The sequence below is a fragment of the Acinetobacter ihumii genome, assembly GCF_900625095.1.
GTDB classification, from domain to species: Bacteria; Pseudomonadota; Gammaproteobacteria; order Pseudomonadales; family Moraxellaceae; genus Acinetobacter; species Acinetobacter ihumii.
Genome location: NZ_LR130760.1, coordinates 2,420,119 through 2,477,789 on the forward strand (window position 1 = coordinate 2,420,119; position 57,671 = coordinate 2,477,789).

The 57,671-nt window shown below is 42.4% G+C and carries 54 protein-coding genes, 1 pseudogene and 1 riboswitch (1 of these 56 running past the window's edge); of the genes and pseudogenes, 34 read left to right on the plus strand and 21 right to left on the minus strand.

Translation table 11 applies throughout. The annotated features are described in order from the left end of the window. The 5 genes from E0D95_RS11375 to E0D95_RS11395 form a co-directional block, all read right to left on the minus strand. Window positions 1-1,072: the 5' portion of an MATE family efflux transporter gene (locus E0D95_RS11375; protein ID WP_130803907.1), read on the minus strand. Its footprint begins 296 nt before the window's first position; 1,072 of the gene's 1,368 nt are visible here — the first part of the coding sequence; the start codon lies at window positions 1,070-1,072; the stop codon falls past the left edge of the window. A gap of 98 nt (window positions 1,073-1,170) precedes the next feature. Further along, window positions 1,171-2,319, minus strand: coding sequence for a methionine aminotransferase (locus E0D95_RS11380; RefSeq protein ID WP_130803908.1), 1,149 nt, complete (start codon window positions 2,317-2,319; stop codon window positions 1,171-1,173). A gap of 32 nt (window positions 2,320-2,351) precedes the next feature. Beyond that, on the minus strand, window positions 2,352-3,659 hold the full coding sequence (locus E0D95_RS11385) for a DUF445 domain-containing protein (protein ID WP_130803909.1): 1,308 nt from the start codon (window positions 3,657-3,659) through the stop codon (window positions 2,352-2,354). Between the two features lie 14 nt (window positions 3,660-3,673). Further along, on the minus strand, window positions 3,674-4,261 hold the full coding sequence (locus E0D95_RS11390; protein ID WP_130803910.1) for a CC0125/CC1285 family lipoprotein: 588 nt from the start codon (window positions 4,259-4,261) through the stop codon (window positions 3,674-3,676). Window positions 4,262-4,311: 50 nt separating this feature from the next. Next, window positions 4,312-4,851: a DUF924 family protein gene (locus tag E0D95_RS11395; protein ID WP_130803911.1), complete on the minus strand. Its 540-nt coding sequence runs from the start codon at window positions 4,849-4,851 to the stop codon at window positions 4,312-4,314. Window positions 4,852-5,063: 212 nt separating this feature from the next. On the opposite strand from E0D95_RS11395, the gene gshA reads away from it, so the two are divergent. Together gshA and E0D95_RS11405 are read left to right on the plus strand one after the other, a co-directional pair. Beyond that, a complete protein-coding gene (gene gshA, locus E0D95_RS11400) occupies window positions 5,064-6,647 on the plus strand; it encodes a glutamate--cysteine ligase (protein ID WP_130803912.1) in 1,584 nt (527 codons plus the stop codon). 11 nt (window positions 6,648-6,658) lie between these two features. Continuing rightward, window positions 6,659-7,180: a disulfide bond formation protein B gene (locus tag E0D95_RS11405; protein WP_130803913.1), complete on the plus strand. Its 522-nt coding sequence runs from the start codon at window positions 6,659-6,661 to the stop codon at window positions 7,178-7,180. Between the two features lie 62 nt (window positions 7,181-7,242). Here the strand turns inward: E0D95_RS11405 and E0D95_RS11410 are convergent, their stop codons facing one another. Next, window positions 7,243-8,589: a PGAP1-like alpha/beta domain-containing protein gene (locus E0D95_RS11410; RefSeq protein WP_130803914.1), complete on the minus strand. Its 1,347-nt coding sequence runs from the start codon at window positions 8,587-8,589 to the stop codon at window positions 7,243-7,245. A 216-nt stretch (window positions 8,590-8,805) separates the two neighbouring features. Between E0D95_RS11410 and E0D95_RS11415 the strand changes: the two genes are divergently transcribed. Both E0D95_RS11415 and parE read left to right on the plus strand, forming a co-directional pair. Further along, the gene (locus tag E0D95_RS11415; RefSeq protein ID WP_130803915.1) at window positions 8,806-9,390 is read left to right on the plus strand and encodes a YqiA/YcfP family alpha/beta fold hydrolase; all 585 of its coding nucleotides are present in this window, start codon (window positions 8,806-8,808) and stop codon (window positions 9,388-9,390) included. Window positions 9,391-9,404: 14 nt separating this feature from the next. Further along, window positions 9,405-11,285 (plus strand): DNA topoisomerase IV subunit B, encoded by a 1,881-nt coding sequence (gene parE, locus E0D95_RS11420; protein ID WP_130803916.1) that lies wholly within the window; start codon window positions 9,405-9,407, stop codon window positions 11,283-11,285. Window positions 11,286-11,340: 55 nt separating this feature from the next. On the opposite strand, the gene E0D95_RS11425 is transcribed toward parE, so the two are convergent. From E0D95_RS11425 to alc, 4 genes are all read right to left on the minus strand, one after another. Further along, window positions 11,341-11,889 (minus strand): hypothetical protein, encoded by a 549-nt coding sequence (locus E0D95_RS11425; RefSeq protein WP_130803917.1) that lies wholly within the window; start codon window positions 11,887-11,889, stop codon window positions 11,341-11,343. A gap of 143 nt (window positions 11,890-12,032) precedes the next feature. After that, a complete protein-coding gene (locus E0D95_RS11430) occupies window positions 12,033-12,791 on the minus strand; it encodes a hypothetical protein (protein ID WP_130803918.1) in 759 nt (252 codons plus the stop codon). Between the two features lie 117 nt (window positions 12,792-12,908). Further along, window positions 12,909-13,412 carry an ureidoglycolate lyase gene (locus E0D95_RS11435; protein WP_130803919.1) on the minus strand — a complete coding sequence of 168 codons (504 nt, stop codon included), beginning with the start codon at window positions 13,410-13,412 and terminating at the stop codon, window positions 12,909-12,911. A 12-nt stretch (window positions 13,413-13,424) separates the two neighbouring features. Further along, window positions 13,425-14,429: an allantoicase gene (alc, locus tag E0D95_RS11440; protein ID WP_130803920.1), complete on the minus strand. Its 1,005-nt coding sequence runs from the start codon at window positions 14,427-14,429 to the stop codon at window positions 13,425-13,427. Between the two features lie 220 nt (window positions 14,430-14,649). Here alc and hpxO point away from each other — a divergent pair, with 220 nt between their 5' ends. After that, window positions 14,650-15,807, plus strand: coding sequence for an FAD-dependent urate hydroxylase HpxO (hpxO, locus tag E0D95_RS11445; RefSeq protein ID WP_130803921.1), 1,158 nt, complete (start codon window positions 14,650-14,652; stop codon window positions 15,805-15,807). A 133-nt stretch (window positions 15,808-15,940) separates the two neighbouring features. Further along, window positions 15,941-16,468 carry a DUF1877 family protein gene (locus E0D95_RS11450; RefSeq protein WP_130803922.1) on the plus strand — a complete coding sequence of 176 codons (528 nt, stop codon included), beginning with the start codon at window positions 15,941-15,943 and terminating at the stop codon, window positions 16,466-16,468. Here the strand turns inward: E0D95_RS11450 and E0D95_RS11455 are convergent. The 5 genes from E0D95_RS11455 to puuE form a co-directional block, all read right to left on the minus strand. Continuing rightward, window positions 16,453-16,959 (minus strand): GNAT family N-acetyltransferase, encoded by a 507-nt coding sequence (locus E0D95_RS11455; RefSeq protein ID WP_130803923.1) that lies wholly within the window; start codon window positions 16,957-16,959, stop codon window positions 16,453-16,455. The two genes, E0D95_RS11450 and E0D95_RS11455, sit on opposite strands and share 16 nt — an antisense overlap. Window positions 16,960-17,083: 124 nt before the next feature. After that, a complete protein-coding gene (locus E0D95_RS11460; protein ID WP_130803924.1) occupies window positions 17,084-17,809 on the minus strand; it encodes an outer membrane protein OmpK in 726 nt (241 codons plus the stop codon). Window positions 17,810-18,040: 231 nt separating this feature from the next. Further along, the gene (uraH, locus tag E0D95_RS11465; protein ID WP_130803925.1) at window positions 18,041-18,364 is read right to left on the minus strand and encodes a hydroxyisourate hydrolase; all 324 of its coding nucleotides are present in this window, start codon (window positions 18,362-18,364) and stop codon (window positions 18,041-18,043) included. Further along, window positions 18,361-18,864 (minus strand): 2-oxo-4-hydroxy-4-carboxy-5-ureidoimidazoline decarboxylase, encoded by a 504-nt coding sequence (gene uraD / locus E0D95_RS11470; protein WP_171478586.1) that lies wholly within the window; start codon window positions 18,862-18,864, stop codon window positions 18,361-18,363. The genes uraH and uraD overlap by 4 nt, the downstream gene beginning before the upstream one ends. A gap of 137 nt (window positions 18,865-19,001) precedes the next feature. Beyond that, window positions 19,002-19,970 (minus strand): allantoinase PuuE, encoded by a 969-nt coding sequence (gene puuE / locus E0D95_RS11475; RefSeq protein WP_130803926.1) that lies wholly within the window; start codon window positions 19,968-19,970, stop codon window positions 19,002-19,004. Between the two features lie 262 nt (window positions 19,971-20,232). On the opposite strand from puuE, the gene E0D95_RS11480 reads away from it, so the two are divergent. The 5 genes from E0D95_RS11480 (at window position 20,233) to E0D95_RS11500 (ending at window position 24,621) form a co-directional block, all read left to right on the plus strand. Continuing rightward, on the plus strand, window positions 20,233-20,583 hold the full coding sequence (locus tag E0D95_RS11480) for an HPF/RaiA family ribosome-associated protein (protein WP_130803927.1): 351 nt from the start codon (window positions 20,233-20,235) through the stop codon (window positions 20,581-20,583). A gap of 149 nt (window positions 20,584-20,732) precedes the next feature. Next, entirely contained in the window at window positions 20,733-21,275 is a 543-nt protein-coding gene (locus E0D95_RS11485; protein WP_130803928.1) for an ankyrin repeat domain-containing protein, read from the plus strand. Between the two features lie 14 nt (window positions 21,276-21,289). Then, window positions 21,290-22,057 (plus strand): transporter, encoded by a 768-nt coding sequence (locus tag E0D95_RS11490; RefSeq protein WP_130803929.1) that lies wholly within the window; start codon window positions 21,290-21,292, stop codon window positions 22,055-22,057. A 14-nt stretch (window positions 22,058-22,071) separates the two neighbouring features. Next, window positions 22,072-23,922, plus strand: coding sequence for a protein-disulfide reductase DsbD (gene dsbD / locus E0D95_RS11495; RefSeq protein ID WP_130803930.1), 1,851 nt, complete (start codon window positions 22,072-22,074; stop codon window positions 23,920-23,922). A 6-nt stretch (window positions 23,923-23,928) separates the two neighbouring features. Beyond that, window positions 23,929-24,621: a glutathione S-transferase family protein gene (locus tag E0D95_RS11500; protein ID WP_130803931.1), complete on the plus strand. Its 693-nt coding sequence runs from the start codon at window positions 23,929-23,931 to the stop codon at window positions 24,619-24,621. Here the strand turns inward: E0D95_RS11500 and E0D95_RS11505 are convergent. Further along, entirely contained in the window at window positions 24,618-25,796 is a 1,179-nt protein-coding gene (locus tag E0D95_RS11505) for a GGDEF domain-containing protein (RefSeq protein WP_130803932.1), read from the minus strand. The genes E0D95_RS11500 and E0D95_RS11505 overlap by 4 nt on opposite strands. Before the next feature lie 524 nt (window positions 25,797-26,320). After that, a complete protein-coding gene (locus tag E0D95_RS11510) occupies window positions 26,321-27,232 on the minus strand; it encodes an alpha/beta hydrolase (RefSeq protein ID WP_228258857.1) in 912 nt (303 codons plus the stop codon). A gap of 156 nt (window positions 27,233-27,388) precedes the next feature. Between E0D95_RS11510 and E0D95_RS11515 the strand changes: the two genes are divergently transcribed. Beyond that, window positions 27,389-27,826 (plus strand): DUF2147 domain-containing protein, encoded by a 438-nt coding sequence (locus tag E0D95_RS11515; protein ID WP_130803934.1) that lies wholly within the window; start codon window positions 27,389-27,391, stop codon window positions 27,824-27,826. A 54-nt stretch (window positions 27,827-27,880) separates the two neighbouring features. On the opposite strand, the gene E0D95_RS11520 is transcribed toward E0D95_RS11515, so the two are convergent. Then, window positions 27,881-28,234 carry an arsenate reductase gene (locus E0D95_RS11520; protein ID WP_130803935.1) on the minus strand — a complete coding sequence of 118 codons (354 nt, stop codon included), beginning with the start codon at window positions 28,232-28,234 and terminating at the stop codon, window positions 27,881-27,883. A 495-nt stretch (window positions 28,235-28,729) separates the two neighbouring features. Continuing rightward, window positions 28,730-29,551 carry an exodeoxyribonuclease III gene (locus tag E0D95_RS11525; protein WP_130803936.1) on the minus strand — a complete coding sequence of 274 codons (822 nt, stop codon included), beginning with the start codon at window positions 29,549-29,551 and terminating at the stop codon, window positions 28,730-28,732. A gap of 39 nt (window positions 29,552-29,590) precedes the next feature. Here E0D95_RS11525 and pyrE point away from each other — a divergent pair, with 39 nt between their 5' ends. The 11 genes and pseudogenes from pyrE (at window position 29,591) to lpxC (ending at window position 41,501) form a co-directional block, all read left to right on the plus strand. Then, window positions 29,591-30,241, plus strand: a complete 651-nt coding sequence (gene pyrE, locus E0D95_RS11530; protein WP_130803937.1) for an orotate phosphoribosyltransferase — start codon at window positions 29,591-29,593, stop codon at window positions 30,239-30,241. Between the two features lie 407 nt (window positions 30,242-30,648). After that, window positions 30,649-31,587, plus strand: a complete 939-nt coding sequence (locus E0D95_RS11535; protein WP_130803938.1) for an alpha/beta hydrolase — start codon at window positions 30,649-30,651, stop codon at window positions 31,585-31,587. Window positions 31,588-31,746: 159 nt separating this feature from the next. Next, window positions 31,747-31,995, plus strand: a pseudogene (locus tag E0D95_RS11540) (glutathione peroxidase); the annotation flags it as partial. A 214-nt stretch (window positions 31,996-32,209) separates the two neighbouring features. After that, entirely contained in the window at window positions 32,210-33,148 is a 939-nt protein-coding gene (gene gshB / locus E0D95_RS11545; protein WP_130803939.1) for a glutathione synthase, read from the plus strand. 265 nt (window positions 33,149-33,413) lie between these two features. Next, entirely contained in the window at window positions 33,414-34,511 is a 1,098-nt protein-coding gene (gene murG / locus E0D95_RS11550) for an undecaprenyldiphospho-muramoylpentapeptide beta-N-acetylglucosaminyltransferase (protein ID WP_130803940.1), read from the plus strand. Window positions 34,512-34,524: 13 nt separating this feature from the next. Beyond that, entirely contained in the window at window positions 34,525-35,973 is a 1,449-nt protein-coding gene (gene murC / locus E0D95_RS11555) for a UDP-N-acetylmuramate--L-alanine ligase (RefSeq protein WP_130803941.1), read from the plus strand. A gap of 51 nt (window positions 35,974-36,024) precedes the next feature. Beyond that, window positions 36,025-36,954, plus strand: coding sequence for a D-alanine--D-alanine ligase (locus E0D95_RS11560; RefSeq protein WP_130803942.1), 930 nt, complete (start codon window positions 36,025-36,027; stop codon window positions 36,952-36,954). Window positions 36,955-36,957: 3 nt separating this feature from the next. Beyond that, the gene (locus tag E0D95_RS11565) at window positions 36,958-37,812 is read left to right on the plus strand and encodes a cell division protein FtsQ/DivIB (protein WP_130803943.1); all 855 of its coding nucleotides are present in this window, start codon (window positions 36,958-36,960) and stop codon (window positions 37,810-37,812) included. Window positions 37,813-37,878: 66 nt separating this feature from the next. Then, complete coding sequence (ftsA, locus tag E0D95_RS11570; RefSeq protein ID WP_130803944.1) at window positions 37,879-39,141, plus strand: cell division protein FtsA; 1,263 nt, start codon at window positions 37,879-37,881, stop codon at window positions 39,139-39,141. A gap of 168 nt (window positions 39,142-39,309) precedes the next feature. Further along, on the plus strand, window positions 39,310-40,488 hold the full coding sequence (gene ftsZ / locus E0D95_RS11575) for a cell division protein FtsZ (RefSeq protein WP_130803945.1): 1,179 nt from the start codon (window positions 39,310-39,312) through the stop codon (window positions 40,486-40,488). A gap of 110 nt (window positions 40,489-40,598) precedes the next feature. Further along, a complete protein-coding gene (lpxC, locus tag E0D95_RS11580; protein WP_130803946.1) occupies window positions 40,599-41,501 on the plus strand; it encodes a UDP-3-O-acyl-N-acetylglucosamine deacetylase in 903 nt (300 codons plus the stop codon). 98 nt (window positions 41,502-41,599) lie between these two features. Here lpxC and E0D95_RS11585 read toward each other — a convergent pair whose 3' ends face one another. Further along, window positions 41,600-42,040, minus strand: a complete 441-nt coding sequence (locus tag E0D95_RS11585; protein WP_130804898.1) for a DUF721 domain-containing protein — start codon at window positions 42,038-42,040, stop codon at window positions 41,600-41,602. 110 nt (window positions 42,041-42,150) lie between these two features. Between E0D95_RS11585 and E0D95_RS11590 the strand changes: the two genes are divergently transcribed. The 11 genes from E0D95_RS11590 (at window position 42,151) to recJ (ending at window position 56,723) form a co-directional block, all read left to right on the plus strand. Beyond that, the gene (locus E0D95_RS11590; protein WP_130803947.1) at window positions 42,151-42,843 is read left to right on the plus strand and encodes a M23 family metallopeptidase; all 693 of its coding nucleotides are present in this window, start codon (window positions 42,151-42,153) and stop codon (window positions 42,841-42,843) included. 277 nt (window positions 42,844-43,120) lie between these two features. Next, window positions 43,121-45,835, plus strand: a complete 2,715-nt coding sequence (aceE, locus tag E0D95_RS11595; protein WP_130803948.1) for a pyruvate dehydrogenase (acetyl-transferring), homodimeric type — start codon at window positions 43,121-43,123, stop codon at window positions 45,833-45,835. Window positions 45,836-45,838: 3 nt separating this feature from the next. After that, window positions 45,839-47,854, plus strand: a complete 2,016-nt coding sequence (locus tag E0D95_RS11600; protein ID WP_130803949.1) for a 2-oxo acid dehydrogenase subunit E2 — start codon at window positions 45,839-45,841, stop codon at window positions 47,852-47,854. 204 nt (window positions 47,855-48,058) lie between these two features. Next, on the plus strand, window positions 48,059-48,418 hold the full coding sequence (locus E0D95_RS11605; RefSeq protein ID WP_130803950.1) for a hypothetical protein: 360 nt from the start codon (window positions 48,059-48,061) through the stop codon (window positions 48,416-48,418). 45 nt (window positions 48,419-48,463) lie between these two features. Further along, a riboswitch (yybP-ykoY riboswitch) is annotated at window positions 48,464-48,586 on the plus strand. 76 nt (window positions 48,587-48,662) lie between these two features. After that, the gene (locus E0D95_RS11610) at window positions 48,663-49,238 is read left to right on the plus strand and encodes a TMEM165/GDT1 family protein (RefSeq protein WP_130803951.1); all 576 of its coding nucleotides are present in this window, start codon (window positions 48,663-48,665) and stop codon (window positions 49,236-49,238) included. 156 nt (window positions 49,239-49,394) lie between these two features. After that, window positions 49,395-50,195: an oxygen-binding di-iron domain-containing protein gene (locus E0D95_RS11615; RefSeq protein WP_130803952.1), complete on the plus strand. Its 801-nt coding sequence runs from the start codon at window positions 49,395-49,397 to the stop codon at window positions 50,193-50,195. Between the two features lie 101 nt (window positions 50,196-50,296). Next, window positions 50,297-51,313, plus strand: coding sequence for an AI-2E family transporter (locus E0D95_RS11620; protein WP_130803953.1), 1,017 nt, complete (start codon window positions 50,297-50,299; stop codon window positions 51,311-51,313). Between the two features lie 117 nt (window positions 51,314-51,430). Continuing rightward, entirely contained in the window at window positions 51,431-52,897 is a 1,467-nt protein-coding gene (guaB, locus tag E0D95_RS11625) for an IMP dehydrogenase (RefSeq protein WP_130803954.1), read from the plus strand. 121 nt (window positions 52,898-53,018) lie between these two features. After that, window positions 53,019-54,356: a phosphoglucosamine mutase gene (glmM, locus tag E0D95_RS11630; RefSeq protein WP_130803955.1), complete on the plus strand. Its 1,338-nt coding sequence runs from the start codon at window positions 53,019-53,021 to the stop codon at window positions 54,354-54,356. Window positions 54,357-54,365: 9 nt separating this feature from the next. After that, on the plus strand, window positions 54,366-55,022 hold the full coding sequence (gene pdxH, locus E0D95_RS11635) for a pyridoxamine 5'-phosphate oxidase (RefSeq protein WP_130803956.1): 657 nt from the start codon (window positions 54,366-54,368) through the stop codon (window positions 55,020-55,022). Then, complete coding sequence (gene recJ / locus E0D95_RS11640; RefSeq protein ID WP_130803957.1) at window positions 55,023-56,723, plus strand: single-stranded-DNA-specific exonuclease RecJ; 1,701 nt, start codon at window positions 55,023-55,025, stop codon at window positions 56,721-56,723. Between the two features lie 57 nt (window positions 56,724-56,780). Here the strand turns inward: recJ and E0D95_RS11645 are convergent, their stop codons facing one another. Continuing rightward, window positions 56,781-57,554, minus strand: a complete 774-nt coding sequence (locus E0D95_RS11645; protein ID WP_130803958.1) for a putative porin — start codon at window positions 57,552-57,554, stop codon at window positions 56,781-56,783. Between the last annotated feature and the right edge of the window lie 117 nt (window positions 57,555-57,671).

A 57,671-nucleotide genomic window follows, 5' to 3' on the forward strand; every position in this document is an offset into this window, starting at 1 on the left:
CACTCGCGTCGGTAATAAAAAGTGCCATCAAATATTTTGAAAATAGATAGGCTAAAATGACCAGTGTTCCCGTAATGATGATATTCATCCAGAGAGCAGTGCGGGTCACGCGTGCCAATAAGTCAGATTTACCCATTCCAATTGCTTGCGCGCCAAAAATAGAGGCGGCAATGGCAATCGATAGCGCAGGAAACTGAATATAGTTTAAGACCTGATTCACTGCACCATACGCCGCCGTGGCGTGTGCGCCAAAGCGATTGACCAGTCCGACAATCACCAGTCCTGCCACCGATGTAGTGACCATTTGAATGCCGGTTGGAATCCCCAGACGTAAAATCAGACCACTGAGTTCCGAGTCATAGCGAATATGTTTCAACAAGGCCAGATCAAGTTTCAGTGGATGGTTTTTATAATTTAAATAAACCACCAAAAATAGGATGACCAGCACATTACCCGTAATGGTGGCAATAGCAGGTGCAATAATGCCCAGTTTGGGAAAACCAAAATAACCGGCAATTAATACTGGGGTAATAATGAGACCAATTAAACTGGTAAGTGACAAGGCAACCAATGGGGTAATACTGTCACCCACGCCACGTAAAATAGACGTGTAAATAATGTAGACAAATAATAGAGGACTACCTGCCAGCATCCAACGTGCATAAGGGACAGAAAGATGCAAAACGCTCGGATCGGTTCCTAAAGCCAATAAAATATGCGGCGCAAAAAATACCCCAAGAGCAGCAATAATGCAGCCTCCGATCAGGGTCATAAACAGAGTAGAGCCCACCACACAGCGTACTTTCTCAATATTTTGAGCGCCCCATGCCTGTCCCACTAACACTGTCGAACCAGCAGAGAGCCCAATCACAAAGGCCATTAAACAAAATAGAATCGGAAAAAATACCGCTACGGCTGCAATGGCATTGACCCCCATCATTTGCCCAACAAAAACCGTATTAATTGTTCCGGATAGATTTTGCAGAATATTGGTGGCAATCAACGGCAATAAAAACACCAGAAAGGTTTTCCAGAGTTTTTGCTGCTGAATCAGCGGACGATGAGGGGGCATTGATTCTCCATCAATTTGAATATGCAGTGATCATTTAAAATTCGGATAGCAACAAGATAACATGTCAATTAAAAAACACTGTTATTTTGCGCTACATTTCATTCCCCCAAACGTTGAGCTGCAAGTTCGAGGGTTTGTTCAGTTTTGGCAAAGCAAAAACGAATCAGGCGTAAATGTGCCGGGGCGTGTTGATAAAACACCGAGATCGGAATGGCGACGACGCCCTTTTCCTGTGCCAGAACATGGCACATCTCAAGATCATTCAAATCTGGACGAATGTGTGAATAATCTACAGTTTGAAAATAAGTGCCCTGTGCTGGGGTAAATTGAAAATCAGAGTTTTGCAAGGCAGCATTAAAAAGATCACGCTTATTTTGATAAAAATCAGCCAGTCCCTCAATGTGTTCAGGGTGCTGCTGCATATATTGGGCAAGCGCAATCTGGGCTGGGGTATTGCCACAAAAGTTGGCATATTGATAAATTTGTCGGAACAACTGCATGAGGGCAGCACTGGCAACACAATAGCCTGTTTTCCAGCCGGTGACATGAAAGGTTTTACCAAATGAGCCGACCACAAAGCTGCGTTCACGTAATGCAGGAAAATGCAGGGCACTCCAATGTTTCGCCCCATCAAAAATCAGATGCTCATAGACTTCATCCGATAACACCAGCAAATCATGCTGTTCAACCAAAGCAATTAACTGTTGCCAATCCTGATAGGACCAGATGGTACCTGTGGGATTGTGCGGGGTATTCACGATAATCATGCGAGTTCGTGGGCTGATCTGGGCAGCAACTTTGTCCCAATCGACTTTAAATGCGGGGGCATCGAGGGCAATATGCACAGGAACTCCACCAGCCACACGCACCGCAGGATCATAACTATCGTAACTTGGGTCAAAGATAATCACCTCATCACCGGTATGTATCGTGGCCTGAATTGCAGCAAATAAACCGATAGTGGCCCCTGGCGTAATCGTGATTTCATTTAAGGGATCAAGCGTAACCTGATCACGTTGCTGAAATTGTAAGGCAACCTGTTCCCGCAGTGCCAGCCAGCCATCACCTGCGACATATTGATTATGACCATTTCGTGTGGCCTCACACAGTGCTTCCACCAAGTCAGGAGGGGCTGGAAAATCAGGAAAACCCTGCGATAAATTTAAGGCATTTAAACGTTGAGCCAAGGCAGACATGGTACTAAAAATAGTAATACCCTGATTAGGAAGTTTGGATGATAGTTGCATGGCTCAAACGGTTCTCATCTGGAAAAACAGTGTTATAGCATATAATCGACCAAGGCACGGATGATGCCCAGTGTCAGACCAATGAATGCCCCAACCACTACACCATTGACCCGAATCATGTGGAGATCGCCACCGACTTCATTTTCAATTTTGGCAATCATTTCCCTTGAATCCCATTCATGAATACGTTCACTGATATAGCGGATAATTTTGTCGCTATATTGGTCACTAAAGGTGATGGCAAGTCCAGTCATTTTTTCGTTCAGGACGTCACGTACAGCCTGATTTTGAATCAGATTGTGTCCGACTTGTTCAATCGCAACGCGTAAATTTTGCGCAATGCCTGAATCTTCTTGCTCTAGGTCACGTTTAATGGCATTACAAAGAATAACCACTGCGCCGCTAATAAAGTTGAGGACTTGTGGGCTGTCCAGCAAGGCATTCTTACCTTCATTTAGACGTCTACTGGCTTCACTATTGTGATCTGCCAGTTGTAGCATCATACTTTGCGCGCCCTGTTCGATGCCTTGTCGCCATGGATGTTCTGGGTCGGCGAGCATTGACTCGACTTTTTCAATCAGGGAATCAATGGTCCGTTGTTGTACATCAATGCCAATCCAGCTTGCCCCTTTGGCCAATTTCCACACCCCCAGTTCTTTAAATAAGGTACGGCTGAGTTCACGTGCTTGTTCGGGATGTGTCACAATCCATTCATGAGCCAGATCTAGTCCACGTTGTAATACGTCCTGATGAAAGTCATTTTCCAGTACGGCACGCAGCATTTCACTGGCCAGTGAATTAATCTGGGTGTTTTTGACCCACTGCACACTATTGGTCTGGATAAAACGGGCAATTTGCTCCTGACTAATAAATTCGAAAAGTTTAGGCACAGTCTGCTGAATCAACTGCACAATTTGCGTGTTATTTTTTGGATTGGCGAGCCATTGTCCAATGGCGAGACTTAAATCGGTGTTATTTAAACTGCGCTCTACCACCTGCGGTGACAGAAAATTTTCCTGAACAAAACGTCCCATTGATTCAGCAATACGGGTTTTGTTGCGCGGAATAATTTCAGTATGATCCTTTAAAAACTTTGGAATTGGAATTTTTCCAAAAGGATTGCGAAATAACACAGTAATGGCGTACCAGTCTGCCAGTCCACCGACCACACCCGCTTCGGCTGATAACATTAAAATATGAATCAGCCACGCATATTCGGGCCAAAATTTTGCCACGACCATGAGCACCACCCATGCAAACACCGCGCTTAACAAGGCGATGGTGGCATAGCGTTTACTCCGATTTAAATTTGGAGAATGTGATGTTTCTTCAACCTGCATGCAAGCATCCTATCTTAATTTTTATTTTTGCTGCTGCCCGTGGGTGGTGACGGCGTTACTGGTTGAGGCAGTAACACTTCACCAGACGGGCTTAAGCCATATTTTTTTCCTAGTGACTGTAAGATCAGTTGGGCATCAAAAGCGTCCTGCGGTGCCGATTTTTGATCTTTATAGCAACGAATACTATACGCGACTTCGACGGGATCGATATTGACCACTTGTGGCATATCATAGAATGGATCGGGCCAAAAAGCAGGATGGCGACGATAATATCCATAAGGGTAATAACTGGGTGAAGACGAATATACGACGGCCTGCCGTGGCGGCTTCTGAGTTTGGTTGCTTGGGTCATCAATGACTTTAAAAAAGCGGAAGCCGTTTTGCAGTGTGGCTTGTGCCGATTTAACCAGGGTAATCTCTTCTGCTGTTCCATAGCTCATATTCGGGTCAGCCTTAAAACTAATCCGATAAGTCTGATTATTGAGGGCATAGGTAGCAAACTGCCCCAATTGATCAAATGTTCTGGGCTTTTTCGGTGTAGTGGCACAACCTGTCATGACCAATGCTGTCATCAGTGCCAGACTTAGCGATAAATGTTTCATGAGGAACTCCTTGTTATTGTGTCGCATCGGTGGAGTAAATCAAATCCAGCTTAAAAATGACTATTGGGCTGCGTTAAAAATTCACGTTCTTCTGGCGTTGATTCACGTCCCAAGACTTCATTTCGATGCGGATAGCGACCAAAACGGTCAATAATCACCTTATGCTTTTTCTCAAAATCCAGATTGACTGGATTACCCAAGCGTTGAAACAGTTTCAGCGCAAATTCATGAATGTGTTTAGATTCGCTATGCATAAAGGGCATATATAAAAAAGAACGTTGTGGTGGGCTTAGTTCCGCATCTAGTTTTAGGCTAATCGCTTCTTGTGCCAGTGCCAAAGCCATGGCGTCATGGGCAAAGGCCTGTGCCTGATTGCGGTATAAATTACGTGAGAATTGATCTAGCACAATAATTTCAGCCAGACGGCCTTCGGCATTTTGACGCCACGACCACAACTCAGCCTGAACCGCTTGATGATGGGTTTGAGCAAATTGCGTGCGAATCTTTTCATCGAATTCATCACTCTTTTTAAACCAGAGCGGTTCTTGTTCAGGTGCAAACCAAAAATTTAAGACATCTTGTGCAGTCATTGTTTACAACTCTTTAGCATTTATTCTTCAATAAAATCACAAATCAAAGATGTCTTATAGACCAAGTTTGTGATAAAAAATTGCCAAAGTGAAATGGCCCAAGCAGGCAATTGCAGTTTGCCACTGCGCTGTTGGGCATAATTCACGTTATACTTATTTATATTGATAAAACATTATTCTTTATCGTTCTTTAGATCAGCGAGCATGTGTACATGAGTCAACCCAAATCAACCTCTCAAACTGTCGTACCGACTTGGGTGGATTCTTCATTATTGCAGGGCATGTTACGTGGTATTGAACGTGAAAGTCTGCGCATGCAGAGTAATGGTTTTTTATCACAGAGTCCGCACCCTCAAGCACTCGGATCGGCTTTAACCCATTCACGGATTACTACAGATTATTCCGAAGCTTTAATGGAATTTATCACGCCACCCAAAGAAACCATTGCGGCGGTTTTACAGGAGCTTGAAGATATTCATGCGGTAGTACATCGGCATTTAAATCCCGGTGAAAAACTATGGCCCTTGTCCATGCCGTGTATGCTGGACGACGAAGAAGAAAACATTCCGCTGGCAAATTATGGCTCTTCCAATATTGGTCGTTTTAAAACGCTGTATCGTCGGGGGTTGGGCGTGCGTTATGGTCGCCGCATGCAGACCATTTCAGGCGTACACTATAATTTATCTTTTCCTGAACAGCTGTTTGCTGAGTTACAACAGCACGAAAGCGATGCCACTTTAAAACAACTGAGCGCACAGGATTATCGTAGTCATCGTTATTTTGGCCTAATTCGTAATTTTATTCGTTTGACCCCGTTGGTCATTTTTGTGGTGGGTGCAAGTCCCTCAGTCTGTCGTTGTTTTTTAACAGGACGTGAGCATCATTTGCAGTCTTTAATTAAAGGCACATTATATTTGCCAAATGCCACAGCGTTACGCATGGGACGTTTGGGTTATCAAAATTCAGCACAAAAACAACTCGGTATATATTATAACGATATCAATGGTTATCTAAACGGATTACAAGCCGCAGTCAAAACATCGTATCCACCGTTTACCCAGCTCGGTTTGAATGATGCACAGGGTGAACCGATTCAAATTAATGACCACGTGCTGCAAATTGAAAATGAGTACTACAGTCTGGTTCGACCTAAACAAGTACCGCAAAATGGTGAAACCCCATCACAAGCTTTGCAAAATCGCGGGGTTGGCTACGTCGAGTTACGTGCAGTTGATGTCAATCCGTATAGCCCAATAGGCATTGATGAAACCACGGCAGGCTTTCTGGAAACACTTGCGCTGTATTGTTTACTTTCAGATAGCCCAGCACTTGAACCCCGTGAGCAGGATGTCATTGAAATCAATCAGGCGACTGTCGTAAACGAAGGTCGTTCGCCAGATGCGAAAATCATCACCTCACAAGGTGAAATATCGGTACAAAACTGGGTTGCGCAACATTTACAACAGATGCAGCCTTGTGCTGAGTTACTGGATGAACGTTATGCGACGGGGCTATATCGTGATGCGCTTTTCAGCATGCAACAGCGTACTCAGCAGCTTGAACAAACACTGTCCTCTCAAGTGGTTAAAGATACACTTGCTCATGGGGGAACATGGAGCTTTGGTAGTGCGCTGGCACATGACTATGCGAAAATGTATGATCAGTATGAATTAAGTGCTGAGAAAACGGCTTATTTTGAGCAGTTGGCTCAGCAGTCCTTACAACAACAACATCAACTGGAACAGGAAAGTGCCATTAGTTTTAATGACTATCTTGCCCAGTTTCGATCACCATAAGAGGTCTACCCATGCAATGGCGTAGTTATCGCTTTATCAGTGGATTACTGGTGCTGGCGAGTATTGTCGGCATGTCTTTTGCGCTTTATCTGGAACATTTTCAGGGTTTGGAACCTTGTCCATTATGCGTATTTCAGCGTCTTGGTTTAATCGCTATGGGTGTTTTTGCCCTGATCGCTTTTATTCATAATCCTGTTTCTAATGTCATGAAACGTGTTTATGCCTTGCTGTCTACATTGGGTATTTTATGGTCAGTGGGCGTGGCTGCGCGCCATGTCTGGTTGCAGACTTTACCACCCGATCAAGTGCCAAGCTGTGGTCCGGGATTGGACTATTTGCTGGATGCCTTGCCGCTAAAAACGGTGTTACATCAAGTGCTGTCTGGTTCTGGTGAATGTGCTGTGGTCGACTGGACGTTCTTGGGTCAGTCTTTACCTGTCTGGTCACTGGCGTTTTTCAGCGTCTTATTGCTGATTTGCTTATGGCAACTTTTAAGACGGTATCCTGTCACTAAAAAAGCCTATAAGAAATAAGACATCAAGCATAAATAAAGCCAGCATTTGCTGGCTTTATTTATGCTGTCATTGGACTGGTTTTAGGTCTCTACAATACCCGTCAAGTCAGTCAAATCATACGTTTTTCCTGAAATCATGTGGGTTTGTACTCCAGTAGAGGCATAATCATCATGTTCAGGATAAAACCAGCGTGTGATCTGTTCAGAAACACTGGAATGATACTGAATTTCAAAATGGTTGAGTCCATAAAACACAGCTTTGTGTGAGTCAGGTAGTTTGAGCTGAAAACGCGGATTCGGATGTTCACCCAAGGCACTTTTTACGCTGACCAAATAATCGCCAATAATCGACAGGGCTTTAGACTTTTTATTGCTCTCATATTCGACCGTTCCTGCCACAAAAAAAGTATTAATATGTGACGGCAATGGGGCAGGTTTACGGTTATCGTCCATGAGACCAATTCGTGCTTCCATATGTTCCCAGTCATCATCACGGACACTGCCATGTCGCAAATCCAGAATGCCATTACTGCGAATATTGACCAAATGACCAATAATTTTCACAAAAGGGAAACTGCCCAGCTTTTCCTGTAAGGCAAACCCAAAACGCTCCAGCACCGCGCCATGATGGGGTGAACCAATACAGACCAGATTGCCCATCATATGTGTCCACTGGTGCATATTTTGTTTGCCATAAAATAATGCGCTACGCGACACCAGTCCACCCATACTATGACCAATTAAATCAATACTGGTAATGCGTGGGTTACGTTTAATCAAGTCTTCCAGCGTATTGGCCAGACTGCGACCATTGGCAGAAATTCGTCGTCCTGTATTGTAGTTCAGGTACAACATAATATTATGATCACGTTGAGCCAGTAGGCGTTCACCAATTCCCCCAAAGTTACGTTTACTCCAGTCGGTATGGTTCATGCACAAACCATGAACAAAGATCACCACGCGACCCGCAATATCACCTTGTTGTAATGCACCATAGTGATCATAAAGCACCATGGGCAAGGCCAGCGGATTTTGATGCTTTAATAAATAATCACCCAGCACACCATTGAGTGCACCCACCAGATAATGTTGGGTCGGTGTGAGCGGTTTATCGTGTAAAGTCGGGAATTGTTCAATAATATGCCGTAAACCGGGTGCTAGAAAATAGCGACCATATTTTTGCAGTGTGGTGTATGACCACTGTTGCAAACGTTCAATTCGTGGAATTTTTAAAAAACGGCGAGATTGTTGATCACTCATGCCAAAGGTGCTTTGTAAAACCTCACGATTGACAATTTGAACAAAATCATGGACCCCCAATAAACTGGTACTCACCAGTTGTGCCAAACCTTCAAGCACATCGGCCTGACTCGGTGGCGTACGATCCCATTTACAATAGGTTTCATGTAGTGGTGTTAAACTTGGCATTTCCAAATCCTTGATTCATGCACGCACCTGATACTTTCTTTTTCATTTGCTTCAGGTTATAAAACAATTATATTCATCTTAGGTGTTGCATTAACAACACTTTAAAAATACTGACGAATGACCAGTTATTTTTATTTTTTTGTCTAACAATCTTGTGCGACATACAAATTAAAACTAATTTGTGACAAATATCACATTATTCACGACGACGCTATCATGAATCTGATCTATTTACATGGTTTCCAAAGTAGTCCTTTCTCCATCAAAGGACAACAATTGAAACGATACTGTCAGGTCAATCATGATATACAGATTCATTTACCCGATTTAAATCTTCCTCCTTTGGAGGTCATGGCAAAGCTTGAACAATTGATTCAGGGTCTGGAGCAAGTGGTACTGGTCGGTAGTAGCTTTGGTGGTTTCTATGCGACTCAATGTGTCGCAAAGTATGCCTTGCCTGCTGTATTGGTGAATCCTGCTGTGCGACCATGGCAATTGTTTCATGATTTATTTGGTGTCGACCAACTGCCTTATCGGGTGGCTGAGTATTGGACACTCACTGCACAACATCTGGATCAGCTCAAACAGATGGCAGTTGCTGATGTCCCCAATGCTGAGAAAATACTCGTGTTGTTACAACGGGGCGATGAAACTTTGGATTATCGTGAGGCACAGGGGTATTATAGTCAACCATCGCACCACGCCTTGATTTTATCGGATGCGCATGGTAACCATGCAATGGATGATTTTGAACAAAAAATACCGTTGATTCTTGAATTTTTAACCTATTCGCTTAAATAAGGAAATCGTACAAGGTGTCACAATATACGGCTCAATCACTTGAAGTTTTATCGGGTTTAGATCCTGTACGTCGTCGTCCGGGCATGTACACCGATACGACGCGTCCAAACCATCTTGCACAGGAAGTGATTGATAATGCCGTGGATGAAGCATTGGCGGGACATGCCAATAAAATCTGCGTTACCGTGTATAAAGATGGTTCATTGTCGGTAGAAGACAATGGACGTGGTATGCCAGTTGATATTCATCCTGAATATGGTCAAAGTGGAATTGAGATTATTCTGACCAAACTCCATGCAGGGGGAAAATTTAGTACAGACAATTACCAGTTTTCAGGCGGTTTGCACGGTGTTGGTATTTCGGTGGTCAATGCTTTGTCCAGTCGGGTTGAAGTCGAAGTCCAACGTCAAGGCAATCTTTACAAAATGACCTTTGCGCACGGCGAACCTGTCGCGCCACTTGAAGTCCTTGAAGGTAAAGCACCTAAACGTGCCACAGGAACCACCGTACATTTCTGGCCAGAAGCCAAATATTTCGATAGCCCAAAATTTGCCTTAAAAGCTCTCAAACATAATTTAAAAGCCAAAGCGGTGTTGGCGGCTGGACTGAAAATTAGCTATATCGATCAAATTAATGATGAAAAAATCGAATGGCAATTTGAAAATGGTCTGGTTGACTATTTGATGGATGAACTGGAAGATCGTGAGATTGTGCCAATGCCTGCTTTTGTCAGTCAGGGACAAGCAGAACGCGCCAGTTGTGAATTTGCCATCTGCTGGAATGTGGAAGGTGGTGAGCAGATTCAGGAAAGTTATGTCAACCTGATTCCAACTGCGCAAGGCGGAACCCATGTCAATGGCTTGCGTTCTGGTGTAACAGAAGCATTACGAGAGTTTTGCGAATTACGCAATTTATTGCCGCGTAACTTAAAGCTGTCCGCCGAAGATGTTTGGGATGGCGTGAATTTCATTTTGTCGCTTAAGTTTCAGGAACCGCAGTTTTCAGGGCAAACCAAAGAACGCCTTTCCAGTCGTGAAGCATCAGGCATAGTACTTAATATTGCCAAAGATGCTTTTGCTTTATGGCTGAATCAAAACTCTGAAATTGCCATGCAATTGGCAGAAATGGCAATTTCCAAAGCGGGACGGCGATTAAAAGCGGCCAAAAAAGTCGAACGTAAAAAGATTGTCTCTGGACCAGCCTTACCCGGAAAACTAGCCGACTGCGTTGGACAAACGCGTGAAGAATCTGAATTGTTTATTGTGGAAGGTGATTCTGCGGGCGGAAGTGCCAAGCAGGCGCGTGATAAGAACTTTCAGGCGATTATGCCGATTCGCGGTAAAATTTTGAATACATGGGAAGTCTCCTCCGATGAAGTATTGGCTTCACAAGAGGTGCATGATATAGCCATCGCAATTGGGGTTGATCCGGGCAGTGATGATTTATCCGAACTGCGCTACGGCAAAATTTGTATTTTAGCGGATGCAGATTCCGATGGATTGCATATTGCGACCTTGCTCTGTGCTTTATTTGTTAGACATTTTCCTACGCTGGTTGAAGAAGGACATTTATTTGTGGCGATGCCGCCCCTGTTTCGTATTGATGCAGGCAAAGATGTATTCTATGCACTGGATGAAGATGAACTAGAAGCGATTTTAGCCAAGGTTAAAACTAAAAATCCGCAAATTACCCGATTTAAAGGTCTGGGTGAAATGAATGCAGGGCAGTTGCGTGAAACCACGATGGACCCGAATACGCGCCGTCTCGTACAGCTTGATCTGGATGATGCACATTTGACTGCCAGTTTATTGGATAAGTTGCTCGCCAAAAAACGTTCGGCAGATCGTAAATATTGGCTGGAACAAAAAGGTAATCTGGCTGATATTGCAGTTTAAACACCTCCTGATTGAATGACCTGACTGGGCTGCTGACAGGTCATTGAAACTTGAATCAGGGCAGCACAGGAATCAATTTTAGTACTTTATCGACTTTGAGTTTTTCGCGTTGCGCCAGTTGTTGACAGCGTAGCCGAATTAGAGCGATCTCATCTTTTAAAGCTTGCACTGCGTGTTGTAAGGAGGTCAGTGGGACTTCGAAGCCATCATGATCTTGGCTGGCATCAGGTTTAAAACGTATGCGATGATCCTGATAGTCGCATAATACCTGCGGATGACCGATCCAGAACTGTTTAAGATTGCCCTGAGCCAGCTGATCCCATGCATGGATGTCATTTAAATCTGAGCAACAGCGGGGCAATAGTAAGCTTTGACCAATTGCATCGACCAAGACATAACCACCATTTAATGACGTATTTTTAAATACGGTATCTTTTAGTATTTTGCTCAGATGAGCATCGCACAGATCTTGAATCGCAAAGAACCCAGAAGCAGATAAGCCAGACGCAGATAATAAGGGCGTAAATAGATCATCAACGCTGTGAAACGGATCACTTTGCCGACGATCCTCTAAATCCAGCACAGGAATAAAGCGTATTTCCATATGTTTTTCTCATTTTAATTTGGTTGCGCAGTTGTGATATCGGTTTTGTTATAGATTGCAGCATGAGATGTTATGAATAATTGCTGCATACCACAGTATGCCTTAAGCCAATACTCAGGTCTTAAAGATTCGGACGAATACCCCTATTGTGATGTTGATTTGTTGAGTGTTTCAACTTGATAATACGTCCCATCTGCGTAGACATTATGCCCAAAACCACAGTTTGAAGCTGGATCATTTTGCTGTACTTCAATTTTTCGACCGTATTGATCCTGACCAAATTTGAGATCAATCTTGCAATCTTCGTAACGAAAGTGAGCCTGATTTGCTGACAAAGGCATATTGGTCTCAAAAGAGCCCATATTGGGTCCATAAATTAGCCCACCTAAGCCAAAATAATAGCCATCGAATGCAATTTGATAAGTTTTGGCTGTTTTTGAAACGGTCATCGTACTCCATTGTCCAAATCCCGCCGACTTCACATACATTCCGGTTGGCTGATTGGCGATTTTAGGCAGTTTTAATTGCTTTAAATTATATTGACTGATTTTGGAGTCTGGCGTGCGTAAAAACCATGCTCTGGCCCATAAGGGTTTGTCGAGTTTGGCATAACTTAAGCCTACATTGTTGTTTGCTACGTCAACATCACGGTCAGTCAAAGTGGTTTTATGATCTTCTGCGTTGAGTTGACAAAACTGTGTCCATGCCGCCTGATACTCAAATTGCTCAATGGCTTTGGCATACTGTTTTTGATCATAGTATTTTTTCCCCATTTGGGCAGATGAAGCTATTTTGGCGCAGCCCTGTTGTAATTCCTGCTCGAAATTCATGTCGGCAAAACTCAGCGACGAAATAAAGGAGATGCTACTCAGTAGGATCAAAATCGAATATTTTATGTTCATACTTAATCTGTTTGGATTTTAATTTTTTTATTTTAAGAAACATGTCAGTTAAAGAAAACCACTGCTCTGTAAGCTGTACATAGCAGTGGTGTAAGTGGGTGTAGCCTCGGTTAATCTTTAAATTTCAATATCAACCGATGCGGGAAATGTATAGACGTCACAATTGTGCCCTGTACCAATCCGATCTACGACAGCAAAATCACTGGGCGATTCTAATGTCAGCAAAGGATGATGCCATGTCCCTGCACGGTAATTCACGCCTTGCGAACCATCGGTTATAAAAGCACATATCTGCTTAATATCTGGCTGATCTGCGTTCAAACTGGGCGCCACCACCACCAAAAATTTTTGACCCTGCATGGGAATGAAGGCCTGAGAGCCATTGGGGTGACGCTCTAACATTTGAATGGTTAAAGGCAAGGTGCTGGTCTTAATATTACGAAAAATACTAATGCCCGCTTTGGCTTCACCTTTAATTTCAGTTTCGACCAAGCAATGATAACGCTCGGTATGCGCCTCATTAATATGAAAAAAATCATGTCCCGTACAGCCAATCACTTCGCCGAAAGCGGCAAAGTTTTCATTGGTTAATGGCTGAATTTTAATCGCAGTTTTTGACATAATGCTCTCGGCTTAAGCCAGTTGACCCCAAAGGCGAATGCGGCTAATGCCACCGTCTGGAATCATGTTGACACGAATATGCGAAATTTTTTCATGTGCTAAAATTTCGTTAACATAGTCATGAATATGATCCATTTGCATGTCTTGCGCTTCAAGTAAGAATGGCCAGAACATACTTTGTGGGATCAATTGAGGGTCAGTGGCATCTTCGATGTACACCGCCTGAATTGAAACCTGAGCAGGGTAGTTGCCCTTAAAGTGTGCAGTATCAATTTCAATTTTATCAATTTTACCTGCCTGCCCCAGTGCCAGAATACACCAGTCAAAACCTGGCGCACGACGACGTTTGGTTTCCCAGCCGTCGCCCATGTTAATGCCACGTCCCGGATTAATTAAGTTGCGCGGGTGACCAAAGTGCGCATCACTATAAGCAATGACACGTCCGCCATTTTGTAATGCCAGTAAATCCAGCGTTTCATTGGTATTGGTTGCTTGAATTTGCACCTCACCATAAATACGCAAACGAGCAACACCACCATCTGGAAAAATATTCAGACGGATATGGGTAAATACATTTTCGTTCTCAATATCAAAAATATGGTGCTGACTTGGGCCTAAAATACTATTGGCTAAAACGGGCTGCCATAGTGCATTTTGAGTGTCTCCATTTGGTGCATAACAGCCCTCCAATGAAGCAGAAGCAGGATAGTTTCCTGTAAAGAATGTGGTGTCTACATCAATGGCTTTAATCTTACCTGCAACGCCTAACTTGACGATACACCAGTCATAACCTGAATGACGTTTGCGACGTGTTTCCCAGCCGTCCATCCATTTACCATGATCATCAAATTTATCTTCGACAAAAATAGGCGCATCGAACTGTAACATGCGCTTTGCTTCTGCAAAAAAATCATCTGAACATTCAATAATTTGAGCACCAATACGGGTATCTGCCAAATTGGTGAGCGTGTGGAGTTGGGTTGGAAGTTCAAAAGCAGGAGCTAAAAGCGTTGCCATAGGATGTGTACCGTTCCTTAGATAAGCGTGGTAAAAAGTTTACTTGAATGAACCTGCATTTTTAACTCAGAATGAAGAAAAGTGCATCATCATTGTACTTTTCTATGCAGGGTATATGCCAATTCTTATAACAGGGATGATTTCCCTACGGATGGCATGGTTTTCGCTACAGATCTAATCAAGTTACAGAATTTGCAGTATTCGAAAGGGGGATTACACAATGAACGTTGTCATTATTGGTGCTGGCATGGGTGGATTAACCACTGGGATCGCATTAAAAAAATTTGGTCATCAAGTCACCATTTATGAGCAAGCAGAACAAATTCTTCCTGTCGGTGCAGCAATTTCACTGTGGTCTAATGGTGTGAAATGCCTAAATTATTTAGGTTTGGGTGAGCAAGTTGCAAAGCTAGGTGGTGTGATGGATCATTTGGCTTATGTGGATGGACTGACCGGTGAAGTCATGACTCAGTTTAGTCTACAGCCTTTGATTGATGAAGTTGGACAACGTCCATATCCAGTTTCACGTGCTGAATTACAAAACATGCTGATGGATGAATTTGGTCGTGAAGATATCCAGCTGGGTAAGCGCATGATTTCTTTAGAAGATCAGGGCGAACAGGTGGTCATTCAATTTGCCGATGGCAGCAGTACCACAGCAGATCTATTGGTCGGCGCGGATGGTACACATTCGATCACTCGTGCCTATGTCTTGGGAGATCAGGTTGAGCGCCGTTACGCAGGCTATGTCAACTGGAATGGTCTGGTGGAAATTTCTGAAGATCTGGCTGCGGCTGATCAATGGACAACCTTTGTTGGCGAAGGGAAACGGGCCTCTTTAATGCCCGTTGCCAATAACCGCTTTTACTTCTTTCTGGATGTGCCATTAGAAGCAGGGCTTGAAAATAATAAAGCCAATTATCAAGAGACGCTCAAAGGTTATTTTAGTGGCTGGTGTGCGCCCGTGCAGCAGTTGATTGAGCGTTTGGATCCGCAAAAAACCAATCGTGTGGAAATTTGTGATATCGAACCATTTACCCAATACCATAAAGGTCGTGTGGTCATTGTAGGGGATGCTGCACATAGCACTACACCGGATATTGGTCAGGGCGGTTGTCAAGCGATGGAAGATGCGATTTATCTGGCACGTTCGCTACAGATCAATACCTTGGGTGTGCAAGATGCATTACGTCGTTATCAGGACAAACGCAATGAACGTGCCAATGAACTGGTTCTTCGTGCGCGTAAGCGTTGTGATGTAACGCATATGAAAGATGAGCAAGTCACCATGACGTGGTATGACGAATTACGTCAGGAAAAAGGACCGCACATTATGCGTGGGATTATCAATAATATTATTGGCAATCCACTCGACTAAAAGACTCAAATTTATACAGAGGAGCGACGCTCCTCTTTTACATTCTGCAAAGATCCGCTCACAAATTGTTAAGCACTGTGATCATCACAATCGTTAAGCTTAAACAAAGATATAACAACTGAGCCAATAAAAAATGAATGCTGTATTACTTGCGATTGAGCCGAACGATCTGGAAATTTTGATGCTGGAAGCACAGAGTATCGATGAAATTTATCATGCACCATCCATTCGTTCTAAACTCAATCTTGGGGAGACATGGCAATCGTTGCAATTTTTGCTGACCCGTAGTGCCAAACAGCATCAGGATTCGCCACTTGTTTTTGCTATAGAGGCGGAGTATGCCTTTGCTCACCCTGCTTTAGCAGTTGCCAGTGTGCGTTATAACCCAGTTGTTGAAGTAGAAGAGATTGCTAAAGAGCTGGACACGATTTCGACGGAGCAATTCAAACATCAATTTGACCCTGAGCAGTTAAATCAGAATAAACTATTTCCCTTTCATTGGGGCCGTGATGTTGAAAAAGAACAAGCAGAACTGGCGATGCTGTTTGTGCAATTAAAAAATTTTTATGAATTGGCCAAACAACATAACTATGCGGTGATCAGTTTACATAGTCAGCAGATTATGTCCGATGTGTATTATATGACTCAGGCATCCAGTTGACGTTGCATCAACACCAAATCGCGCCATTGTCCAAACTTTTGTCCTACTTGCGCTAAATGTCCAGTTTTGACAAAGCCCAGTCGCTCATGAAGCACGATGGACGCGATATTTTCGCTATCAATTGCCCCAATCATGACATGGAAGCCCTGTTGTTGCCCCAGATGGATCAACTGGTTCAGTAATGTTTTACCAAGACCTTGTCGCTTATAATCGGGTGAAATAAAAATAGAATGTTCAATGGTGTGTTTATAACCAGTAATGCTACGGAACTCGGCATAATAGGCATACCCTGCGACACGCTGCTGAGCCAAGTCATAGGCAACCCACATCGGATAACGCTGCTGCTGTAAATGCTGAAACCATTCCAGATAGACTTCAAAGGTTTTGGGTTGATCATTCCAGTTGGCAGTGCCAGTTAAAATTTCATGATTATAAATAGCAAGTATCTGTTCTAAATCCGAAACCACGGCTGGGCGCAACTGAAGCTCCATGCTGAAATAACCTAAAACCAAAAAGTTGGAAAATTATAAGCTGAAACAGTACACAAATGCTGGTACTCAAATAAAAAAGCAAGCACAGTGGCTTGCTTTTTGCTCTGTAAAATATGTGCTTATCTTAGAAGTGATATTTCACCAAAGCACTGACATTGTGCTCATCTTGGCCTTTGATGCCAAATTTATTATTCCAGACCGAATGTTCAATCCCTAAATACAAACGTGTATCTGGTGAAATGTGTTTACCCAGATTCCATTTATATTGAGTCGTCCAGTTTAGCTCACTGGCATGATCACCTTCGGCGGTTGACCAGTCCAGAAAACCATCGACCAAAAATTCTTCAGAAGACAGCTTAAATGGCAGCGCATAAACTGCGGTCATTTGATAGTCATCATCAGTGTTTTCGTTATTGGCACGATAGAAATTTAAATTGAAATATTGAAAATATGGAACATTTAAATCAATTGCAAAGCCATATAGAAAGTTATCGAAGCTGCTAAAGTCATCGTTATTACTTTCCCATGTGGTGGATACCAAAACATCTTTGATCGGGCCATAAGACAGTTTTTGCCCTGAAACTTCACTCAGACTCAAACGTGGTGAAAGCTCAAAATAAGTACTTTTATGATCATCACCGCCACGCATACGGTCTACAAAAAAGAAAACATCTGCATATTTGACTTTAGCGGCATATTCCAAGGTAATGGTGGTTTGCTCATCATCCACCACTGCATAATTTTCCCCGTATAAGCCCGTAATACTAAAATCCTGCCAAACTGGCTTGGCTTGAGCCATGGTCGCCGCAGATAAAAGTCCTGTAATTAACGCTAAATGCTTTAGTTTCATCTTCACTCTCCCCAAAATAAGCGTTTCAAGCATACCGACTCTTAAGCAAAAATAAAGCCAAATTTGATCAAAGGTTAAAAAAACCTTAAAAACGGTGCAAACTTAAGTGGGGAAAATGATTCAAAATATGAACCAGAATATAAAGAGATTCTTCAGCAGTCTAGATTTTTTAATTAACTTTTCGGGAATCCGATGTGATTCCCTCAAGCTAAATATGGTGGGTGATTCGATTTAGCTGCCACGATAAGTCGAATAGGCGAACGGACTAATTAATAAAGGTACATGATAATGTTCGTTTGGGTTTTCAACAAAAAACTGAATGGACACCTGGGGGAAAAAGGTTTTTAAATCATGTTTGGCAAAATAAGGCGCAATATCGTATTCCAGCAAGTATGCACCCTGTTCAATGTGCTCAATTCCAAAATCCTTGAGCCGACCATCATCATTGGTCACGCCATTGCCGAGTAGGGTACGGGTTTTGGCATCATATAAACGGATTTCGACCTGTGGCGCAGGTTTACCGAGATGTGTGTCTAAAATATGAGTGCTGATCATGCTTCAATTCCTTGACGAAGACGAAGTAATGCAATGGCTGCCAGTTGTTCATGCACGATTTTTTTTTCAGTTTCTATGTCGTGATTTAAACGTTGTTGTAGCGTGGTTAAAATTTGCTCACTGGTCAAACCGGCTGCTTTAATGAGAAAAATAAAGCCAAACTTTTGTTCATACGCGACATTGCCTTCATAGAGTGCGCGCTGAGTTTGTTCATCCTGTTTTACGCCAGACTGCTCATGATCAGAAAATTGCGCTTCACGTTCACTCAACTCCACTTTGGCTTTTTTCTCGCCAATGCGCGGATGAGTGGCCAAAGCCGTTTCAATTTCTGACCAAGTCCATGTTTGACTTTGTTGTGATGCTGCATCCAGCAGGGCTTGTGTCGAGGTATAAGGGCGTTGTTCACTCAAGCTGTTGACCCATGATGGAATGTGCACACATGCACTTAATAAGGGCGTTACTTGATTGATTGACGCTTGGTTAAACTCAGAAAAACGCACCATATTCATCCAATATCAAAGCAAAAGATAAAATAAATCGAGCAATAACAATGCCAGCACAACAGATATCTATAAAATCGAATAATGTAGATATCTGTTCATTTATTTTAATCCAGACGTGCTTTTTAAGTTAAAAATTAGCCAGCAAATGGATGGTGTTGATACCAGTGCTCGGCAATATCATTACGGCGGCAAATCCAGACCTTGTCATGCGATTGTACGTAATCCAAAAAGCGTTGCAAGGCTTTAAAACGACCCGGTCGCCCCAAAAGACGGCAATGCATGCCAATAGAGAGCATTTTTGGTGCAGTTTCGCCTTCCGCATAGAGCACATCGAAGGCATCTTTAAGATATTGATAGAACTGCTCACCACTATTAAACCCACCCGGAGAGCAAAACTTCATATCGTTTGACTCAAGGGTATACGGAATAATCAGGTGAGGACGAGTTTCATTATCAATATTGGTCAGTGTGGTCCAGAAAGGTAAATCATCACCATAATGGTCGCAATCATATTTAATTTGTGGGAACTCTGCTAATAACTGGCGAGTATTGGGGCTATCGCGTCCTGTATACCAGCCAATTGGGGTTTCACCGAACAGGGTTTCAAGCACTGAAAGCGCCTGATCCATATACATACGTTCAGTTTCAATGTCCATGTCCTGATAGTGAATCCAGCGTTGTCCATGAGAAACCACGTCGTATTGAGCGTTTTTGATCGCTTCTACAATGTACGGATTACGCACCAGTGCCATGCCTACCCCAAAAATCGTCATGGGTAAGCCACGACGCTGGAACTCTTGATGAATTCGCCAGAAGCCTGCACGTGAGCCATATTCATACATTGAATCCATCGACATATGTTTAGCTGGATAGCTGGCTGCACCTACGATATCAGATAGAAACTGCTCTGAACCCAGATCACCATGCTCAATGTGGTTTTCACCACCTTCCTCATAATTTAGTACAAATTGTACAGCGACACGCGCCTGATTGGGCCATTGAACCTGAGGCGGTTGACCATGATAACCAATTAAATCGCGCGAATATGGCGCATTTTTGATTTGGTCAATCAGATCTTGTCCACGTAGATATGAAGAGTTCACAATGATGCATCCTTTTTGATCAAAATGTCATAAAAAGTTAAAAAATCAGCTTGCATATTTTTGAGTATAGACAGATATTGAAGATAGAGAGAAGATCTTCATATACTCCAAAAACAACATCATGACAAAGCGTAAAAGGAGATAACAACCAATTACACAAGATAGATGTACAACAGCACCAAATTACAGCATGCTCAAAGTGTGCCAATTAAGTTTTGCATAGATTGTTATATAGAAATACTGATACAAAGAGGATGGAATCATGAATATTGAAATCCGTACAGATAAAAACATCCAGAATAGTGAACGTTTAATTGAATATGTTCGTGCAGAACTTTCTACCGAATTTCAGCGTTATGCTGAACGAATTACTCATTTTTCGGTACATTTGAGTGATGAAAATGGTGATAAAAAAAATGGTGAAGATGATATTCGTTGCATGATCGAAGCACGTCCATCCGGTTTAAAACCGATTGCAGTCAACCATAAAGCAGGCAATATTGATCTTGCCATTCATGGTTCAATTGAAAAGTTAAAACGTACGCTAGAACACAGCTTTGAAAAACAGGAACCTTCGCGAGGCAGTCGGGTTGAATTTGCCGACGAAGAGTAAAAGCCTGAAAAAGCCCTACGGGGCTTTTTTTACAGGGATTTAAAATGTATTTAAAAGCCTACATCATGTGAACTCAAAAAATATCACATATCTCTGTGTAAATTTCGGCATAATAGGCTGTAAATCCCTTTTAAACTGGTGAGATATCCATGCTAAGCGCTCAACAACAAGCTTTTGTTCAGGCAATTGAAGAATTAGACCTTGAACAGGTTCAACGCCTGTTAGCGTCGGGTCTTGATCCTAACTTTATTGATCCAGAAAAAGGTCCTCCAATTTCAGTCTTTAGTGATGGTATTTTTAAATGGTGGGAACGAATTTGTGAAGCCTATGAAGCCAACCAACCCTTGAGTGAAGAAGAAAAACAACAAGAATTACAGGTTCATCTGGATATTCTGGATGCATTAATTAAAGCCAAAGCCAACCTGCACTTGTGGGATTCAGAAGAACTCTATGGTCCACTCTGGGATGCAGCGAGTTCAGCCTGTGTGCCTGTCGTACAACGTTTACTTGATGAAAAAGTCGATCCAAATACCCGTGATGATGAGGGCCTGACCATTTTATCTTCGGTCAGTGATTTATTTTTTGATTGTGATTTTGATGAAATTAACTGGGCAGAAGCCTTACCTGAAGAAAAACAGACATTAGAGTTACTTCGTCGTCGCGGAGCAAAAATGTCAAAAGAATTAACTTAATCTTGAGTGTCGCCATGAATATCTTTAAAACACTGACCTTTATTGTCGCTACGAGCGCAACTGCCACCAGCTTTGCTGCTGATTTTTCATTTGACCGCCCAGGGTCTGGTTTTGGTACAGGCATTACACCTGTTGGCAAATTGGCTTGGGAACAAGGTTTACCAAGTGCGAGTTATAATGAAACGACTGTAGATGGCATCAAAGAAAAAACTGTGAGCTTAAATGGCGATATGCTGTTACGCACGGGTTTGGCGAAAGATCTGGAATTACAGTTGGGTTGGCAAGGGCCATCTTGGTATGAAACCAAACGTGCAGGCGTCAAACACCATGATGATGGTTTAGGTGATGTGAGCATTGGTTTAAAAAAGGCGATTGATCTCAATGACGAACGTCTTTCTATGGCGATTTTGGCACAAGCGCTTATTGCCACAGGAAATGATGAATTTACTGAACATGACGATATTTACAGCTTAAGTTCAGCTGTGGCTTATCAGTATAACGACCTGATAGAAACCTCAATTACCATGAAATATGAAGTACAAAATAGCGATTGGGCGGTAACCGCTATTCCGACTTTGGGCTATCAATTTTCAGGAAAATGGTCAGGTTATTCAGAATTTGTCTATAAAAAAGCTGAAAGTGAAGATTATGAATATGGTTTAGGAACAGGGGTAATTTATGCCATTAATGACCGCGCACAGTTAGATGCCAGTGTCGGTGTTGGCTTAAATGGCAGTGACAAAAACTACAATGGTGGTTTTGGTTTTTCTTACCTGTTCTAAATATTGAGGGAGTCATGGCGCATTTTCAAAGTCGCAGTGGTTTTTTTTATTTTTTCATCTTGTCACTTTGTTTTTTTGCGACACACTTGCAAGCCAATGATGCCTTGCTCAGTCCAGAACAGGCATTTTCATTTTCAGTAGAATCGACCAGTCAGGACACGGCTGTGCTAAATTGGTCGATTCAGCCGCATTATTATTTATATCAGCATAAATTTGAGGTCAAACAGGGCAACCATGTGCTGCCCTTGGCTCTGCCCAAAGCTGAACAACAATATGATGATAACTTTGGTCATACTCAAGTTTATTATGATCATGTTCAGTTTAACATTCAGACACAGCCTTCTCAGAATTATCAAGTGACATGGCAAGGTTGCGCCAAAGACAGAATCTGTTATCCCCCACAGACGATTGAATTTCAAACCGATGTAGATGGTTTGGTCAATTTGCAAAATACAACTCAAGCCCAAAAAACCTTTCTGGATGTCGCGAAAGCAGGTAGCGCTGCTACCATGCAGGGAAAGACCACACAGCAAAATACAGAGCAAGCTGATGCAACCACTGCTGATGGCGTAATGCCATCCGAGAATTTAAACCCAGTCCAGACCCAAGTGGCGCAGGATCAGTTTTGGAGCAGTAAGCTTGAGCAGTATTCATTAGGTTACGGTGTTTTGCTCTTTCTGGGGCTGGGAATGCTGTTGGCATTTACACCCTGTTCCTTACCCATGCTACCTATTTTGACTTCGCTGATTGTCCGGGAGCGCAAAGGATTACATGCATGGATGGTCGCACTGACCTTTGTATGTAGTATGGCCATGGTGTATGCGATATTAGGTTTGATTGCATCATCAGCAGGGCTTAATTTTCAGCGTTGGCTTCAACAGCCCGCGACTTTAATTGCATTTAGTCTGTTGTTTGTGGTTTTTGCCTTAAATTTATTTGGTTTATTTGAGATTAAATTACCCCAAACTTTAATGAACCATCTGGATCGAATTCAGTCTGTACAACGTGGCGGAACGCTGTTAGGTGCAGCCATCATGGGCATTATTTCGGCTTTACTGGTCGGGCCGTGTATGACAGCACCACTTGCAGGAACATTGCTGTTTATTTCACAAACGCAAGATCAATGGCAAGGTGCTTTGCTACTATTCTGTTTAGGCTTTGGTATGGGCATTCCTTTACTGCTGGCCACCATTTTAGGGGCAAAAGTCCTCCCTAAAGCTGGACAATGGATGCATCAAATTAAAGTGATCTTTGCATTTATTATGCTGGCTTTAAGTCTGTATTTTATACGCCCTCTATTGCCCGCATTAATATTACAAATTTTAAGTCTGTGCTTAGGTTTGAGTGTGATTGGATATGCTTGTTATCGTTTGATTAAGCATCGTGATGGGTTGCGCTGGCTTTATGTGGTGTTATTAATTCTGGTGGTTCCAGCCTTGTTGTTTGATCAATACCAACATATTCAGCGCCATCAGCTTGATCACCAGCAAGGGGCAAATAGGTGGCACATTGCGCATACCGCGAATGAATTTCAACAATTATTAGCTCAGGCACCTAAAGACCAAATTGTCATCATTGATGTTTATGCGGACTGGTGTGTGGCTTGTCAGCCGATTGAACACCGCATATTAAAAGATGCACAGGTACAAGCGGCATTACAATCGTATTATCTGATCAAACTCGATTTAAGCCAATATGATGCTTCTCATCAGGCGTTGCTTAATCAATGGCAAATTTTAGGTCCACCAACTTATCTTTTTTTAACGCCACAGCAACAAGAGTTGCGTCATTTGCGATTGACGGGTGCATTTAGTAAAACTGAGCTACTCGATCATGTGCAGTCCTTAAAAAACGTCAAGGAATAGAGATTCATGCAACTTTATATTGGCAATAAAAATTATTCATCATGGTCAATGCGACCTTGGCTGGTTATGAAACATTTTAATTTGCATTTTGAGGAGCATTGGGTCGCATTTGATGATTTTGCCGCAGACGAGGCATTTAAACAGCGCATGTCCAGTATTAGTCCAAGTGGCAAAGTCCCGACATTGCTGGATCAAAACCTTGTGATCTGGGATTCTTTGGCAATTTGTGAGTATCTGGCAGAGCAATTCCCAGAAAAGCACTTATGGCCGACAGATCGAGTTCAACGTGTTCGTGCGCGTTGCATTAGTGCGGAAATGCATAGTGGCTTTACCACACTACGCCAATACTGTGGGATGAATATCGAGGCGGATCTAAGCTTTATTGGTGGCAAACTCTGGACGGATTTACCAGCTTTGGTCAAGGAAGTTGCCCGTATCGAACAGATCTGGGCTGAACGACCAAGTCTGGATGGATTTTTATGTGGCGATTTTAGTATAGCCGATGCTTTTTATGCACCTGTAGTGATGCGCTTGCTAAGTTATGGTTTACCTGTTTCAGAGCAAGCTCAACACTATATGCAAACCATGTTGGCAAATCCTGCTGTAAAAGAATGGATCACAGAGGCGCGAGCAGAAAAACAGTTTGTCCAGCGTCAGGAAGTATATCGTCAGCATGGTGAACAATTTTTAAGGCTTTAAGATTTGGTCATTAATGGTGGTAAATCAAAATAATACTGGACTTGATTACGGCCATTGGCTTTTACAGCATATAGGGCCTGATCTGCCTGATTTAATAGTTCACTGGGGTCAGTGTTGCTACTGGACATGGCAATGCCAAAACTGGCACTGATTTGAATGGTGCTTTGGTCTTTTAAAAAAATAGGTAAAGTTTGAATTGCTATACGACAGCGTTCGGCAATTATTCTGGCCTGCGCTAAAGCTGTATTTGGTAACAATAAAATGAATTCCTCACCACCAAAACGTCCGATGTAGTCCTTATGTCTTAAATGATGAGATAAACATTTAGCGACTTCAATTAAGACTTTATCTCCCACGTCATGACCATAATTATCATTGATGCGTTTAAAATGATCTAGGTCTAATAAAATTACTGCATATGGACATTGATTATGCTGAAATTGATCATGTAAATCTTTTAAATACAGATTGATACTGCGTCGGTTCAGTACATTGGTAAGAGGATCAATTTGGCTCAGTTTCTCAATATAATCTTCCCGATTACGCCACTGGGTGAGCAGAATTTCAAATAACAATAGACTGACTAAAAATATCGGTGCACTAAAAAATAACATCGTATTCACCCAGAAAGGCTGAAGTAATACATTTTCCTGTGTCGGACCGATATTGAACAGAGGTGCATACGGAATCACATGATATGTGCTTAAATAAGTACAGAGCAGCAGCATAATTGTGGCAGGAATCAGGGCTACATAAATTAAATGACGCTGAAAAAGAATCAGACCGACAGTTACCATACTGACATAGCCGATCATGGTGGCAGGGCTCAAGGTGCCCACCATATAACTTCCAAAACACAAAGTGAGGGTAAATAAACCAATACTGATCCATGGCATAAAAGAGACTGCCAGCTTGTGTTCGCGATAATAAATCGTTGGATAAATCAAAGCTGCCAACACACAAAAAAAGCTGATATCAATCCAGAAGGTAACGCGCATTAAAGGCATGTTGATCATCGACCAGACACTAGGTTGCAAAAAAATATAAATTTTCCAGACGATCCATGTGAGATGCATGCCACAGGCTAAAATCAAAATCAGTGCGCATTTTTGTACCGTTGACCAATTCATAACCACATTGTCTTCAAAGACCATTTTCATTAATTGTTGTTTCATAAAACATCGCCTGCGGTAAAACTGGAATTGCTTCATTCATATGTGTAACGGTTTGCTAAACTTTTAATTGTTGTGATACCAAACACTATAAATGGATTTTTGTCTGACTAAAATAATATTTTTATCTCGTTATGAAAATTGAGCTTAATCCGAAATAAGCGACACATTTTTCGTGAGTCATTTTTTTGATACATGATTTTTTGTTCGAATTTTTTCTTTAGAAAAGATAAGTCTAAATTTTGAAAAAACTTCATACCAAGTGTTTTATTTGTATGATTTATTTAGACATTTTATGGGAACTGTGAACTTAAAATTATTCTAATTTTTATTCTGAATCGCTCATAGGTTTAAATTGAAACATGAGACTCCTGCAATAGACTCTGTGGGTCAATCCAACGGTTTATTTTATTGATTTAAGCGAAAAGCGGCGGAGGAATATCAATCATATTGCTTGCACCGCTTGTATTGAACACGAAATTTTCTAGGTTGTAGGTTGAAAGACATAAATTAGAAGCAATTTAACCCTAATCTTGATCTAACTGATGCGCAAATTCGCTGAGATCGGTTAGCGCTTGCTTGGCTTGATCAAACCATGCATTGAACATATGAAAATTATGCCACATGCCTGTATAAAGTTTAAATTCGACTTTTACCCCTGCTGTTTTGGCTTTATCACGGAAGCGCTTTGCATCATCCAGTAAAATTTCTTTGGAACCCACTTGCACCAAGGTCGGAGGTAAGCCTGTTAAATCATCAAATAATGGAGAAATTTGTGGATTATCAGTAGCAACCCGATTTCCAAGATAATAATCGATTCCTGCTTCTAATGCCTCAATAGACAGCAACGCATCGTGTTTGCGATTAAAGCGTAAAGATTCGCTCGTCAGGGTTAAATCCAGAAATGGCGATAACAAAATCAAACCACTAGGCAAATCTTCCTGATTTTCTTTTAAACGCAAGCACAGTGCTAAGGCTAAATTTGCACCGCATGAATCCCCTGACAAAATAATGTCTTTTGCTTGTATGTCTTGATCTAGCAATAACTGATAAACATCGTAAAGCGCATCTAAGGCATCAGGAAAACCATGTTCAGGTGCCAGTGGATAATCCACATGAATCACTTGCATTTGGGTACGTGCAGCAATATCGGTCATTAAGGCGCGATGTGTATTTAACCCACCTAAAAAGAAAGCACCGCCATGAATATGAAAAATCAACTGTGTAGAGGATGATTGAGGTTTAATTTCCTCAGCGTTTAATCCTGCAAGTCGAATAGGACGAATCTGGACTTCTTTATTGACAGGGAAAACACGACACATCTGCTCCAGTGCAATACGCAGTGTAGTCGGTGGCAAAGTAAACTGGCTGGGCGTACGAATCGCTGCTTTTAAAATTGCTTCGGTAATATATTGTTTCCACATGGCATTTATCTTCATCATTTTTTCATTGTTTGGGGAAATGTTCTGATATTGTGTTGATTCGACTAAACAAGTTACAAGGCTACACTAATTAGTCACAGACAAAAATTGCATTCGTGTTGCGATTTGAGAATACTAAAAGGGTCAATAAAGACTTAGGGATACTAAACAAAAATGAAAAAATTTGCATTGGCACTTGGATTACTTGGTGCGACAGTTTTGGCAAATGCAGCTGATCCATTGAACGGTACGGTTTGGAAAACGATTGATGATCAAACGAAACAACCGAAAGCGATTGTGAAATTCACTGAGCAAAAAAATGGAACTTTGTCTGCAAGCATTCAAACCGTACTCACACCAGGTGAAGAAACCTCATGTACCAAATGTGAAGGACCTTATAAGAACAAATCACTGAAAGGTGTCACTATTGTTCATGGTCTGAAAAATACAGGCGGTACGAGTTACGACGGTGGTTCCATTCTAGATCCAAAATCGGGCAAAACCTATAAGCTTAAAGGTGAACTGGTTGATGGTGGGAAAAAGCTGAATATCCGTGGATATATCGGGATTTCTGCACTTGGACGTAATCAGACATGGGTTCGCGCCAACTAATATTAAGCAGAATTGCAAAAATAGCCGAATCATTGATTCGGCTATTTTTTTAAATCAAGAGGCGGAAAGTTGTTGATAGGCTGCTTCATCAAAACCAACAAGATACCCTGATGCCGTCTGTAATACAGGACGTTTAATCAAACTTGGATGTGCGACTAGGGTATCAATTAAATGTGTTTCACTGCTCAGTGCATGCTGTTGTTCATCGGCAGATAATTTGCGCCATGTCGTGCCTTTTTTATTTAATACCGTGTCTGCACCGATTTTTTCTAGCCAGATTTTGAGCGTTTCAGCATCAATTCCTTGCTTTTTATAATCATGAAACTCATAGCTTAAGCCCTTTTCATTCAATGCATCAAAGGCTTTTTTCATTGAATTACAGTTTTTGATTCCATAAATTTTTAACATCGTCTGGCGCTATATGAAGAATAATAGCTATTAGACTACCCAAAAATTAAATAAAGCTCTAGTCTGGATGAAATTGCAGAACTGAAATGGAATAAGCAGCGCAAAATAAATTAAAAGTAGCGTACTTGTGCAATTGGATAAATGTCATAAAATTGACATATATCTAATTTATAACTATTAGAGAAACAAAATCTATGCACAATAGCGAAATGCCAAACCAAAGAGCATGTGAAATTAGAATGTGATATGACAAAAAGAGAAAACCCGCATTTAATCATCCTGATCATGCGGGTCTCAGTCCAACGTCCATTGTCACATCCATGAATAACCAAACTAGGTTATATTTTTCTTCCTACGGCGTCCTATCCCTTTGTCATCCTGACATGTCCCTGTGCCGTGCAGCTATAATGCGCTTTCATGGGTGTAAAAAAAATATACAATTTCCACAACAAATGTAGGCAAAAACCATTGATTGAGTGTACATCTGTACTGAAATTAGCCAATTTTATAGTCAATAATGACGGGAGCATGGTCGCTAAACCACTCTTCTTTATACACCCAAGCATTGACCGTGCGGTCTTTCCAGTCAGGCGAACAAGCATGATAATCAATGCGCCAACCGACATTTTTAGCACGGGCTTGACCACGGTTTGACCACCATGAATACAGTTCAGCTTCTGTTCTGACTTCGCGAAAGGTATCTACATAGCCTAAATCATCATAAATATGATCCAGCCACGCGCGTTCATGTGGTAAACAGCCCGAAGATTTTTGATTGCCTGACCAGTTTTTAATATCGATGCGTTTATGCACAATATTGTAGTCGCCACAGACAATGATCGATTTATTCTCAGCACGCCATTGTTTTAAGATTTTGGCGTATGCTTCTAAAAACACATCTTTACGTGCCTGAGCTTCATCACCCGAAGAACCTGATGGTAAGTAAAGGGAACAGATATAAGCCGACTGATCGAGTCCTAAATCAAACTCAGCAGCAATAAAACGCCCTTGGGAATCTGCCAGTTCAAAACCCAGTCCATCTTGTACAGATTTAAACGGCACACGACTATAAATGGCGGTACCTGCATAGCCTGCACGTTCGGCAGGAAACAAATGGGTATACCAACCTTCAGGTTTAAATTTATCGGTCCATTGTGCATGCGTAATCCGGCTTTCCTGCATACACACCACATCGGCCTCAGATTGGTCTAACCATTCCAGCAGCCCTTTGGTCACAGATGAACGCAAGCCATTTACGTTAATTGAAACCACACGTAGAATTTTTACATCACTTGGATAGCTATCCTTTGGTATCATACTTCAGTTTGACCTCAATTTGATGAATCTGGAGCACCTATGACAACGCCATCGTCCTTTAACCCGCAAGCTTTTATTGAACTCGCGTTATCACGCGGTGTGCTTAAATTTGGTGAGTTTACCTTAAAATCAGGGCGTGTTAGTCCGTATTTTTTTAACGCAGGTTTATTAAATGATGGTGAAGCATTGTCGCTATTAGCTCAAGGCTATGCCGATAAATTGGTTCAATGTGACAATGTCGGTGTGATTTTTGGCCCAGCGTATAAAGGGATTCCTTTTGTCGCCGCAACGGCTGTGGCATTGTCTCAAGTACATGCTAAGAGTGTGCCTTGGGGCTTTAATCGTAAAGAAGCCAAAGACCATGGTGAAGGTGGCGTGTTGGTCGGTGCTGCGGTAGCAGGTCAAAAAGTCTGGATTATTGATGATGTGATTACTGCGGGAACTGCCATTCGTGAAGTAGTGACGATTTTGAAAAATGCAGGCGCGACTATTGCAGGTGTGTTAGTGGCACTTGATCGTCAAGAACGTGGTCAAGGTGAACTGTCTGCGATTCAGGAAGTGCAAAAAGAACTCGAAATCCCTGTGCATGCATTGATTACCATGAAAGATTTGATGGACTTTTTGGATGCTAAAGGTGAGAAAGAGGCTTTAGCCAATATGCAGGCATATCGTGAAAAATATGGCATTTAATTTTTAGATGTTGGAAAAGGAAGCATGAGCTTCCTTTTTTGTTGAGTTTATTTAAATAGTGGGTTGGAAATAATGATTACACACTAAGCATGGAACGCGAAAATCATGGAGAAGTTATCTTATAGCGACCAATACTTAATATTTTGATATAAGTTTATGATTTATATTAAATAAATTATTTTATGCTGCGTTATGTAAATGTTAACTCGCAGCGTGCTATAAGCTAGTAATTTATGCATATTCAATAAAGATCTAGCAAAAAAATATATCCAAAATCTTAATCAAAATTAACATAACTCCAACTTGGTTAGACTAGCTCAAAGATCACAAAATTAGATATATATGTCTGTACAGAGGGCTATTCACAGCACTATAAACTGACTCATTTTTATAAAAAAGGTTGAGATATGGATAAAAAATCCTTTCATCTGGTTGCTGATGATTTGAAAGACTTTGTAAAAGGTTTACCTGACATACAGGTGAGTGATGAGCGTCTCCCTGAGCTGCGAGCAACTGGTGTGGAGATGATTAAAAACTTTTTTCCACAGCAAGCTCAGCAGGGAAAGAAGATACAGATTAGTGATGAGGTCAGTATTTTTCTGTATACGCCAAAGGATAAAAGTTTAGAAAAATATCCTGTTCTCTATTACATTCATGGTGGTGGATACATATCTGGTATGGCAGATATGAATGATTACCTACATCAGAAGCGTGCAGACAGCCTGAATGTTGTACTGGTCGCGATTGAATACCGTCTCGCGCCTGAGCATCCGTTTCCAATCCCTCTTCAGGACTGCATGCTGGGCTTTGAGTGGACACATGCCAATATAGAGCAATTCAATGGTGACAAAGATCGTATTACAATTATGGGTGAAAGTGCTGGCGGTGGTTTGGCGGCCGCACTCAATCTCTATATCAAAGATAAAACCGCATATAAACCTAAAAACCAGATCCTGATTTATCCCATGCTGGATTACAAAACATCGCAAGATCCTGAGAACTATCCAAACAAATATGTTGGAGAATATCTGTGGACGCACCAAACGAACCAATATGGCTGGCAGGCTTTGCATGGTGATAAAGAGATAGCAAAGGAGGATATTGGCTATTTTTCTCCTTCGCATGCAGCTGATTTAACTGGTCTTCCAAATACCTATATTGGGGTAGGGAGTCTTGATCTGTTTTTAGAAGAAGATATGAACTATGCCATTGGGCTTGTACGTGCAGGGGTGCCAACCACACTTGATGTAGTCAATGGGGCTGTGCATGCATTTGATATGGTCTCATCAAAAACTTCCGATCAATTCAATGAAAGACTGCATACGTTACTGAAAAATATACTCTGATTAGCATTGATCAATCTTGTCCTATAGCAGTCGTTTATTCGTCAAGCTGCCTAAAAAATGCAGGTATCTTGTTCCTTATTAAAAATAATGGATGTGATATGAGTCATAGTTTGATATCACATCTGATTTTCTTTGCTCCCTTGCGCAATCAACACCCAAGGGCGATTTTGTCAGCGCAACTATGGCGTGTCCTTTCCCATGTTTGCCAAAATCGATGTTAAGGGTTCAAACGCCCATCCGATTTATAAATATCTCACTTCAGAAGCCAAAGGTATTTTAGGTAGTGAAAGCATTAAATGGAATTTCACCAAGTTTTTGATCAATCAAAATGGTCAAGTCGTTAAACGTTATTCGCCAACGACCAAACCTGAAAAAATCAGCAAAGATATTCAAAAGCTTTTGGCTTAATTTGAATTTAAAATGCGCTGCTTTAAAAATTACTGGCGATGAATTCATTTGCCAGTAATTTTTATCCCTCAGAAAATCGTCTATTTAAATAAATCGCATCTAGTGATTTGAATAAATTAGAATTTTTTAGATTTAATAATTACATAACTTGTTTAAACATCATTGCCAAATTTCGCTATACTTTTGCCAAGATTAAGAATACGAGCGTCAGATTATGCGTGTACTGGTGGTGATGGACCCAATTGAAACCGTGAATCTTAAAAAGGATTCGACCATGGCGATGTTATGGGCGGCCAGCCGTCGTGGGCATGAATTGGGCTATGCATTGCAACACGATTTGTATATCGATCAAGGTAAAGCCTTTGGTCTGATTGCACCGCTTAAAGTCTTTGAAGATTATGATCATTATTATGAGTTAGGCGAGAAGCGTAAACAATCATTGGCGCACTATGATGTGGTGCTGATGCGCAAAGACCCGCCGTTCGACATGAATTTTGTCTATACCACCTATATTTTAGAACAGGCAGAGCGTGAAGGCGCGTGGATTATTAACAAACCACAATCCTTACGTGACTGTAATGAAAAACTGTTTGCGACCCAATTTCCAGAGCTACAAGTCCCGACTTTGGTCACGTCACAACAAAGCCTGATTCGTGAATTTATCAAAACGCATGGTGATGTGATTGTCAAACCACTCGATGGTATGGGCGGTATGGGCATTTTTCGTCTCTATCAGGATGGCGTGAATATTGGTTCGACACTGGAAATGCTCACTGAAATGGGCACCCGTCCAATCATGGCACAGCGTTATATTCCAGAAATCGTCGATGGAGATAAACGCATTTTGATGGTCAATGGTGAGCCTATTCCTTACTGTCTAGCACGTATTCCGCAAAATGGTGAAGTGCGTGGTAACTTGGCTGCTGGTGGTTTGGGCGAAGCGCGTCCATTGACTGAAAATGACAAAATGATTGCCGCTAAAGTCGGGCCATTCCTGCGTGAAAAAGGTCTGGTGTTTGTCGGATTGGATGTAATTGGCAATTATGTCACCGAAATTAATGTGACCAGTCCAACCTGCATCCGCGAAATTGATGCGCAATATGGGACATCCATCGCTGATACTTTATTTGATGTTCTGGAAGCTGGACGTTAAGTCATTCTGAACAGATTCTGAATAGTAAGTTGATTGGTCTTTTAGACCAGAAGACCAGTCAACTCTCGACCTTAGATGATCATACCCTCAAAAAGATGCGTTTTAACGCGCATTGCCACAGGTTTATAATTAAAACAACATCAAAAGCTGTGCTTTATGTTGCAAACAGGTGAAATTTGCTTTCCGTTCTCGCGGCTTTAGGATTAAAATAAACCGCTAAAATAATAGATGTGATTTCCATTTTTTTGAGTTGAAGAATTATATTGTGACTGATTCACCACACACGAAACCCAAACATGTCATGATGATGGCGGCTGGTACAGGCGGTCACGTATTTCCTGCATTGGCGGTTGCCAAACAGCTACAGCAACAGGGTTGTGAGGTGTCTTGGCTTGCGACGCCAGCAGGCATGGAAAATCGGTTGCTTAAAGATCAAAATATTCCACTTTATCAAATTGATATTCAAGGCGTACGTGGTAATGGTGCTGTGCGTAAATTATTAGCGCCATTTAAAATTTTAAAAGCGACATTTAGTGCCATGCGTTATATGAAGCAACTCAAAATTGATGCGGTGGCAGGTTTTGGCGGCTATGTGGCCGGGCCAGGCGGTTTAGCCGCGCGTATTTTAGGCATTCCAATTTTAATTCATGAGCAAAATGCTGTGGCTGGCTTTACCAACTCACAGCTCTCACGTATTGCCAGTAAAGTTTGTGAAGCTTTTCCAAATACTTTTACTGCCAGTGAAAAGGTGGTGACCACAGGTAATCCTGTACGTCAGGAAATTGCTGAGATTCTCAGTCCAAAATGGCGTTATGAAACCAGACAACAAGAAAATCAACCTTTAAATATTTTGATTGTCGGTGGATCATTGGGTGCGCAGGCCTTAAATGAACGTCTGCCTGATGCACTTCAAAAATTAGATTTACCGTTGAATGTGTTTCATCAATGTGGTCAAAAACAACTGGATGAAACCACAGCGCGTTACGCCAATGCACCTGCGCATTTAAATGCACAAGTGATGCCGTTTATTGAAGATATGGCACAGGCCTATAGCAACGCAGATTTAATTATTTGCCGTGCAGGTGCTTTGACCGTGACTGAGGTTGCAACCGCAGGTGTGGCCGCAGTGTTTATACCGCTACCGATTGCGGTAGATGATCACCAGACTGCCAATGCCAAGTTTTTGGCCGATATAGGTGCTGCAAAAATTTGCCAACAATCGGCCATGACCTCCGAATATTTACATACGCTTTTGAGTGGTTTGATGAATCGTCAACTATTGTCTGAAATGGCAGTGAAAGCACGTCAACATGCTCAGCCTCAAGCGACTCAAACCGTCGCTGATCTTATTCAAGCTTTATAACTCCGAGTTCGCTATGTCACCATCAACGCCAGCCGATCAAGCCAAAAAACTGATTAAAGTTCCAGAAATGCGCCGTATTAAACACATTCATTTTGTGGGTATTGGTGGTGCAGGCATGTGTGGTATTGCCGAAGTACTTAAAAATCAGGGCTATAAAGTTTCGGGTTCGGATATTAAAGCCTCGAACACCACCGCACAACTTGAAGAAAAAGGCATTAAAGTTTATATCGGGCATACGGCAGACAATATTCAAAATGCCAATGTGTTGGTGGTTTCGACCGCGATTGATCCTGAAAACCCAGAAGTGAAAGCAGCCATTGAGAGCCGTACTCCTGTTGTGCGCCGTGCTGAAATGTTGGGTGAACTGATGCGTTATCGTCACGGTATCGCGGTTGCAGGTACGCATGGTAAAACCACCACCACCAGTTTACTGACCACGATGCTGGCAGAAGAAAATCTGGATCCGACTTATGTGATTGGCGGTTTGTTAAATCGTACAGGGGTGAATGCAGCCTTAGGTGCGAGTCGTTTTATAGTGGCGGAAGCAGATGAGTCTGATGCTTCGTTTTTGTATTTAGAACCGATGGCCGCGATTGTGACAAACATCGATGCCGACCACATGGACACTTATGGCGGTAGTTTCGACACTTTAAAAGATACTTTTGTACAGTTTTTGCATAAATTACCATTTTACGGCTTGGCGGTCGTATGTGGCGATGATGCCAATATTCAGGAAATTTTACCGCGTATCGGTCGTCCAGTCTTGACTTATGGCTTTGAAGAACATAACGATATTCGGGCGGTTGATGTCGAGCAGGATGGTATGCGTTCGCACTTTACTGTGCTACGCAAAGATCGTGAACCGTTACGTTTAACCATTAATCAGCCGGGTTTGCATAATGTGCTTAATGCTTTAGCAGCCATTGGTGTTGCAACCGATGAGGGTGTATCGGATGCTGCGATCAGTCGTGCGCTAGAAGGTTTTAGTGGTGTAGGGCGTCGTTTTCAGGTTCAGGGTGAGTTTGAACTGGGTGATGGCAATGTCAAACTGGTGGATGATTATGGACATCATCCGAAAGAAGTGGAAGCGACCATTAAAGCAGCACGTCAAAGTCATCCAGATCGTCGTTTGGTCATGATGTTCCAACCGCATCGTTTTAGCCGTACACGGGACTGTTTTGACGATTTTGTTGATGTATTGTCACACGTCGATCAACTGTTATTACTTGAAGTTTATCCTGCGGGGGAAAAACCGATTGTTGGTGCAGATAGTCGTTCATTGGCGCGCAGTATTCGTTTGCGTGGTGAAGTGGAACCGATTTTAGTTGATCCAGTAGAAGGCAACCTGCAAAACGTGATACAAAAAGTGTTACAACCAAATGACTTGTTATTAACACAGGGTGCGGGTAACGTGGGAGCAATTTCAGTCGAACTTGCGCAGCATCATTTGTATTTAAAATAATGCAGCTCACTCAATTTAATTATTGTGCTTTAAAAGTTTAAGGATATAAACGTGTCAAATGCTTCAGAATTCGGCAAAGTTGCCGTGTTGTTTGGTGGAAAATCGGCTGAACGTGAGGTTTCATTAGATAGTGGGAACGCAGTACTTGAAGCCTTATTACGTTCAGGTGTACAGGCAGAAGCATTTGATCCTAAACATCGTAGTGTCACTGAGTTAGTGAATTATGATCGTGCTTTTATCGTGCTGCATGGCCGTGGCGGTGAAGATGGTCAGATTCAGGGCACGCTGGAATGGTTAGATGTGCCCTATACAGGCACGGGCGTTCAGGGTTCAGCCATTGGCATGGATAAAATCAAGACCAAGCAGATCTGGCAAGGGACTGATTTGCCAACTGCGCCGTATCGTATTATCAATAAAGACTCCAATCTTGACGAGATTGTAGACAGTCTGGGTTTGCCCGTCATTATTAAGCCTGTGCATGAGGGTTCAAGCATTGGCATGAGTAAAGTTGAAAAAAAAGAAGACTTTGCACAGGCAATTGCCAAAGCGACTGAACATGATGCCATTGTCATGGCAGAAAAATGGATTACGGGTTGTGAATATACCATTGTGGTACTTAATGGTGAGGCTTTGCCAGTGATTCGTTTAGAGCCTCCAAAAGATGTGGCTTTTTACGATTATGATGCTAAATATCAGCGCAATGATGTGCAATATGGTATTCCATCAGGGTTAAGCGAATCTGACGAAAAACAACTGCAACAATTAACCTTGCGTGCCTTTCAAGCTGTAGGGGCAAGTGGTTGGGGGCGTGTCGACGCCATGCAGGATGAACAAGGCAATTTCTGGTTATTGGAAATCAATACGGTTCCGGGCATGACCAGCCATTCGCTGGTGCCTAAAGCAGCCAAAGCAGTTGGAATCGGGTTTGATGAATTGTGTGTTGCAATTTTAGAACAGACGCTTCAAGGCACGGCTCACTAATTTATGGCTCAACTTCCAGCATCTATGCGCCGTCGTCGCACGGCCATTACCTCCATCCATGAAAAACCACCTTCGCCCAAGCAAAAGTTGGTCAATGCGGGAGGATGGCTACTGCTGCTGGTTGCATTTGCAGTCTTGGGTTCAGGTATCTTTGGCTTATATAAAGTCATTACCGATGCCCGAATTGCAGAATTAAGTATCGTCGGTACGCATTCGACAACAGAACAACAACAACTCATTCAACACATTCAGCCTATTGTTAAAGATAATTACTTTACGTCGGATCTGGAGCAGATTCGTGATAAGGCGCTTGAGATTTCATGGGTCGATCGCGTGGTCGTCTCACGTGCTTGGCCGAACAGCATTCGAGTTCGGGTCTTACCGCGTCATGCCATTGCACGCTGGGGTACTGGGCGATTACTCAGTGACGGAGGCGATGTTTTTAGTGAAGCCGATCCTCAAAGTCGTCCGAATTTGCCGATGCTACATGGTCCTTTAAGTCAATCTAAAGCCATGATGCGTCGTTATAACGAAATTAATCAGTTATTTCATCCCGTCAATCTCAGGTTAAAAGAGTTGTATTTAACCGAACGAATGACATGGTTTATGCAGTTTGATTCAGGTTTAAGGGTGATTGTGGATCAGGATCAAACCATGAGTAAGTTACAACGTCTGAGTCATCTGGCGCAAACTGACTTAAAACCTGTGTGGCCCAAAATCTCTGCCATTGATTTAAGGTATCGAAATGGATTATCACTACAATGGAAGAATGCTGTACCACCTAAAATTGTAAATGGTCAGTTTGTTGTAACCAATGATGACACAAATGTTGCAGGTGGAATAACCACAAAGCCATAATAGATGGTTTTAAAATAACAGGCATTTTGCCCGATTAAACAACGAACAAATAAGTGGTAGTGAGTAATGAGTGAAGCTGTTCCCTCGATTGTTGCGATTGATATTGGGACACATAAAGTTTCAGTTTTAATTGGTAGAGTTCACGCACCGGACAATATTCAGGTCATCGGGATGGCAAACGCACCGAACCGGGGTATGAATAAAGGAAAAATTGTCAGTCTTGATAAAGTCATTGCTGCAATTAAAAATGCCGTTGCCGAAGCAGAAAATATGGCGGAATGTCGTGTACATACCGCATGGGTCTCCATTCCAAGTACAGAATTACAAAGTTTTTATGCTTCAGGTCGTATCCCGATTGCAAAAGCAGATCATAGTATCAGCACCAATGAAGTGGTACGTGCTCTTGAATTGGCCAAAGCCAGTCATGTAACTCCTGACTATTATCTCGCCAGTGCAGTGCCGCTTGGTTTTGAACTAGATGATGAGCCAGAATGGGTGCAAAATCCGATCAATATGTCAGCACATAGTATGACGGGACATTATCAACTGATGATGATGCCGATTAGTACTATGCAAAATCTGGATCGAGCCATGAAAGGTGCCAATATTGGCGTTGAAAAAATGGTGGTGTCGAGTCTGGCAACCGCAGAAGCCAGTTTGCTCAAAGATGAAAAAGAATATGGCGTCTGTCTGTTGGATATTGGCGCAGGAACAACAAATATCGCGGTTTATCTGGATGGTCGGCTGGCTTTGTCGCGTACTTTGCAACGTGGCGGTGAAAATGTCACTCGCGATATTGCGGCAGTGTTGCAGACCACCACTGAAGAAGCAGAGCGCATTAAAATTTTACATGGCTGTGTTGATTTAAGCGTAGTTAAGCCTGATCATATGATTCAGGTACAGGCGATTGATGGTCCACAAACCATTAGTCGAATTGAGCTTGCTGAAATTATCATTGCACGGTATGAAGAGATTTTCACCCAGATTCGCGAAGAACTAGAGCGTACAGGGGCGATTCATGGTTTGTATCATGGCGTGGTATTGACTGGGGATGCTTGTCAAATCGAAGGCATGATCAGTCTGGCTCGCCGTATGCTTGGTGTCTCTGCGCATTTGGGTAATCCACCTTTACAGGTCTATGCAGATGATCAGCATCAGGCTGCGTTAAGACGTTCCATGTATGCGACTGCGGCAGGACTGTTGCTATTTAGTCAAAGTGAGTTACAGGATACAGTAGAAGAAGCGGATGAGGCAGGTGATCGCACATTCGTTGATCGTGTGGTCAATGGCTGGAATACTTTAAATAGCAAGTTAAAAGCTATTTTTTAAGATGTATATATTTATTGGGAATATTGTTTGGAAGTTGTAAGAGAAAATTGTCATACTTGACAAGGGAAGTATTGCACAGCATTCTAAAATCTATTGTTTTTTGAAGTATTAAGGCAGTGTACGGGCTCAAGTGACTGCCACTTATTGAAATTAGGAACCCCAAAGGTCATGGCCTCATTTGAATTTATAGAAGATGAACTAACCGATAGTAACGGTCAAGCCCGTTTCACTGTATTTGGTGTTGGCGGTGGCGGTGGTAATGCCGTACAGCATATGGTGCAATCTGATATTAAAGGTGTGAAATTTGTTTGTGCCAATACAGACAAACAAGCACTGGACAGTATGAATGCGCCATTTAAGATTCAGCTTGGTGAGCAAAGTACCCGTGGTCTAGGTGCTGGTGCAAATCCTGAAGTCGGTCAAATCGCTGCTGAAGAAAGCCGTGAAGTGATTCGTCAGCATCTTGAAGGCACAGACATGGTGTTTGTGACTGCGGGCATGGGCGGTGGTACAGGGACTGGCGCAGCTCCTGTGGTTGCTGAGGTTGCCAAAGAAATGGGGATTTTGACGGTTGGTGTAGTGACCACCCCATTTAACTTTGAAGGTCGTCGTCGTCAACGTTCGGCAGAAAAAGGGATTGATGCGTTAGAGTCACATGTTGATTCTTTGATCATTATTCCAAATCAGCGTTTGCTCAGTGTGTATGGCGATATTTCAATGAAAGATGCCTACAAAAAAGCAGATGATGTTTTGCTGAATGCGGTGCGTAGTATCTTTGACTTGGTGGTGAATCGCGGTCACATCAACCTTGACTTTGCTGACTTGAAAACAGCTATGAGTACCCGTGGTTATGCCATGATGGGTGCAGGTTTGGGTCGTGGTGAAGATCGTGCACGTCAGGCGGCTGAACAGGCGATTCGTAGTCCATTACTGGATAACGTCAACATTATTAATGCCAAAGGTGTGTTGATCAACATTACGGGTGGTGATGACATTACCTTGCGTGAAACTGAAATTATCACCGATGTGGTCAACCAGATTGTGGATCTGGACGAAGGTGAAATTTTCTACGGAACTGTGTTTGATCCAGATGCGCGTGATGAGTTGCGTGTTACTGTCATTGCAACAGGTTTAACCCGAAACGCATCAGAAGCAGAACAGCCGAAGAAGCGTTTAGGTGCTGCTCATGTTCAGGTGCCAAGCTCACACCCAACCGATGAAGATGATGTTCCTGCGATTAGCAAACGTCAGAATACGGAAGCTCCAGCCGCTGCAAATGCGGGTGCTGCGCCGCGTTCATCGCCAATGAGTATTCAGGATTATCTAAAAAATCAACAGCGCAAGTAATAAAATCAGACATTTAGAAAAAGGCAGTGTATTTACACTGCCTTTTTTGTTTTTTATCAATAGCTAAATGTGCTAACGTATAGCGGTTTTTGAATTGAAGTTAGAGTAGCATGTTGAAACAACGTACCCTCAAACGTGTGGTGAAAGCCAGTGGAATTGGTCTCCATAGTGGTCAAAAAGTGATGATCAATTTTCTGCCGCATGTGATTGATGGAGGTATTGTGTTTCGTCGTATTGATCTGCAACCCCCTGTAGATATTACCGCCAATGCTTTACTGATTCAGGAAGCGTTTATGTGTTCCAATCTGGTTCAGGATGATATCAAGATCGGAACCATTGAACATGTTATGAGTGCCATTGCGGGATTGGGCATTGATAATTTAATCATTGAAGTTTCTGCGTCTGAAGTTCCGATTATGGATGGTAGTGCTGGACCTTTTATTTATCTTTTAATGCAAGGTGAATTGGTTGAGCAAAATGCGGCCAAAAAATTCATTAAGATTTTAAAGCCCGTCGAAGCTTTAATTGAAGATAAACGCGCAAAATTTAGTCCACATGATGGTTTTCAGCTTAATTTCACCATTGATTTTGATCATCCTGCATTTGCCAAAGAATATCAGTCAGCTACCATCGACTTTTCTACCGAAACTTTTGTCTATGAAGTCAGTGAAGCACGTACTTTTGGCTTTATGAAAGATCTGGACTACCTCAAAGCCAACAATTTGGCATTGGGTGCGAGTTTGGACAATGCCATTGGGGTGGATGACACTGGCGTGGTCAATGAAGAAGGGTTACGTTTTTCCGATGAATTTGTTCGGCATAAAATTCTGGATGCGGTAGGCGATCTGTATCTACTTGGTCATCAGATTATTGCTAAATTTGATGGTTATAAATCAGGTCATGCATTAAATAATCAGCTATTACGCAATGTTCAAAGTGATCCAAAAAATTACGAAATTGTAACATTTGATAACGAAGATCAATGCCCGATTTCTTATGTGAGTGTGAGCTAAATCATTGTCTTCATTAGGCTATGTTATAGTGTAACTAGAAAATACGTTAAATGTGTCACAAAAAAATCAATTTACGAATTCATAATTTGAAATGGTTGTTACTTTTTATTGCTTGCCAAACGCAGCAAAGCTTGGCTAAGCTTAGGGTCGTTCACTAAACCAGCCGCACCACGTAACATTTCTTGTGTTTCTGGTGTTAAAGAAGTGACAGTTGTTACATGACTTTGATCAGAATAAGACCCTGCTCTTAATCGTACTTGAAGTTTTTGTAAGTCCTGTAGGCCTTCTAGTTGAGTGAGCTTAGAAATGTATTGTGTTTGAAGATATCCGAGCTGACTAATCATGGCCTGATTTTCACCGGTAATCGTCAAAACACCATACTGATAACAGACCACCTGCCATTTTTCAGGTTGTGGCAGTAGGGGCTGAATAAGTTTCGTAAGTTTTTGCCATTGTGCGACTTGCGTTGTAAGAAACGTTAGGTTTCCTGTTTTTATGTGTTTTCTTGTTTGTTGAAACACGCTTTTAGGTTGAGTCATGACGGTCGTCGATATTTTGGGCAACTGACTCATATCTTAAACGTTCATTTCAATTGAGATCAAGGAAGAGATCACACAAGGAACTTTTAAGAACAGTTTAAGAGGTTTTTATGCATCCGCGCCGTATACTACTTGCTTTTTCACTCGCAGCTTCTGCTGCATCAGTTGCCTTTGCAGACTATCAAACACTCAATACTCAAGACACACCAGACCGTTTAGAAAGTTTATCGCGCACTTTATCTCAAGGATCTTATACACACCCTGATGATTTGGATCTGCCTGCATCAGCAAAAGTGTCTGTGACCTTGCGGGAAAAAACCATTGAGTTAAATAATGAATCACTTGAGAAGAAATACGGCAAATCAATTGCTTCTAAAGTGTCTGCAAGCGGCAATAATCCTTATTCTTCGTGGTTAACCAAACATCCTTTACCTGAAATGACCCGTATTTCTTCAGAATACGGCATGCGTACCCTGATGGGAACCACGCGTGGTCATACGGGCATTGATATGGCTGCACCGAGTGGTACTCCTATTTATGCAACAGGCCCAGGTATTGTTACCAAAGCTGGTTGGGGAACCGGTTATGGTCAATATGTCGAAGTGAATCATGGCAATGGCTATTTGACCCGTTATGCGCATGCATCACGAATTATGGTACGCACAGGTGATCAGGTTCAGGCAGGTGAACATATTGCCAATGTTGGTTGCACAGGACGCTGTACTGGACCTCACTTACACTTTGAAGTGGTTCGTGACGGTGAGCGTAAAAATCCATCGACTTATCTTGCGATGCTACCATAACTTGGTGGCAACCTAAGTAACTTCATCATCGCTTTCTCATGTGTCTTCTCCATTTGAATGCGTTGATACAGTATTTACGTTAGCATTGAAAACTTATTTTTATGTATAAAAAATCGCCTAAATTGGCGATTTTTTGTTATTTTAGGTAATGAAAAGTCAGCAACTATTTATTATCTAAATAATGCTGTCAATCTGTATTCACCCAATAAGCTAACTAGAATTGGGTCATCTATGATAAAAATATGGACAAGACCAAACACTAAGGGAAAGGTGAATTATGGCGTTTTATGGTGATTCCGACGCTCAAGAAACCCAAGAATGGCAAGACGCATTTGATTCAGTTTTGCAGCATATGGGCACAGAACGTGCTGCTTTTTTACTCGAAAAGCTCTATCAACGCGCGATTGCGAAGCATGTCCCTATTCAGCGTCTAAATACTCCTTACCTCAATACTATTTCCGTTGAAGAACAACCTGCCATGCCAGGCGATCAGGATATGGAACGTCGTATCCGTGCGCTGATCCGCTGGAATGCGTTGGCGATGGTGTTGCGTGCCAATAAAACGGGTGATGACTTAGGTGGTCACTTGGCCAGCTTTGCTTCTTCTGCCACATTATATGATGTTGGCTTTAACCATTTTTTCCGCGCCAATAGCGACAGCTTTGGTGGGGACATGATTTATTATCAAGGTCATTGTGCACCGGGTATTTATGCACGTTCCTTTTTAGAAGGTCGTTTGACCGAAGATCAGTTGAATAATTTCCGTCGTGAAGTCAACGGCAATGGTTTGTCCAGCTATCCACATCCATATTTGATGCCAGATTATTGGCAATTTCCAACGGTTTCGATGGGCTTAGGTCCAATTATGTCAATTTATCAGGCGCATATTCAGAAATATTTGATGAATCGTGGTTTGATTAAGGAAGAAGACCGTAAAGTCTGGGCCTATCTGGGCGATGGTGAAATGGATGAACCTGAAAGTACAGGGGCAATTTCACTGGCAGGTCGTGAAAAGTTAGATAACCTGATTTGGGTGGTGAACTGTAACTTACAGCGTCTGGATGGACCTGTGCGTGGCAATGGTAAAATCATTCAGGAACTTGAATCTCTATTCCGTGGTGCGGGATGGCGCGTGATTAAAGTGGTCTGGGGGCGTCATTGGGATCCTCTCTTGGATAAAGACAAATCAGGTGCATTAAAAGCGGTGATGGAAGAAGCCGTTGATGGTGATTATCAGCGTTATCAGGTGAAGGGTGGTGCGTACACTCGTGCTCACTTCTTTGGTAAATATCCTGAATCTGAAGAATTAGTGAAAAACCTGAGCGATGAAGATATTGATAATCTCAATCGTGGTGGTCACGACCCATACAAAGTTTATGCAGCTTATGCTGAAGCAATGAAAAGTACAGGTCAACCAACGGTGATTCTAGCGAAAACGGTGAAAGGTTATGGTTTGTCTGACGAAATCGAAGCCGTCAACAAAACCCATCAGATTAAAAAAATGCATGTCGATTCACTCAAATATGTCCGTGATCGTTTCAACCTGCCATTTACCAATGAGCAATTAGAAGATTTACCGTTATATCGTCCCGCAGAGAATTCGCCTGAACTCAAATATATGAAGGCTCGCCGTGAAGCACTTGGTGGATATTTACCTGCGCGTCGAAAAGAAAGTGAAGCCTTACCGATTCCTGAACTTTCTGTTTTTGATAGTGTACTTAGTGGCAGCAACGGTAAAGAACAATCCACCACGATGGTCATGGTTCGTTTAATTGCGGCATTATTGAAAGAAAAAGCCATTAAAGACCGCGTGGTACCGATTGTGCCAGATGAAGCACGTACTTTTGGTCTGGAAGGCATGTTCCGTCAGTTGGGTATCTATGCGGCGCATGGTCAGAAATATACACCAGAAGACAATGAACAGCTCATGAACTATCGTGAAGCCAAAGATGGTCACATGTTGCAAGAAGGGATTAATGAAGCGGGTGCCATGAGCGCATGGGCGGCTTTGGGTACCAGTTATTCAACCAATAACTTGCCAATGATTCCAATGTATATGTATTACTCCATGTTTGGCTTCCAGCGTATTGGAGACATTGCATGGGCGGCAGGCGATGCGCAGGCGCAAGGTTTCTTGCTTGGTGCAACTGCGGGTCGAACCACATTAAATGGTGAAGGCTTACAGCATCAGGATGGTCATTCACATATTCTGGCGGGCACGATTCCAAACTGTATCTCTTATGATCCTTGCTTTGGTTATGAGCTGGCAGTTGTGGTACATGACGGTTTACAACGGATGTATGTCAATCAGGAACGTGTGTTTTATTACTTAACGGTCATGAATGAAAATTACGAACATCCTGAAATGCCAAAAGGTGCGGAACAAGGCATCAAGCGTGGCATGTATTTGTTTGAAAAAGATGACAAGGCGACTGTGCAATTACTGGGTTCTGGTGTCATTTTGCGTGAAGTGATTAAAGCCGCGAAAATCTTACGCGAGGAATATCAGATTCATTCAAACATCTGGAGTGTGACCAGCTTTAATGAACTGGCACGTGACGGTATGGCATGCGATGAATACAATCGTTTGCATCCTCTTGCAGAAGATACCAAAGAGTCTTGGGTGTCTCAGCAGTTGCGCGGTACGGATGGCATAGTGGTTTCTGCAACTGATCATATGCGTGCATATAGTGAACAGATTCGTGCGTATTTGCCAGATAATCGTCCTTATGTGACTTTGGGTACAGATGGCTATGGTCGTTCGGATACGCGTGGCAACCTGCGCAGTTACTTTGGCGTCGATGCAGCACATATTGTGGTTGCGACATTGAAGAAACTGGCAGATGAAGGTGAAGTTGAAAACCGTCTGGTGAAAGATGCCATTTCAAGTCTTGAGCTGGAAACAGATCGTCCAGTGGCATGGGCTCCACAGGCACATCCAGAAGTTCAACCTGTGGCGGCGTATCAAGAACAATCAGGTGAGGGGAACTAAGCGATGCAAGTGAAAACACCTGATATTGGCGTAGAAAAAGCCACGGTTGCCGAAATTTTAGTAAAAGTTGGCGACCAAATCTCTGAAAATGATAGTTTGATTTTACTCGAATCGGATAAAGCTTCTGTTGAAGTGCCAAGCACCGCTTCTGGCGTCGTCAAAAGTATTGCGGTGAGCTTGGGCGATGAAGTTTCGGAAGGAACGACATTAATCGAGCTGGAAAGTGCTGACAGTAATGCTCAAAGTGAAACAGATTCAACACCAGATCAAGCTGAAGTGAAAGCAGAAACATCTACTCAACCAGTTGAGCAAGCTGCATCACAATCGAGTAAATCCGTTGACTCTGGTTCGGGTACATCTTCTGTGGTTGAGGTACAGGTTCCAGATATTGGGGTAGAAAAAGCCACAGTTGCGGAATTACTGGTCAAGGTTGGTGATGAAATTTCTGAAAATGACAGTTTAATTCTGCTTGAGTCAGATAAAGCCTCGGTTGAAGTACCTAGTCCAGTTGCGGGTACGGTTGAAAGTATAGAAGTACAAACGGGTGACACTGTTAAAGAAGGTGTATTGCTACTTAAAGTTAAAACAGTAGGAGCATCAAGTGCTGTAACAGCACCAGCGGAAACTTCTACGCCAGCTAAACCTGCTGAAAACCAAGCACAAACTCAGACTGAAGCAGAACCTGCATCAAACGCACCAGCTGGAGCAGTGGATGTCGTCGTACCTGATTTGGGTGTCGACAAGGCTGCTGTGGCGGAGATTCTAGTCAATGTCGGTGACCAGATCTCCAAAGATGAAAGCATTGTTGTGGTGGAGTCAGACAAGGCGACGGTAGAAGTGCCAAGTACGGTTTCTGGTGTGGTCAAAGCGGTTCATATTCAGACCGGTCAAGATGTTAAAGAAGGTGTGGTTTTAATCACTGTTGAAGCTGAAGGTGCTGCTGCAAGTACAGCGAAAACACCGGTCGCCAAAGCTGAGGTTGCACCTGCGACAGCAGCTAAAGCTGAAGCCACCAAAGCACCTGCTGAAAAAGTTGAAGCCGTCACAAAAACTGAAGCAGCTACATCAACACCTACAGACAAGCTGACCAAAGAGCAAGAAGCCGCCAATGCTCAAGTTTATGCAGGTCCAGCGGTACGTAAAGTGGCGCGTGAACTGGGGGTGGTGCTGGCTGAAGTGAAAGCCACTGGTGAGCATGGACGTTTGATGAAAGAAGACATCTATGCTTATGTCAAACAACGTTTGACCGCTCCTGTTGCTGCCCCTAAAGCCGCTGCTGCGGCAGTTGCATCAGGCTTGCCATCATTGCCAGATTTTAGCGCATTTGGGGGTGTGGAAGAGAAAACCCTGACTCGTTTGCAGCAAGTCTCGATTCCACAGTTATCGTTGAATAACTTCATTCCTCAGGTGACTCAATTTGATCTCGCGGATATTACTGAGCTTGAAGCGTGGCGTAATGATTTGAAGGCAAACTTCAAGAAAGAAGGCATCAGCCTGACCATTATGGCATTTATCATTAAAGCGGTTGCGCACTTACTGAAAGAAGAGCGCGAGTTTGCTGGACATTTGTCTGATGATGGTAAATCGGTGTTATTACGTAAAGAAATCCATATGGGGATTGCGGTTGCAACACCTGATGGTTTGACAGTGCCAGTATTGCGAAATCCTGATCAGAAAAGTATTAAAGAGATTGCGACTGAACTGGGTGTAATGGGTCAAAAAGCACGTGACAAAAAGCTTTCACCGAAAGATTTACAAGGTGCTAACTTTACCATTTCAAGCTTGGGTGCCATTGGTGGAACAGCATTTACACCTTTGGTCAATTGGCCGCAAGTAGCAATCTTGGGAATTTCACCAGCAACCATGCAACCGGTATGGAATGGGCAGGACTTTGAACCACGTCTGATGTTGCCGTTATCGTTATCGTATGATCATCGTGTAATTAATGGGGCGGACGCTGCGCGTTTTAGTAACAAGTTGACCAAGCTTTTGCAGGATATTCGCAGTCTTTTACTTTAATGAGTACGGTGATGATCCAATTTACTTAACCTCGCCTCCGCGAGGTTTTTTATTACCTTTTATTTAATTCGATACACGTAAAACACCTAAACACACATTTCCTTATCATGTTTGATACAGGAATCATCTATAGATCATTCCATGCAGGATTATTATGGAAGATGAAAAGTATAAAAATTTAACACTGAATCAAGGAGTATCAACATGGCACAATCAAACGACCAGACACAGAAGCAAAATCTTGATACCGAAGCCAATCAGCTGGATGTCGACATTCTGGAAAATAATGACTTTTCATCACAACAACTTGAAGGTCTAACCGACAGTACTGAACTCGATGAGACGTTGAAGCAGGAGAACCAAACTATGCAAAATCAGCCAAAATCTCAACCTTTGAATCCTGATGGTGATGCTGCACCTGATGATAGTCAGGGTAATCAAGCTATTCGTGAAGCAGCAGAACAGATTGATCAGCAAAAATTGGCAGAGAATTTAAAGGATCGCCATCCAGATCATCCAAGTGAAAATCCGGCGCCGTTTATCTCTGAAGATGATGCGAAATAAAGCATGAAAAAATACTGTGATCTCCTCAATAGTTTGTTATGATAGCTATACTTCATTGGGGAGTAGCCTCTAGTTACGCGATGTAACTGGGTGATGATCAACATAATTGTTCAACCGAACATGGTCATCATAGCTTGAACGTCTCCGCGTTCTTTAGTCGGCAAGACCTTTGATTTATCGTTCTGCACTTTTTGGCTAGCAGGAGCGATAGGTCATAGGTATATATGCTAGCCAGAGAACAGATATGCAAGAATTCCTGATTTCGACTTCTGTTGTTGCCCTCGCTGAAATGGGCGACAAAACCCAGCTCCTTGCGCTTTTACTCGCTGCCCGGTTCCGCAAACCTGTTCCTATTCTGATTGCAATTTTATTGGCAACCACCATTAATCATGGTCTTTCTGCTTTGCTTGGGCAATGGTTGACCACAGTTCTTAATCCAGATGTGATGGTATGGGTGCTGGCAATTGGATTTATTGCGATGGCTATGTGGATGCTTATTCCCGATCAATTGGATGATGAAACCGATAGCATTAACAAATGGCAACGCTTTGGCGTGTTTGGTGCCACCTTTATTTTATTTTTCCTTGCAGAGATTGGTGATAAAACCCAAATTGCCACCGTTGCTTTAGCTGCACGATATGACAGTGTATTTTGGGTCATGTTAGGAACCACGGTCGGCATGATGATTGCCAATGCGCCAGCTGTATTCATTGGTAATAAAATGGCAGATCGTTTACCGATTTCACTTATTCACAAAATTGGTGCCGCGATTTTCCTGATTGTCGGGGTTTCAACGTTGCTACAACATTATTTCTTTTAATTGACCTCTTGGTACAGATCAAGCACCTGTTCGCAGGTGCTTTTTTATATTTTATTTTCAGGTTTTTCCTTGAATCATTGTATCTAATCAATAATCCCATTATTTTATTATGGAATTAAATGAAAATATGAATTGCTATCTTGGGGAAAAGATAAAATGGTCGCAGAACGTACAACTTCACAAATTTTATTTGATAATGGCACACACCGCTGTATCCGTTTTAGTAGCCTTGTTCATGGGGAAGGGGTACAAGCCAATCAATTTTTAATTATTGATCAAAACCGAGCCGCCGTAATTGATCCGGGGGGCGACTTGACCTATATGCCATTGACCATGGAATTAAATAAATATACGCGTCTGGAAAATCTGGATTATGTCATGGCTTCACATCAGGATCCGGATATTATTACCTCTATGCCACGCTGGCTGGTTTATACCAGTGCAAAAGTCGTGGCATCCAAGCTTTGGGCGCGATTTTTACCGCATTTAAGTTCAAACTTCATGAGTGATCGCATGAAAGGCAATTGGCTGGATCGACTGATTGAATTACCTGATGCTGGGCAAGTAATTCCACTGGGACAAAGTACAATTATCGCAGTTCCCGGCCATTTTCTACATTCAGTTGGAAATTTTCAGTTTTATGATCCAGTCGCTAAAATTCTATTTTCTGGGGATATGGGCGCGTCGATGGTAGAAGATGCTGCGTTACCGATCGATAACTTTACACATCACATTGCAAACATGAAAGGGTTCCATCAGCGCTATATGTGCTCCAATCGAGTGGTGCGTTTATGGGTCAACATGGTCCGTCAAATGGATATTGAGATGCTGGTTCCACAGCATGGTGCAGCTTTTATCGGTAAGGAACAAGTGGAACAATTTCTGGACTGGATTGAAAACTTGGCCTGTGGCATTGATTTAATGGACGAAAGTAACTTTAGTTATCCAGTAAAATGATCAATTAATCACAGATTTTAATCGTGATTCCATTGTAAAATAGCACTAAGATCAAGGCATCTAGTTGCTATTTTATTTCTATAACAATAAAGGAATATGGGATGACATTACTCAACGAGCGACAAAGCCAGATCGTCAGTTATATCCTCATGACTATCGTACTGCTGATCCTGATTCCTTTACATCTGCTGGTAGCATTTTTATCTGGTTTTCTGGTTTATGCGCTTCTTACCAAATTAAGTCCTTATGCTGAAAAATTTTCCAGCGGTAAATATGGACGCATTCTTGCGGTCGCCATTTTTAATATTGTGGTGATTAGTTTATTGGTGTTATTGGTATTTGGTTCGATCTCCTATGTGGTACATGATTTAAAAGATGGTGGTTTAGTCACCATGAGTCGTAATCTGGATATTTTGCTGGAACGATTTCAACAGGAATTTGGTCAGTATTTTTCAGGTTATATTCCTGAAAGTCTGGACGATATGAAAAGTTATGTCTTTGAATGGCTTAAAAATCATGTCGAAACCTTACAACATGCAGGAACCGATGCCTTACACGCCTTTGTGACTATGATTATCGGGATGATTCTAGGGGCACTGGTTTCCTTGAGCCCGATTGAAGATCAAGAGAATGCTCCCAGCTTTAAACGCCAATGTTTACAACGATTACATGTGTTGTATAACGCATTTAAAAACGTGGTGTTCGCTCAGATTAAAATTTCGATGATTAATACCTTACTGTCTGGCATATTTATTTTAGTGGTTTTACCGCTGTTAGGCATGCATTTACCTTTTGCTAAAACATTGGTGATTTTGACATTTATTTTTGGTTTAATTCCTGTGGTGGGCAATCTTATTTCCAATACACTGGTTATTTTATCGGCGATCAGTATTTCATTTGTGGCAGCGTCAATCGCCTTTGTATATCTGGTCTTGGTGCATAAGCTCGAATACTTTTTAAATGCTAAAATTATCGGTCAGCGCATTAATGCCAATGCATGGGAACTTTTGATTGCCATGCTATTTTTTCAGGCGGTATTTGGTATGGCAGGGCTGATTGTGGCACCCATTTATTATTCTTACTTTAAAAATGAAATGAAACAGGCGGGGCTGATTTAGGGTTAGTTGTTTCAATTTAAAGCAAAAAAAGATGCCATTAAATTTCCCATAATAAAAAATGAAATTTAATGGCAAATTTGTTTATAATAGCGCACGGAAACTACCAGTGAGATTGTTATGCTGACCATCGTTCAAGAAGCGTTAACCTTCGATGATGTCTTATTACTCCCTGCCTACTCTACAGTTCTTCCAAAAGATGTCTCCTTAAAGACACGTTTGACCCGCGGTATTCAACTTAATATTCCTCTTGTATCTGCTGCAATGGACACCGTAACTGAGTCACGTATGGCGATTGCCATGGCTCAAAATGGTGGTATCGGTATTTTGCATAAAAATATGGATATTGCAGCACAAGCGGCGGAAGTACGCCGTGTGAAAAAGTTTGAAGCAGGTATGGTCAAAGACCCGATTACGGTGACCCCTGAAACGACTGTACGAGAGCTGATTGCCATTACACAGGCCAACAACATTAGTGGTGTGCCCGTGGTCAAAGATGGTCAAGTGGTCGGCATTGTGACAGGACGTGATACACGTTTTGAAACCAATCTTGAACAACCTGTCAGCAATATCATGACGCCACAAGACCGTTTAGTGACAGTCAAAGAAGGCGAGTCCAAAGAAAATATTCAAGCTTTATTGCAAAAGCATCGTATTGAAAAAGTCTTGGTGGTGGATGACAGCCATGCCTTGAAGGGCTTGATTACGGTGACAGATTTTCGTAAAGCCGAGCTTTACCCAAATGCATGTAAAGATGAATTAGGCCGTTTACGTGTGGGTGCAGCCGTAGGCACAGGTGCAGAAACACCAGCTCGTGTCGAAGCATTGGTTGAAGCAGGTGCCGATGTGATTGTGGTTGATACTGCGCATGGTCATTCTGCTGGTGTGATTGAACGTGTGCGCTGGGTAAAACAAAACTTTCCGCAAGTGCAGGTCATTGGTGGCAATATCGCAACAGGTGATGCGGCTTTGGCATTACTGGATGCAGGTGCGGATGCAGTCAAAGTCGGGATTGGTCCGGGTTCGATTTGTACCACGCGTATTGTTGCCGGAATTGGCGTTCCGCAAATTTCAGCGATTGATAATGTCGCGTCTGCCCTTAAAGAACAAATTCCATTGATTGCAGATGGTGGTATTCGTTATTCAGGTGATTTAGCTAAAGCGATTGCTGCGGGTGCAAGTACCATCATGGTCGGATCACTGATGGCAGGGACAGAAGAAGCACCGGGTGAAGTTGAGTTCTTTCAGGGACGCTACTATAAAGCCTATCGCGGTATGGGGTCATTAGGTGCGATGTCGGGTGCAACAGGTTCATCTGACCGTTATTTTCAGGATGCCAAAGCGGGTGTTGAAAAATTGGTACCAGAAGGCATTGAAGGGCGTGTACCGTATAAAGGGCCAATGAGTGCTATTGTGCATCAAATGATGGGTGGTTTACGTTCATCTATGGGCTATACCGGTTCTGCCAACATTGATGAGATGCGTCAGAACACTAAATTTGTGAAAATCACCTCTGCGGGTATGCAAGAATCACATGTACATGATGTGACCATTACCAAAGAAGCACCAAATTATCGGGTGGGTTAATTTTCACCATTGCCACACATGAAAATGCCGTCAGTTCACTGACGGCATTTTTGTTTTGGTGTAAAGTAATAAAGATGCAAGAAAGGTTGTGTTCAAGCAACCCATAATAAGTGAGTAGAACATGAGTTATTTTGGAACAGATGGCATTCGTGGAAAATTTGGAGAAATGCCAATTACCCCTGAATTTGCCCTCAAGCTAGGATTTGCTGCGGGTAAAGTGCTTAAACGTACCAATCCTAAATCAAAACCTTTGGTGGTTTTGGGCAAAGATACGCGACTGTCGGGTTATATTCTGGAAGCTGCTTTACAGGCAGGTTTAAATGCTGCTGGTGTCTATGTTCATTTGCTGGGACCTTTGCCTACGCCAGCCATTGCTCATTTAACCCGTGCCTTACATGCCCATGCTGGGATTGTCATTTCTGCATCACACAACCCTTATTTTGATAATGGCATTAAGTTTTTCTCAAGTGAAGGTAAAAAGTTGCCTGATTCCTTACAAGAAGAAATTAATAAAGAATTAGAACAAGATATTTTGATCGAAGATACCGCAAGTTTGGGGAAAAGCGTTCGGGTGAAAGACGCCAATGGACGCTATATCGAGTTTTGTAAATCGACGTTTCCGTATCATTATGATTTACGCAATTTAAAAATTGTGGTGGATTGCGCCAATGGTGCAGCCTACAACGTTGGACCTGCCGTGTTTCGTGAATTGGGTGCCAGTGTAGTTGCCTTATACAATGAGCCGAATGGCATGAATATTAATGAACATTGCGGCTCGACTCATCCTGAACAGTTACAAAAAGCAGTGCTAGAACATCAGGCAGATATAGGAATTGCCTTTGATGGGGACGCAGATCGCGTGATTTTGGTCGATCAGTTTGGTCATCAGGTCGATGGTGATTCTATTTTATATATTTTGGCAACGCAGTCCAAGACTAAACCTGCGGGCATTGTCGGCACTTTAATGAGTAATATGGCACTTGAACTGGCTTTAGAAAAAGCACAGGTTCCATTTGTTCGTGCCAAAGTCGGTGACCGTTATGTACTGCAAGCTTTAGAAGAAAATGACTGGGTGATTGGCGGAGAGCCATCGGGTCATATTTTAACCTTGGATAAAAGTACCACTGGTGATGCGATTATTGCAGCCTTACAAGTATTAACCGTGATGGTCGAGCAAGAAAAAGCACTGCATGAATTGGTGGCTGAGTTTAAATTATTTCCACAAGTATTGGTCAATGTGCGTCTGGATCAAATGATTGATCCATATGCCTTTCCTGCTTTGGTTACTGAGTTTGAAAAAGCTGAAGCGCAACTGAAAGGTCGTGGTCGTTTACTGATTCGTAAATCGGGCACCGAACCTGTGATTCGGGTCATGGTCGAAGGTGACCAGCAAGAAGAAGTCACTGCACTTGCCAATCAACTGGCGGATGCTGTGCGTTTCCATGCCACTGCTGCCTAAGGAAAGCATATGATGGATCTGATTAAAGACCTGAGTGAATTGCGCTTAAGCTATGAAAAAGGTGAACTCTATGAGAATCAGGTTGACCCGAATCCGCATGCACAATTTCTACAATGGTTTAATTACGCTTTGGAAGCCAAGGTGCATGAACCCTATGCCATGTCAGTGGCAACCTGTAATCTGCAAGGTCATCCTCATGTCCGTACGCTTTTGCTGCGTGGTGCAACCGAAACGGGTTATGATTTTTATACCAACTATGACAGTCAAAAAGGGCAGGATTTAGCAGAAAATCCTTATGTTGAACTGCTGTTTTATTGGCATGATCTGGAACGTCAGATTCGTATTAGTGGTCATGTCAGTAAAATTCCTGAACTTGAAGCGATAGATTATTATCACAAACGCCCACGTGATAGTCAGATTGCTGCACACATTAGTACCCCACAAAGTGGTGTGATCCAAAGCCGTGACGAATTGGAACAGCGTTTTAATCAGCTCCATGATCGCATCGGAGAAAAAGCAGAACTGCCAAAACCAGAGTTTTGGGGTGGTTATCGCGTACAGCCAGATTATTATGAATTCTGGCAAGGTCGACCTAATCGTTTACATGATCGACTCAGTTATGCCAAAGTGGACGGGACATGGAAGTTACAGCGTTTAATGCCTTAAATGACTCAATTTCAAATTAAACAACGCCCTTTATTGACACGCCCTGAATCCTTTCAGGACGTGCCGCCGTTTATTGCAAAAATTCTGGCACGACGCGGTGTTCAATCGCCTGATGAGCTTGATTTAAAACTCAAACATTTGCTTGCACCACAGCTCAAGGATCTGGATAAAGCGATTGAGTTGATTGATCAAGCAATTGATCAGCAACAAAAAATCGTGATTGTCGGTGATTATGATGCAGATGGCGCGACCAGTACTGCTTTAATGATACTGGTATTACGAGATATGGGGGCTGATGTCGATTATTTAGTGCCCGATCGCTTTAAATACGGTTATGGACTGACGCCTGCGATTGCAGAGTTAGCACATCAGACCTTTCAGCCCGATATTTTGATCACGGTTGACAATGGTATTTCCAGTCATGCTGGTGTTGATCAGTGTCATGCTTTAGGTATGAAAGTGATTATTACTGATCATCATTTGACCACCAAAGCAACACCGCAAGCTGAGGCTGTGGTGAATCCGAATCAGTTGGGATGTGAGTTTCCAAGTAAGGCACTGGCTGGGGTCGGAGTCGCATTTTATTTATTGGCAAATCTGGCGACTTATCGGAGTAAGCGCAATAAAACTAGCTCTAAAATCAGTCAATATCTTGATCTGGTTGCACTCGGAACTTACGCAGATGTTGCCAGTCTGGACTATAACAATCGGATTTTAGTTGACGCTGGTTTGAAACGAATCCAACAGCAGCAATGTCGTTTGGGCATATTGGCTTTACTGGAAATTGCTGGACGTGATGCCGCTACGCTCAAAGCACAGGATCTGGGTTTCGTTCTTGGTCCACGCATCAATGCTGCGGGACGTATGGACAGCATGAATATTGGCATCGAATGTTTATTGGCTGATGATTATGCCAAAGCGCATGAGATTGCCTTGCAACTGAATCAGCTCAATGTTGAACGCCGTCAAGTTGAAACCAGTATGAAGCAACAGGCACTCAGTTATCTGCAACAGCTTCAACTAGATACACAGAGCATTCCTCCAGCATTGATTCTTTTTGAGGAAACCTGGCACCAAGGTGTGATCGGTATTGTTGCAGGGCGTTTAAAAGAGCAATTTCACCGTCCGAGCATTGTGTTTGCGCCTGATGAAGATGGACAGCATATCAAAGGTTCAGCACGATCTATTGATGGGATTCATATTCGTGATGCGATTGAGCGTGTCGCAGAAGCGCATCCTGAGCTGATTAGCCATTTTGGCGGACATGCTGCTGCGGCAGGATTAACCTTGCATAAAACGCATTTTCAGGCATTTAAACGTCATTTTAATGATCTGCTGACAGAAATGGATCAGGCACTCTTTCAGGCAACCTTATGGACAGATGGTCATTTGCCCAAAGATGCATTTGACTTGGCAACCTTAGGACAGATTGAACAGCTTGGCCCGTGGGGACATCAATTTCCATTACCGCAGTTTGAGGGTGAATTTAAGGTATTGGATTATCGCTGGCTGAAAGACAGTCATTTAAAACTGAAACTGGCACTGGATGATGGTGCAACAGTCGAGGCGATTGCGTTTAATGCAAAGGATAAATTTCGCTTTGATCCCATGCAGAAAACAGCACGGTTGGTGTATGAACTAGAGCGTAATCAGTTTAATGGTTCAGTGAGTTTACAGCTTCGAATTATTTATCTGGAATAATATTTCATATAAAAAAATCGCTCAATTTGAGCGATTTTTTTATCAGTTGTATTTCGATTAGAAACGGTAAGCAGCACGAACACCATAAGTGTTGTAGTCATCACCAAAACCAATACGACCTTCAACGCTGACTTGTTGATTCAGGAATTTCTTCGCATTAATACCCCATTCATCACGGTCAGTTAAATCGTTGTTGTAATAATCTGCACCTACACTCAAAGTTTTGTCGATGTAGTAATCACCACGAACTTTATATTCATCTAGATCACCGAAAGCACCGTAGGCTTCAAGGTTAACATCATGTTGACCTACTTGAGTTACATATTTCGCACGAATGGTTGGGTCAGCACCGTCATCACCATCTTTTTGGTCATAACCCGTTACACCCAAAGCAAGTAATAAGCCCGGTGTTGGCAAGTAACCGATTTCCGCACCGTAAAGCGTAGTTTTGTTGTCAATTGGGATATTGTCAACTTCAAACTCTTCACGACCAATACGACCACTTACGTAGAAATCACTATTTGGTACATAATATTCAGCACCGATGCCATAATTGGTATCTTTTACGCCATCATTGTCTGCATATTTGACTTGGGCATTTACATTGCTGGCACGATCAAGGAACGCTGCTTCAGCAAGTGGTGCATTACGAGTTTGGACAGGATTAAAGTAATAAGTACCATCCACACCAAATTGATGAGTAGAATCGAAATCATCCCAGTCATTGTACTGATATGAACCGCCGACTTCTGCTTGGTACGCATGTGCAGTACCCATCCCGACAAAAGCCAAGGTTGACAACAAAGCAGATGCAATTGCTAATTTTTTCATGGAAAAATCTCCCCTCCAAAGTTTATAAAAAGTAAATCTTTTGTTACAACTTCAGTCTAGTGGAAAATAATGGTGCGTCAATTCTGGCTTGGTAACTGTAGTGTAATAATGTAATTG

Coding starts and splice junctions, on each gene's coding strand:
- E0D95_RS11380 (WP_130803908.1), bottom strand. CDS start 2,319: ATGCAACTATCATCCAAACTTCCTAATCAGGGTATTACTATTTTTAGT.
- E0D95_RS11385 (WP_130803909.1), bottom strand. CDS start 3,659: ATGCAGGTTGAAGAAACATCACATTCTCCAAATTTAAATCGGAGTAAA.
- E0D95_RS11390 (WP_130803910.1), bottom strand. CDS start 4,261: ATGAAACATTTATCGCTAAGTCTGGCACTGATGACAGCATTGGTCATG.
- E0D95_RS11395 (WP_130803911.1), bottom strand. CDS start 4,851: ATGACTGCACAAGATGTCTTAAATTTTTGGTTTGCACCTGAACAAGAA.
- gshA (WP_130803912.1), top strand. CDS start 5,064: ATGAGTCAACCCAAATCAACCTCTCAAACTGTCGTACCGACTTGGGTG.
- E0D95_RS11405 (WP_130803913.1), top strand. CDS start 6,659: ATGCAATGGCGTAGTTATCGCTTTATCAGTGGATTACTGGTGCTGGCG.
- E0D95_RS11410 (WP_130803914.1), bottom strand. CDS start 8,589: ATGCCAAGTTTAACACCACTACATGAAACCTATTGTAAATGGGATCGT.
- E0D95_RS11415 (WP_130803915.1), top strand. CDS start 8,806: ATGAATCTGATCTATTTACATGGTTTCCAAAGTAGTCCTTTCTCCATC.
- E0D95_RS11425 (WP_130803917.1), bottom strand. CDS start 11,889: ATGGAAATACGCTTTATTCCTGTGCTGGATTTAGAGGATCGTCGGCAA.
- E0D95_RS11430 (WP_130803918.1), bottom strand. CDS start 12,791: ATGAACATAAAATATTCGATTTTGATCCTACTGAGTAGCATCTCCTTT.
- E0D95_RS11435 (WP_130803919.1), bottom strand. CDS start 13,412: ATGTCAAAAACTGCGATTAAAATTCAGCCATTAACCAATGAAAACTTT.
- alc (WP_130803920.1), bottom strand. CDS start 14,429: ATGGCAACGCTTTTAGCTCCTGCTTTTGAACTTCCAACCCAACTCCAC.
- hpxO (WP_130803921.1), top strand. CDS start 14,650: ATGAACGTTGTCATTATTGGTGCTGGCATGGGTGGATTAACCACTGGG.
- E0D95_RS11450 (WP_130803922.1), top strand. CDS start 15,941: ATGAATGCTGTATTACTTGCGATTGAGCCGAACGATCTGGAAATTTTG.
- E0D95_RS11455 (WP_130803923.1), bottom strand. CDS start 16,959: ATGGAGCTTCAGTTGCGCCCAGCCGTGGTTTCGGATTTAGAACAGATA.
- E0D95_RS11460 (WP_130803924.1), bottom strand. CDS start 17,809: ATGAAACTAAAGCATTTAGCGTTAATTACAGGACTTTTATCTGCGGCG.
- uraH (WP_130803925.1), bottom strand. CDS start 18,364: ATGATCAGCACTCATATTTTAGACACACATCTCGGTAAACCTGCGCCA.
- E0D95_RS11480 (WP_130803927.1), top strand. CDS start 20,233: ATGAATATTGAAATCCGTACAGATAAAAACATCCAGAATAGTGAACGT.
- E0D95_RS11485 (WP_130803928.1), top strand. CDS start 20,733: ATGCTAAGCGCTCAACAACAAGCTTTTGTTCAGGCAATTGAAGAATTA.
- E0D95_RS11490 (WP_130803929.1), top strand. CDS start 21,290: ATGAATATCTTTAAAACACTGACCTTTATTGTCGCTACGAGCGCAACT.
- dsbD (WP_130803930.1), top strand. CDS start 22,072: ATGGCGCATTTTCAAAGTCGCAGTGGTTTTTTTTATTTTTTCATCTTG.
- E0D95_RS11500 (WP_130803931.1), top strand. CDS start 23,929: ATGCAACTTTATATTGGCAATAAAAATTATTCATCATGGTCAATGCGA.
- E0D95_RS11505 (WP_130803932.1), bottom strand. CDS start 25,796: ATGAAACAACAATTAATGAAAATGGTCTTTGAAGACAATGTGGTTATG.
- E0D95_RS11510 (WP_228258857.1), bottom strand. CDS start 27,232: ATGAAGATAAATGCCATGTGGAAACAATATATTACCGAAGCAATTTTA.
- E0D95_RS11515 (WP_130803934.1), top strand. CDS start 27,389: ATGAAAAAATTTGCATTGGCACTTGGATTACTTGGTGCGACAGTTTTG.
- E0D95_RS11520 (WP_130803935.1), bottom strand. CDS start 28,234: ATGTTAAAAATTTATGGAATCAAAAACTGTAATTCAATGAAAAAAGCC.
- E0D95_RS11525 (WP_130803936.1), bottom strand. CDS start 29,551: ATGATACCAAAGGATAGCTATCCAAGTGATGTAAAAATTCTACGTGTG.
- pyrE (WP_130803937.1), top strand. CDS start 29,591: ATGACAACGCCATCGTCCTTTAACCCGCAAGCTTTTATTGAACTCGCG.
- E0D95_RS11535 (WP_130803938.1), top strand. CDS start 30,649: ATGGATAAAAAATCCTTTCATCTGGTTGCTGATGATTTGAAAGACTTT.
- gshB (WP_130803939.1), top strand. CDS start 32,210: ATGCGTGTACTGGTGGTGATGGACCCAATTGAAACCGTGAATCTTAAA.
- murC (WP_130803941.1), top strand. CDS start 34,525: ATGTCACCATCAACGCCAGCCGATCAAGCCAAAAAACTGATTAAAGTT.
- E0D95_RS11565 (WP_130803943.1), top strand. CDS start 36,958: ATGGCTCAACTTCCAGCATCTATGCGCCGTCGTCGCACGGCCATTACC.
- ftsA (WP_130803944.1), top strand. CDS start 37,879: ATGAGTGAAGCTGTTCCCTCGATTGTTGCGATTGATATTGGGACACAT.
- ftsZ (WP_130803945.1), top strand. CDS start 39,310: ATGGCCTCATTTGAATTTATAGAAGATGAACTAACCGATAGTAACGGT.
- lpxC (WP_130803946.1), top strand. CDS start 40,599: ATGTTGAAACAACGTACCCTCAAACGTGTGGTGAAAGCCAGTGGAATT.
- E0D95_RS11585 (WP_130804898.1), bottom strand. CDS start 42,040: ATGACTCAACCTAAAAGCGTGTTTCAACAAACAAGAAAACACATAAAA.
- E0D95_RS11590 (WP_130803947.1), top strand. CDS start 42,151: ATGCATCCGCGCCGTATACTACTTGCTTTTTCACTCGCAGCTTCTGCT.
- aceE (WP_130803948.1), top strand. CDS start 43,121: ATGGCGTTTTATGGTGATTCCGACGCTCAAGAAACCCAAGAATGGCAA.
- E0D95_RS11600 (WP_130803949.1), top strand. CDS start 45,839: ATGCAAGTGAAAACACCTGATATTGGCGTAGAAAAAGCCACGGTTGCC.
- E0D95_RS11605 (WP_130803950.1), top strand. CDS start 48,059: ATGGCACAATCAAACGACCAGACACAGAAGCAAAATCTTGATACCGAA.
- E0D95_RS11610 (WP_130803951.1), top strand. CDS start 48,663: ATGCAAGAATTCCTGATTTCGACTTCTGTTGTTGCCCTCGCTGAAATG.
- E0D95_RS11615 (WP_130803952.1), top strand. CDS start 49,395: ATGGTCGCAGAACGTACAACTTCACAAATTTTATTTGATAATGGCACA.
- E0D95_RS11620 (WP_130803953.1), top strand. CDS start 50,297: ATGACATTACTCAACGAGCGACAAAGCCAGATCGTCAGTTATATCCTC.
- guaB (WP_130803954.1), top strand. CDS start 51,431: ATGCTGACCATCGTTCAAGAAGCGTTAACCTTCGATGATGTCTTATTA.
- glmM (WP_130803955.1), top strand. CDS start 53,019: ATGAGTTATTTTGGAACAGATGGCATTCGTGGAAAATTTGGAGAAATG.
- pdxH (WP_130803956.1), top strand. CDS start 54,366: ATGATGGATCTGATTAAAGACCTGAGTGAATTGCGCTTAAGCTATGAA.
- recJ (WP_130803957.1), top strand. CDS start 55,023: ATGACTCAATTTCAAATTAAACAACGCCCTTTATTGACACGCCCTGAA.
- E0D95_RS11645 (WP_130803958.1), bottom strand. CDS start 57,554: ATGAAAAAATTAGCAATTGCATCTGCTTTGTTGTCAACCTTGGCTTTT.